Raw genomic sequence first — 57,671 nt, 5'->3', positions numbered from 1 at the left:
CCACGGTGCAGTTGGGCAAGCGCGTCAAGCACCTGAAGAAGCTGGAAAACGACAGCACCGCACGCTTTACCCAGGCGCTGACCGAAACCCTGGAGGCCATCCAGGAGGTGCGCGCCGGCAACCGCCAGGGCTTCTTCCTCGGCCGCCTGGGCCAGCGCGCCCGTGAAGTGCGCGACTATGCCGTGGCCTCGCAATGGAAAAGCGATGCCTCGGGGCGTGCCAGCGGCCTGCTGTTCCAGTTCGGCATCGATATCTTCCGCGCGGTGGCCATGCTCACCGTGCTGTTCTCCGACCTGTCCATCGGCCAGATGCTGGCGGTGTTCAGCTACCTGTGGTTCATGATCAGCCCGGTGGAGCAGTTGCTCAACCTGCAATACGCCTACTACGCCGCCGGTGGCGCGCTGACCCGCATCAACGAACTGCTGGCGCGCGCCGACGAGCCGCAATACCCCGGCGGCATCGACCCGTTCCGCAACCGCGACACCGTGGGCATCGAGGTGCGCGACCTGAGCTTCGGCTACGGCGAGGACCAGGTGCTGGAGCACCTGGACCTGTCTATCGCCCCGGGCGAGAAGGTGGCCATCGTCGGCGCCAGTGGCGGCGGCAAGAGCACCTTGGTGCAACTGCTGCTGGGCCTGTACACGCCGCAGAGCGGGGTCATCCGCTTTGGCGGTTGCACCCAGCAGGACATCGGCCTGACCACCCTGCGTGAAAACGTCGCGGTGGTGCTGCAGCACCCGTCGCTGTTCAACGACACCGTGCGCGCCAACCTCACCATGGGCCGCGAGCGCAGCGACGAAGCCTGCTGGCAGGCCCTGGAGATCGCCCAGCTGGACGCCGCCATCCGCCTGCTGCCGCAAGGCCTGGACAGCATCGTCGGCCGCTCTGGCGTGCGCCTTTCCGGCGGCCAACGGCAGCGCCTGGCGATTGCCCGGATGATTCTGGCGCAACCCAAGGTGGTCATTCTCGACGAGGCCACCTCGGCGCTGGACGCTGCCACCGAGTACAACCTGCACCAGGCCATGGCGCGCTTCCTCAACGGCCGCACCACGCTGATCATCGCCCATCGCTTGTCGGCGGTGAAACAGGCCGACCGGGTGCTGGTGTTCGATGGCGGAAGGGTGGCCGAGGACGGCGATCACCAGCAATTGATTGCCGATGGCGGGCTGTACGCGCGGCTGTACGGCCACTTGCAACAGGTCTGAAACGTCCGGTTTTGAGTACATTTGTACCAAAGACAACGCTAGCCATTCATTTGGATAGGCCTGTAAAGTGCCGCCTTGAACGAAATGTAATGCCTGATCATCGATAACCCACTGAACGCGCAGTTTTCGCCTAGGCTGAGCTGATGTGAGTGGAGTTTTCCTGGATGGTTGTCTGGCTCTGCTGATGCAAGGGACCTCATGAAGCAAAATCGGACTCTCGAAACGCCGAGATTATTAGGCATCGTCTGGCCATTTATAGCAGTCGTATTGTTTCAGGCACTATTGGGGTGCATCAGCCTATACGCGTTGTCGGCCGTGCGGGGCTATGTGGCCGGCGAGAGTCTGTGGTCCAAGGGCCAGAAAGACGCCATCTACTACCTGAACCTGTACGCCGACAGCCGCGACGAACGCATTTTCAGCAAGTACCAGGCTGCCATTGCCGTGCCGCAGGGCAGCCATGACCTGCGCGTGGCCCTCGACCAGCCCGTTCCGGACCTGGTCGCGGCACGCCAGGGCATCCTGCAGGGCGGCAACCACCCTGACGATGTGTCCAGCCTGATCTGGCTGTACCTCAATTTCCGTCATTTCAGCTACCTGGAGCGCGCCATCGAGCGCTGGACCGTGGGCGACAGCTACCTGGTGCAGCTGGACTCGGTGGCCCAGCAGATGCACGCCGGCATCGGCAGTGGCAGCGCCAGCGAAGAAGACATCATGCGCTGGAAGGACCGCATCCTGGCCATCAACGACGGCGTCACGCCGGCGGCCAAGGCTTTCAGCGACGCGCTGGGGGAGGGCTCGCGGTTCCTCTGGCGGCTGTTGATGCTGGTCAACGTCGGCACCGCGCTGCTGCTCATCGCCCTGGCCCTCTGGCGCAGCCACAAGCTGCTGGTGCAGCGCCGCGCCTTCGCCACGGCCCTGGAGCTTGAGAAAGAGCGTGCCCAGGTGACCCTGGCGTCCATCGGCGATGGCGTGATCGCCACCGACTTTGAGGGCTGCATCGCCTACATGAACCCGGCTGCCGAGCAGCTCACCCACTGGAACGCCGAGCAGGCGGCCGGCCTGCCGCTGGCCTCGCTGTTCAACCTGCTGGACGAAAACGCCGAGAAAGACAGCTTCACCCTGATCGAGCACATTCTCGGCGGCCAGCTGACCGGTGGCAGCGAGCACGCCAAGCTGATCCAGCGCCTGGACGGCAGCACCGTGTCGGTGACCCTGGTGGGCGCGCCCATCCGCACCGACGGGCGCATCAGCGGCACCGTGCTGGTGCTGCACGACATGACCCAGGAGCGGCAGTACATCGCCAACCTGTCCTGGCAGGCCACCCACGACGCCCTGACCGGCCTGGCCAACCGCCGCGAGTTCGAATTCCGCCTGGAACAGGCGCTGGGCAATGTAGGCCGCAACCAGTGCCGCCATTCGCTGATGTTCCTCGACCTGGACCAGTTCAAGCTGGTCAACGACACCTGCGGCCACGCTGCCGGCGACGAGCTGCTGCGGCATATCTGCACCTTGCTGCAGTCGGGGCTGCGCGACGGCGACACCCTGGCGCGCCTGGGTGGCGACGAGTTCGGCATCCTCCTGGAAAACTGCCCGGCCGATGTCGCCGAGCGCATCGCCGACAGCCTGCGCCAGACCGTGCAGAACCTGCACTTCGTGTGGAAGGGCCGGCCGTTCGTGACCACCGTCAGTATTGGCCTGGTGCACATTGCCCAGTTGCCCACTACCCTGGAAGCCTCCCTGCGCGCCGCCGACATGGCCTGCTACATGGCCAAGGAGAAGGGCCGCAACCGCGTGCAGGTGTACCACGCCGACGACACCGAGCTGTCCATGCGCTTCGGCGAGATGGCCTGGGTGCAGCGCCTGCACATGGCCCTGGAAGAGAACCGCTTCGTGCTCTACGCCCAGGAAATCGCCGCCCTGGGCCGCACTTCGGCCTCCGGCGGCCATGTGGAGATTTTGCTGCGCCTGCACGATGAAAGCGGGCGCATCATCATGCCGGAGAACTTCATCCCCGCCGCTGAGCGCTACGGCCTGATGACGGCCCTGGACCGCTGGGTGGTGCAGAACGTCTTCAAGATCATCCAGCAGTGCATGAGCGAAGGCGTGGAAGGGCCGCTGGCCATCTGCGCCATCAACCTGTCGGGCACCAGTATCGGCGACGAGGCGTTCCTGGAGTACCTGCGCGAGCAGTTCCAGCGCTTTGCCATCCCGCCGGAGCTGATCTGCTTCGAAATCACCGAGACCGCGGCGATTTCCAACCTGGGCAGCGCCATTCGCTTCATCAACGAGCTCAAGAGCCTGGGCTGCCGCTTCTCGCTGGACGATTTCTGCGCCGGCATGTCCTCGTTCGCCTACCTCAAGCACCTGCCAGTGGACTTCCTCAAGATCGACGGCAGCTTCGTCAAGGACATGCTCGACGACCCCATCAACCGCGCCATGGTCGAGGTGATCAACCATATCGGCCACGTGATGGGCAAGGAAACCATTGCCGAATTCGTCGAAACCCCGCTGATAGAGCAGGCTTTGCTGGAAATCGGGGTAGATTATGCCCAGGGTTATCTGATAGAACGTCCACAGGTATTCACCTGCGAAAGTCTGCAACGTCGCGAGGTCCGCCCGCGCCCCTTGTTGTTCAAGGCGCCGGGGACTTTTCGCTGATGCCGCAGCCGTGACCGTCACTCAATAAAGAAGGAATCTGACAAGTGATCGAGGCGTTCGTCCGTACTGGCCCCCTCATGGAAGCCACCAGTTACCCGCTCTGGGCCCAACAGCTGATTCGTGACTGCAGCGAAAGCAAGCGGCGCGTGGTGGACCATGAGCTGTACCGCGCCATGCGCGATGCCACCCTCAGCGCCAAGACCATGCGTCAGTACCTGATTGGTGGCTGGCCGGTGGTGGAGCAGTTTGCCCTGTACATGGCCCAGAGCCTGACCAAGACCCGTTTTGGCCGCCACCCGGGCGAGGACATGGCCCGCCGCTGGCTGATGCGCAACATTCGCGTGGAACTCAACCATGCCGATTACTGGGTGCACTGGTGCAACGCCCATGGCGTCAGCCTGGAAGATCTGCAGGCGCAGGACGTGCCTGCCGAGCTGCTGTCGCTGAGCCATTGGTGCTGGCAGACCACGTCGGCGGATTCGCTGATCGTCGGCATCGCCGCCACCAACTACGCCATCGAGGGCGCCACCGGCGAATGGTCGGCGGTGGTCTGCGCCAACGACGTGTACGCCAATTCTTTCCCCGAGGAAGGTCGCAAGCGCGCCATGAAGTGGCTGAAGATGCACGCCCAGTACGACGATGCCCACCCGTGGGAAGCGCTGGAGATCATCTGCACCCTGGCCGGCCACAACCCCACCAAGGCGCTGCAGGCCGAGCTGCGCCGCGCGGTGTGCCGTAGCTACGACTACATGTTCAACTTCCTGGAGCGCTGCATGGCGTTCGAGCGCGAGCAGCACAGCGTGCGCCGCGAACGCCTGGCGGCGGTGGCCGCCCAGCACTGAGGGTGATTACTGGGCGTTGAACGCCTGGCCGTTCACGCCTTTGCTGTCGGGGCCCATCAGGTACAGGTACACCGGCATGATGGCCTCGGGCAGCGGGTTTTTCTCCGGCGCTTCCGCCGGGTAGGCCTGGGCGCGCATGCTGGTGCGCGTGGCGCCCGGGTTGATGCTGTTGGCGCGCAACGTGCCCATGCCATCGAGCTCGTCGGCCAGGGTCTGCATCAGGCCTTCGGTGGCGAATTTCGACACCCCGTACGCACCCCAGTAGGCCCGGCCCTTGCGCCCGACGCTGCTGGAGGTGAACACCATCGAACCATCCGCCGACAGCTTGAGCAGCGGCAGCAGCGTGCTGGTGAGCATGAAGGTGGCGTTGACGTTGACGTGCATCACCCGCATGAAATGCTCGCCTGACAGCTGGTCGAGGGGCGTGCGCGGGCCGATGATGGAGGCGTTGTGCAGCAGCCCGTCGAGGCGGCCGAACTCGTTCTCGATCATCACCGCCAGCTCGTCGTAGTGATGCGGCAGGGCAGTTTCCAGGTTGAAGGGGATGACCACCGGGCGCGGGTGCCCGGCGGCCTCGATCTGGTCGTAGACCTCGCTCAGGTTGGCTTCGGTCTTGCCCAGCAGCAGCACGGTGGCGCCGTGGGCGGCGTAGGCGAGGGCGGCTGCGGCGCCGATGCCGCGGCCGGCGCCGGTCACCAGGATGACGCGGTCCTTGAGCAGGGCGGGTGGGGCGGTGTAGTCGAACATGAAAATTCTCCTTTGCGGCCGCCACATCCCCGTAGCCGCTGGCGAAGCCTGCGCTGGCCCTGAACTGCGCCGTAGATCTCCAGCGGGGCATAGGGCCAGCGCAGCCTGGCGGCAGCGGCTACGGGCGTGGTGGGCCGGCGGTCAGCAGCTGCACATGGCCTGGTCCAGCACCTTGCGCAGTTCCAGCGGGTGGTCCACCACCACGTCGGCGCCCCAGTGGCTGGGGTTGTCGTGGGGGTGGATGTAGCCGTAGCGCACGGCCGCGGTGCGGGTCCCGGCGTCGCGGCCCGACTCGATGTCGCGCAGGTCGTCGCCCACGAACAGCACGCTGGCCGGGTCCAGGTCGAGCATCTTGCACGCCAGGGTCAGCGGCTCGGGGTCGGGCTTGCTGTTGGTCACGTGGTCCGGGCAGATCAGCAGCGCCGAGCGCTCGGCCAGCCCCAGCTGTTGCATGATCGGCTCGGCGAAGCGCACTGGCTTGTTGGTGACCACGCCCCAGCGCAGGCCGGCTTTCTCGATGTCGTCCAGCAGCTCGGCCATGCCCTCGTAGAGGTGGCTGTGCACCGCGCAGCCCACCTGGTAGCGCTCCAGGAATTCCAGGCGCAGGGCTTCGAACTCCGGCGCCTGGGGCGACAGGGCGAAGGTGGCCGAGACCATGGCCTTGGCACCGCCCGACACCACGTCGCGAATCAGCTGCTCATCGATGGCTGGCAGGTTGCGCTCGGCGAGCATGGCCTGGCAGATGGCGATGAAGTCCGGCGCCGTGTCCAGCAGGGTGCCGTCCATGTCGAAGAGAACCGCTCTCAAGCGCATCGATCACTCCTCCCGCAGGGTCTGGACCATGTAGTTGACGTCGACGTCGGCGGCCAGCTTGTAGTGCTTGGTCAGTGGGTTGTAGGTCAGGCCGATGATGTCCTTGACCGACAGGCCGGCGGTGCGCGCCCAGGCGCCCAGCTCGGAAGGGCGGATGAATTTCTTGAAGTCGTGGGTGCCACGCGGCATCAGCTTGAGGATGTACTCGGCGCCGATGATGGCGAACAGGTAGGACTTGGGGTTGCGGTTGATGGTGGAGAAGAACACCTGGCCGCCCGGCTTGACCATTTTGTAGCAGGCGCGGATCACCGACGACGGGTCGGGCACGTGCTCGAGCATTTCCAGGCAGGTGACCACGTCGAACTGGCCAGGCATTTCCTCGGCCAGGGCCTCGGCGGTGATCTGCCGGTATTCCACCTGCACGCCGGACTCCAGCTGGTGCAGCTGGGCCACGGCCAGTGGCGCCTCGCCCATGTCGATGCCGGTGACGGTGGCGCCGCGCAGGGCCATGGCCTCGCTGAGGATGCCGCCGCCGCAGCCTACGTCCAGGACCTTCTTGCCGGACAGCTTGGCGCGCTCGTCAATCCAGTTGACGCGCATGGGGTTGATGTCGTGCAGGGGCTTGAACTCGCTCTCGCGGTCCCACCAGCGGTGCGCCAGGGCTTCGAACTTGGCGATTTCGGCGTGGTCGACGTTGCTCATTGGGGTGTCCTTTTGAAAACTGTGTTGAATTTGGCGTAGTGCCGGCCGCCACCAGGCGGCCGCAAGGGTTATTCGTGCCGGGCCGCGATGCGCTGGCCCCAGCCGGCGGCGGTGGCCGCCAGGCCCTGTTCGTCCATGCGCGTCAGCGCGCGGTCCTGGAGCAGGGCGGTGCCACCGACCCAGACGTGCGTCACGCAGTCCCGGCCCGTGGCGTAGATCAGTTGCGACACCGGGTCGTACACTGGCTGCTGGGCCAGCCCCGACAGGTCGAAGGCGGTCATGTCGGCGGCCTTGCCCACTTCCAGCGAGCCGATGCTGGCCTCCAGGCCCAGGGCGCGGGCGCCGTTGAGCGTGGCCATGCGCAGGGCGCGGTGGGCGTCCAGGGCGGTGGCGTTGCCGGCCACGGCCTTGGCCAGCAGCGCGGCGGTGCGCGTCTCGCCCAGCAGGTCGAGGTCATTGTTGCTGGCGGCGCCGTCGGTGCCTACTGCCACATTGACGCCGGCCTGCCACAGGCGTTCCACCGGGCAGAAGCCGCTGGCCAGCTTGAGGTTGGATTCGGGGCAGTGCACCACGCTGGTGTTGCTTTCCACCAGCAGGGCCAGGTCCTCTTCGCTGATTTGCGTCATGTGCACGGCCTGGAAGCGCGGGCCCAGCAGGCCCAGGCGGCCCAGGCGCGCCAGTGGCCGTTCGCCACCCTGCGCCAGGGCCTGCTCCACTTCGCCAGCCGTCTCGTGCACGTGCATCTGGATGGCAGCGTCCAGTTCGTCGGCCAGCACGCGGATTTTTTCCAGGTTGGCGTCACCCACGGTATAAGGGGCGTGGGGGCCGAAGGCAATGGAGATGCGCGGATGGTGTTTCAGGTCACTGAACAGTTCCACGCCCTGGTGCAGGGCTTCATCGGCGCTGCGTGCGCCCGGAATGGGGAAATCCAGCACCGGAATGCTGATTTGCGCGCGCATGCCGCTGTGGTGCACCCGTTCGCTGGCCGCGCGCGGGTAGAAGTACATGTCCGAAAAACAGGTAACGCCGCCTTTCAATTGCTCGGCGATGGCCAGGTCAGTGCCGTCGCGCACGAAGGCCTCGTCCACCCAGCGCCCTTCGGCGGGCCAGATGTGGTCCTGCAGCCAGGTCATCAGCGGCAAATCGTCGGCCAGGCCGCGGAACAGGGTCATGGCCGCGTGGCCATGGGCGTTGACCAAACCCGGGGTCAGCAGCATGCCGGGCAGCTCGCGCACCTCGCGGGCCGCCAGCTTCAAGGCTTCCGCTCGCGGGCCGATAAACACTATATTGCCATCACGCACGCCCAGGCCATGCTCCTTCAGCACCACGCCGGCCGGTTCCACGGGCACCAGCCAGCTGGGCAACAGCAACAGGTCGAGGGGCTGGGCAGCGTCGGGCATGGTGAGGTTCCAGTGCTTTGGGTCGGTGATGGCGAAGTATACCCGAGCGTCTTCCCCGGGGGCTCGCTATAATCGGCCGCTTTTGATGTCAGCTTTCAGATCAGGGGTGGGCAATGCGCGAACGTCTATTGGCAGCAGAGAAAGTGAAGGCCATCGACTGGCGTGACGGGGCCCTGCATCTGCTCGACCAGCGTGTGCTGCCGCACCAGGAGACCTGGCTGGCCTACACCGACGCCGCCGGCGTCGCCGAGGCCATCCGTGCCATGGTGGTGCGCGGCGCGCCGGCCATCGGCATCAGTGCCGCCTATGGCATTGTCCTGGGCGCTCGCCAACGCCACGCCCAGGGTGGCGACTGGCTGGGGGCATTGGAGCAGGATTTCACCGTGCTGGCGGCCTCACGGCCTACGGCGGTCAACCTGTTCTGGGCGCTGAACCGCATGCGCGAGCGCCTGGAGCGGGTCAAGGCCCATGTCGACGTGCTGGGCCTGCTGGAGGCCGAGGCCCTGGCCATCCATGAAAGCGACCGCGAGGCCAACCTGACCATGGCCCAGCTGGGCGTGGACCTGATCCGTCGTCACCAGGGCAACGCCCAGGCCATCCTCACCCACTGCAACACCGGCGCCCTGGCCACCGGCGGCTTCGGCACGGCGCTGGGGGTGATCCGCGGGGCGTTCATCGAAGGCATGGTCGAGCGCGTCTATGCCGACGAGACCCGCCCTTGGCTGCAGGGCTCGCGCCTGACCGCCTGGGAGCTGGCCAACGAGGGCATCCCGGTCACCGTCAACGCCGATTCCGCCGCCGCGCACCTGATGAAAACCAAGGGCATCACCTGGGTCATCGTCGGCGCCGACCGCATCACCGCCAACGGCGACGTGGCGAACAAGATCGGCACCTACCAACTGGCCGTCACCGCCATGCACCACGGCGTGCGCTTCATGGTGGTGGCGCCCAGCTCCACCATCGACATGAGCCTGGCCAGTGGCGAGGACATTCCCATCGAGGAGCGCGACGGCCGCGAACTGCTGGAAGTGGGCGGGCAGCGCCTGGGCGCCGACGTCGATGCCTTCAACCCGGTGTTCGACGTGACCCCGGCAGACCTGATCGACGCGATCATCACCGAGAAAGGCATCGTCGAGCGGCCTGATGCGGCGAAGCTGGCCCAGTTGATGTGTCGCAAGCGGTTGCATTGACTCACACCTGCGCCACGCACGCTCTGGGACTGCGCCGATCCGGGACGCAGCCTTCGGCAGCTGCTACGGGGAAATCAGGGGTGTAAACATTGCCAATTGCGCACAAAAGCCCCTCAGAGCCATCCCAGGCGCGATCACTCATCAATTAATGGGTTTGCAAGCCTTCCAGGGGATAGGTCCCTGACGGGCTTTGTGGTAACATCCGACGGTTTCCAGGGTCGCCCTTTGAGGCGGCCCCCACTGCGCAGATCCAGAGCATAACTCGTTGATTTGTCGTAAGTCGCCTCACGGCCGTGCCGTCGGCGGCGAGCTTCGTTCGTCCCATTGGATGTGACGGAGTTTCACCAGAAAAAGGAATCAGGCTTCTCATGGGCGAACTGGCCAAAGAAATCCTCCCGGTCAATATCGAAGACGAGCTGAGACAGTCCTACCTCGACTACGCGATGAGCGTCATCGTCGGGCGTGCACTGCCTGATGCGCGTGATGGCTTGAAGCCCGTGCATCGCCGCGTTCTGTTTGCGATGAGTGAACTGGGTAACGACTGGAACAAACCGTACAAGAAATCCGCCCGTGTGGTCGGTGACGTGATCGGTAAGTACCACCCTCACGGTGACACCGCGGTCTACGACACCATCGTGCGTATGGCCCAGCCTTTCTCCCTGCGCTACCTGCTGGTAGACGGCCAGGGCAACTTCGGTTCGGTGGACGGCGACAACGCCGCGGCCATGCGTTACACCGAAGTGCGCATGACCAAGCTGGCCCATGAGCTGCTGGCCGACCTGCACAAGGAAACCGTGGACTGGGTGCCCAACTACGACGGCACCGAGCAGATCCCGGCGGTGATGCCGACGCGCATCCCCAACCTGCTGGTCAACGGCTCCAGCGGCATCGCCGTGGGCATGGCCACCAACATCCCGCCACACAACCTCGGTGAAGTCATCGACGGTTGCCTGGCGCTGATCGACAACGCCGACATCACCATCGATGAACTGATGCAGTTCATCCCTGGCCCCGACTTCCCGACCGCAGGCATCATCAACGGTCGCGCCGGCATCATCGAGGCCTACCGCACCGGCCGTGGCCGCATTTATATGCGTGCCCGTTCCACCGTCGAAGACATCGACAAGGTCGGCGGCCGCCAGCAGATCGTGGTCACCGAGCTGCCGTACCAGCTGAACAAGGCTCGCCTGATCGAGAAGATCGCCGAGCTTGTGAAAGAGAAGAAGCTGGAAGGCATCACCGAACTGCGCGACGAGTCCGACAAGGACGGCATGCGCATCGTCATCGAGCTGCGTCGCGGCGAAGTGCCGGAGGTGATCCTCAACAACCTCTACGCCCAGACCCAGATGCAGGCCGTGTTCGGCATCAACGTGGTGGCCCTGATCGACGGCCGCCCGCGCGTGCTGAACCTCAAGGACCTGCTGGAAGCCTTCGTGCGCCACCGCCGCGAAGTGGTCACCCGCCGCACCGTGTTCGAGCTGCGCAAGGCCCGCGAGCGCGGCCACATCCTGGAAGGCCAGGCCGTTGCCCTGTCGAACATCGACCCGGTCATCGCCCTGATCAAGGCCTCGCCGACGCCGTCCGAGGCCAAGGAAGCGCTGGTCAGCACCGCCTGGGAATCCAGCGCCGTGGTAGCCATGGTGGAAGCGGCCGGCGCCGAGTCGTCGCGCCCCGAGAACCTGGACCCGCAGTACGGCCTGCGTGACGGCAAGTACTGGCTGTCGCCGGAACAGGCCCAGGCCATCCTCGACCTGCGCCTGCACCGCCTCACCGGCCTGGAGCACGAGAAGCTGCTGGCCGAGTACCAGGAGATCCTCAACCAGATCGGCGAACTGATCCGCATCCTCAACAGCGCCGCGCGCCTGATGGAAGTGATCCGCGAAGAGCTGGAAGTGATCCGCGCCGAATACGGCGACGTGCGCCGCACCGAGATCCTCGACGCGCGCCTGGACCTGACCCTGGGTGACATGATCCCGGAAGAAGAGCGCGTGGTGACCATTTCCCACGGCGGCTACGCCAAGACCCAGCCACTGGCTGCCTACCAGGCCCAGCGCCGCGGCGGCAAGGGCAAGTCGGCTACCGGCGTGAAGGACGAAGACTACATCGCCCACCTGTTGGTGGCGAACAGCCATACCACCCTGCTGCTGTTCTCCAGCAAAGGCAAGGTGTACTGGCTCAAGACCTACGAGATTCCGGAGGCCTCGCGTGCCGCCCGTGGTCGCCCGCTGGTCAACCTGCTGCCGCTGGACGATGGCGAGTACATCACCACCATGCTGCCGGTGGAGGAATACACCGAAGGTCACTTCATCTTCATGGCCACCGCCAACGGCACCGTGAAGAAGACCCCGCTGGAATCCTTCAGCCGCCAGCGCAGCGTGGGCCTGATCGCCCTGGAGCTGGACGAAGGTGACGTGCTGATCTCGGCCGCCATCACCGACGGCGAGCGTGAGGTCATGCTGTTCTCCGACGGTGGCAAGGTTACCCGCTTCAAGGAATCCGACGTACGGGCCATGGGCCGCACCGCCCGCGGCGTACGCGGCATGCGCCTGCCAGAAGGGCAGAAGCTGATTTCCATGCTGATCCCTGAAGAAGGCAGCCAGATCCTCACCGCTTCCGAGCGTGGTTATGGCAAGCGCACCGCCATCGGCGAGTTCCCCGAGTACAAGCGTGGCGGCCAGGGCGTCATCGCCATGGTCAGCAACGACCGCAACGGCCGTCTGGTCGGGGCTGTACAGGTGCTGGACGGCGAGGAGATCATGCTGATTTCCGACCAGGGCACGCTGGTGCGTACCCGCGTCAGCGAAGTGTCCAGCCTGGGCCGTAACACCCAGGGCGTGACGCTGATCAAGCTGGCCAGCGACGAGACGCTGGTAGGCCTGGAGCGCGTGCAGGAGCCATCGGAAGTCGAGGGCGAGGAATTGCTCGAAGGTGAAGAGGGCTTCGAAGCGCCGGCCGAAGGCGCCGAGGTGCCGGATGAGGCGCCAGGCGACGACGAGTTGCCGCAGGAATAAATTGTCGTGATGGATCATGGGGGCACTTCGGTGCCCTCAATGATATTTGGGTGGTGGTGCCGGTTGCCGTCAGCGTTGGCCGTAGGAGCCGGCCTTGGCCGCGATGGCCTCACCACCGATCTAACGAATTCAAGCAGAGCGAGAGTGGATGTGAGCAACCGAGCCTTTAACTTCTGCGCAGGTCCCGCTGCGCTCCCTGAAGCTGTCCTGCAGCGCGCCCAGGCCGAAATGCTGAACTGGCGCGGCAAGGGCCTCTCCGTCATGGAGATGAGCCACCGCAGCGACGACTACGTGGCCATTGCCGAGAAGGCCGAGCAGGACCTGCGTGACCTGCTGTCCATTCCGTCCAACTACAAGGTCCTGTTCCTGCAGGGTGGCGCCAGCCAGCAGTTCGCCGAGATCCCGCTGAACCTGCTGCCCGAAGGCGGCACTGCGGACTACATCGAGACCGGCATCTGGTCGAAGAAGGCCATCGAGGAAGCGCGTCGCTACGGCAACATCAACGTCGCCGCCAGCGCCAAGCCCTACGACTACCTGGCCATTCCTGGCCAGAATGAGTGGAACCTGACTCCAGGCGCCGCCTACGTTCACTACGCGTCCAACGAAACCATCGGCGGCCTGGAATTCGACTGGGTACCGCAGACCGGTGACGTGCCGCTGGTGGTGGACATGTCCTCCGACATCCTCTCGCGCCCCATCGACGTGTCGCAGTACGGCATGATCTACGCCGGTGCGCAGAAGAACATCGGCCCCAGCGGCCTGGTGGTGGTGATCATTCGCGAAGACCTGCTGGGCCGCGCCCGCAGCGCCTGCCCGACCATGCTCAACTACAAGATCGCCGCCGACAACGCGTCGATGTACAACACCCCGGCCACCTATTCCTGGTACCTCTCGGGCCTGGTGTTCGAGTGGCTGAAGGAGCAGGGTGGCGTTGCGGCCATGGAAGCGCGCAACCGCGCCAAGAAAGACCGCCTGTACGGTTTCATCGACAGCAGCGCCTTCTACACCAACCCTATCGCCCACAACGCCCGCTCGTGGATGAACGTGCCGTTCCGCCTGGCGGACGAGCGCCTGGACAAGGCCTTCCTGGCCGGTGCCGACGCCCGTGGCCTGCTCAACCTCAAGGGCCACCGTTCGGTGGGCGGCATGCGTGCCTCCATCTACAACGCCCTGGGCCTGGACGCGGTTGAAGCGCTGGTTGCCTACATGGCCGAGTTCGAGAAGGAAAACGCCTGATGTCTGACCAGGAGCTGAAAGCCCTGCGGGTGCGCATCGATGCCCTGGACGAGAAAATTCTCGAACTGATCAGCGATCGTGCCCGCTGCGCCGAAGAAGTTGCCCGCGTGAAAATGGCCTCCCTGGCCGAAGGCGAGGTGCCGGTGTTCTACCGGCCCGAGCGTGAAGCCCAGGTGCTGAAACGCGTGATGGAACGCAACAAGGGCCCCTTGAGCAACGAAGAGATGGCGCGCTTGTTCCGCGAAGTCATGTCCTCGTGCCTGGCCCTGGAGAACCCACTGAAAGTCGCTTACCTGGGCCCTGAAGGTACCTTCACCCAGGCTGCGGCCATGAAACACTTCGGCCACGCCGTGATCAGCAAGCCGATGGCGGCCATCGACGAAGTGTTCCGTGAAGTGGTGGCCGGTGCGGTCAACTTCGGCGTGGTGCCGGTGGAAAACTCCACCGAGGGTGCGGTCAACCACACCCTGGACAGCTTCCTGGAACACGACATGGTCATCTGCGGTGAGGTGGAGCTGCGTATCCACCATCACCTGCTGATTGGCGAAAGCACCAAGACCGACGCGATCACGCGTATTTATTCCCACGCCCAGTCCCTGGCCCAGTGCCGCAAGTGGCTGGACGCGCATTACCCCAATGTCGAGCGCATCGCCGTGTCCAGCAACGCCGAGGCCGCCAAGCGCGTCAAGGGCGAGTGGAACTCGGCGGCCATTGCCGGCGACATGGCGGCCAGCCTCTACGGCCTGACCCGCCTGGCCGAGAAAATCGAGGACCGCCCGGACAACTCCACCCGGTTCCTGATCATCGGCAACCAGGAAGTGCCGCCCACCGGCGACGACAAGACCTCGATCATCGTCTCCATGAGCAACCGCCCGGGTGCGCTGCACGAGCTGCTGGTGCCGTTCCACGACAACGGCATCGACCTGACCCGTATCGAGACTCGTCCGTCACGCAGCGGTAAATGGACCTACGTATTCTTCATCGATTTCGTCGGCCATCACCGTGATCCGCTGATCAAGGGCGTGCTCGAGAAGATCAGCCAGGAAGCCGTGGCACTCAAGGTGCTGGGCTCGTACCCGAAAGCCGTTCTCTGAGGTTTAGCAATGAGTGATTTTCTCGCCCTCGCGCAGTCGGGCGTACAAAAGCTGTCGCCTTACGTCCCCGGCAAGCCGGTGGATGAACTGGCCCGCGAGTTGAACCTGGACCCGGCGAACATCGTCAAGCTGGCCAGCAACGAAAACCCGCTGGGTGCCAGCCCCAAGGTGCGCGAAGCCATCGCCAACGAACTGGCCGAGCTGACCCGCTACCCCGATGGCAACGGCTTCGAGCTGAAGACCCTGCTGGCCGAGCGCTGCCGCGTGCAGGTCAATCAGGTCACCCTGGGTAACGGCTCCAACGACATCCTCGAGCTGGTGGCCCGCGCCTACCTGGCCCCTGGCCAGAACGCGGTGTTCAGTGAACACGCCTTCGCCGTCTACCCGATCGTGACCCAGGCCGTGGGCGCCGAGTCGCGCGTGGTGCCGGCCAAGGAGTGGGGCCACGACCTGCCGGCCATGCTGGCGGCCATCGACGCCAACACCCGCATCGTCTTTATCGCCAACCCCAACAACCCTACCGGCACCTGGTTCAATGCCCAGGCGCTGGGCGACTTCCTGCGCGACGTGCCGCAGGACGTGCTGGTGGTGCTGGACGAGGCCTACATCGAATACGCCACCGGCGGCGAGCTGCCGGACGGCCTCGACTACCTGGCGCAGCACCCCAACCTGCTGGTCTCGCGCACCTTCTCCAAGGCCTATGGCCTGGCAGCGTTGCGCGTGGGCTACGCGCTGTCGTCGCCGGTGATCGCCGACGTGCTCAACCGCGTGCGCCAGCCGTTCAACGTCAACAGCCTGGCCCTGGCGGCCGCCTGTGCGGCGCTGACCGACAGCGCGTACCTGGCCAAGAGCCGCGAGCTCAACGAGTTCGGCATGCAACAGCTGCAGGAAGGCTGCCGCGAGCTGGGCCTGGGCTGGATCCCGTCCAAGGGCAACTTCCTGTGCATCGACCTGGGCCGCGTGGCTGCGCCGGTGTTCCAGGGCCTGTTGCAGGAAGGCGTGATCGTGCGTCCGGTGGCCAACTACGGCATGCCCAGCCACCTGCGGGTGACCATTGGCCTGCCGACTGAAAACGCTCGTTTCCTGGAAGCGCTGAGCAAGGTCCTGGCACGTGGTTGATGGTTTTTCGGTAGTAGCACCCAAGCCCTTGATCGGCCGCCTGGTGGTGGTCGGCCTGGGTCTGATCGGTGGTTCCTTCGCCAAGGGCGTGCGTGAAAGTGGCCTGTGCGCGGAAGTGGTGGGCCTGGACCTGGACCCGCAGTCGCGCAAGCTGGCGGTGGAGCTGGGAGTGGTCGACCGCTGCGAGGCCGACCTGGCCGAAGCCTGCAAGGGCGCCGACGTGATCCAGCTGGCCGTGCCCATCCTGGCCATGGAGAAACTGCTGGCCAAGCTGGCGCAGCTCGACCTGGGCGATGCCATCCTCACCGACGTGGGCAGTGCCAAGGGCAACGTCGTGCGTGCGGCGCGTGAAGTGCTGGCGCCGGCGCAGCTGCTCAACTTCGTGCCGGGCCACCCGATTGCCGGGTCCGAGCAGAGCGGGGTGGAGGCCTCCAACGCCAAGCTGTTCCAGCGCCACAAGGTCATCCTCACGCCGTTGCCGGAGACCGCGCCGCGTGCGCTGTCCATCGTCGACGCGCTGTGGCGCGCGCTGGGCGCCGACGTCGAGCACATGGCCATCGAGCGCCACGACGAAGTGCTGGCGGCCACCAGCCACCTGCCGCACCTGCTGGCCTTCGGCCTGGTGGATTCCCTGGCCAAGCGCAACGAAAACCTGGAAATCTTCCGCTACGCCGCGGGCGGTTTCCGCGACTTCACGCGTATTGCCGGCAGCGATCCGGTGATGTGGCATGACATCTTCCTGGCCAACCGTGACGCGGTGCTGCGCACCCTCGACACCTTCCGCAGCGACCTGGACGCGCTGCGCGACGCCGTGGACGCCGGCGACGGGCAGAAGATGCTCGGCGTGTTCACCCGTGCGCGCATGGCGCGCGAGCACTTCGGCAAGATCCTCGCCCGCCGTGCCTACGTCGACAAGCGCGAGGCGCGCGACCTGAACTTCGTCGCCGCGCCGGGTGGCCGCCTGTCGGGGCGCATCCGCGTGCCGGGCGACAAATCCATTTCCCATCGCGCGGTGATGCTCGGCGCGCTCGCCGACGGCACCACCGAGGTGGAAGGCTTCCTTGAAGGCGAGGACGCCTTGGCCACCCTGCAGGCGTTCCGCGACATGGGCGTGGTCATCGAGGGCCCGCACCACGGCCGCTTGACCATTCATGGCGTCGGCCTGCACGGCTTGCAGCCGCCGCCGGGGCCTATTTGTGTCGGCAATTCCGGCACCAGCATGCGCCTGCTGGCTGGGCTGCTCGCGGCCCAGCGCTTCGACAGCGTGCTGACCGGCGATGCGTCCTTGTCCAAACGCCCCATGAGCCGCGTGGCCAAGCCGCTGCGGGAAATGGGCGCGCAGATCGAGACCGGCGCCGACGGCCTGCCGCCGCTGACCATTCGCGGTGGCCAGCCGCTCAAGGCGCTGGACTACACGCTGCCCATGGCCAGTGCCCAGGTCAAATCCAGCCTGCTGCTGGCGGGCCTGTACGCCCAGGGCGAGACCCGTGTCACCGAGCCGGCGCCGACCCGCGACCACACCGAGCGCATGCTGCGTGGCTTCGGCTACCCGGTGAATACGCAGGGCGCCACGGTGTCCCTGGCGGCCGGCCAGCCACTGACGGCCACGCGCATCGAAGTGCCGGGGGATATTTCTTCCGCCGCGTTCTTCCTGGTGGCCGCGTCCATCGCCGAAGGCTCGGACCTGGTGCTGGAACACGTGGGCATCAACCCCACACGCACCGGTGTCATCGACATCCTGCGCCTGATGGGCGCCGACATTCGCCTGGAAAACCGTCGTGAAGTGGGCGGCGAACCGGTGGCCGACCTGCATGTGCGCTCGGCCGCGCTCAAGGGCATCAATATTCCTGTCGAGCTGGTACCGCTGGCCATCGACGAATTCCCGGTGCTGTTCGTCGCCGCCGCCTGCGCCCAGGGGCGTACCGTGCTGCGCGGCGCCCAGGAACTGCGGGTCAAGGAATCGGATCGCATCCAGGCCATGGCCGACGGCCTCGAGGCGCTGGGTGTAACATGTCAGCCAACCGAGGACGGCATCATCATCGACGGCGGTGCAATGCAGGGCGGCGAAGTGCAAGGGCAGGGCGACCATCGCATCGCCATGGCCTTCAGCGTCGCCGCGCTGCGCGCCAGTGCGCCCATCCGCATCCTGGATTGCGCCAACGTCGCCACCTCCTTTCCCAACTTCCTGGCCCTGTGCGGCCAGGTCGGGATCCGTGTAACCGAAGAGGGCAAGTCGTGATTTCCCACGCGCCAGTAATTACTATCGACGGCCCAAGCGGCTCGGGCAAAGGCACTGTGGCCGGTATCCTGGCCAAGCGCCTGGGCTGGAACCTGCTGGACTCCGGCGCCCTGTATCGCCTGCTGGCCTTCAATGCCGGCAACCATGGCGTGGCCCTGGACAACGAAGCCTTGCTCGCGCAACTGGCCGCTCATCTGGATGTGCAATTCATCGCCGCCACCGAAGGCCAGCTGCAACGCATCATCCTCGAGGGTGATGAGGTCAGCAGCGTGATCCGCACCGAGACCGCCGGCGCCGGCGCCTCGAAAGTCGCCGCCCTGCCGGCCGTGCGCGACGCCCTGCTGCAGCGCCAGCGCGCGTTCCTGGAGGCCCCGGGCCTGATCGCCGATGGTCGCGACATGGGCACCGTGGTGTTCCCTGACGCACCGCTGAAAATCTTCCTGACCGCCAGTGCCGAGGAGCGTGCTCGTCGACGTTACTTGCAGTTGAAGGGCAAAGGCGAAGATGTTAGTCTGTCGAGTCTGCTAGATGAGATACGTGCGCGCGATGAGCGTGACACCCAGCGAGCGGTAGCCCCGCTCAAGCCGGCGGCTGACGCCATACAGCTGGATTCCACGGAATTGTCCATCGAGCAGGTGTTGGAACGCATCATGAGCGAAGTCGCACTACGCGACATCGCCGGGTGACCAGAACGCGTACGGGAAACCAGTCCCTAGCCCGTACGCCTTCTTTACTATGAACGAACCCGCATTGTCTGGAGTGCGGCTGATGGGCGTTTCTACCGCCCAAATCTACAGGAATTAAAATGAGCGAAAGCTTTGCGGAACTCTTTGAAGAAAGCCTGAAAACCCTCAACCTTCAACCAGGTGCGATCATCACCGGTATCGTTGTCGATATCGACGGTGACTGGGTTACTGTCCACGCCGGTCTGAAATCCGAGGGCGTCATCCCGCTCGAGCAGTTCTACAACGAAGCTGGCGAGCTGACCATCAAGGTCGGTGACGAAGTTCACGTTGCGCTGGACGCGGTCGAAGACGGCTTTGGCGAAACCAAGCTGTCCCGTGAAAAAGCCAAGCGCGCCGAGTGCTGGATTGTTCTGGAAGCAGCTTTCGCCGCCGAAGAAGTGGTCAAGGGCGTTATCAACGGTAAGGTTAAAGGCGGCTTCACTGTCGACGTTAACGGCATCCGTGCGTTCCTGCCTGGTTCCCTGGTCGACGTCCGTCCGGTTCGTGATACCACGCACCTGGAAGGCAAAGAGCTGGAATTCAAGGTCATCAAGCTGGACCAGAAGCGCAACAACGTTGTCGTTTCCCGTCGCAGCGTCCTGGAAGCAGAAAACTCGGCCGAGCGCGAAGCTCTGCTGGAATCGCTGCAGGAAGGCCAGCAAGTCAAGGGTATCGTCAAGAACCTCACCGACTACGGCGCCTTCGTGGACCTGGGCGGCGTGGACGGCCTGCTGCACATCACCGACATGGCCTGGAAGCGCATCAAGCACCCTTCCGAAGTGGTCAACGTTGGCGACGAGATCGACGTCAAGGTTCTGAAGTACGATCGCGAGCGCAACCGCGTTTCCCTGGGCTTCAAGCAACTGGGTGAAGACCCATGGGTTGCTATCAAGGCTCGTTACCCAGAGAACACCCGCGTCATGGCGCGCGTGACCAACCTGACCGACTACGGCTGCTTCGCTGAGCTGGAAGAAGGCGTTGAAGGTCTGGTACACGTTTCCGAAATGGACTGGACCAACAAGAACATCCACCCTTCGAAAGTCGTACAAGTCGGCGACGAAGTGGAAGTCATGGTTCTGGACATCGACGAAGAGCGTCGTCGTATCTCCCTGGGCATCAAGCAGTGCAAGTCGAACCCATGGGAAGACTTCTCTGGCCAGTTCAACAAGGGCGACGAAATCTCCGGCACCATCAAGTCGATCACCGATTTCGGTATCTTCATTGGTCTGGACGGCGGCATCGACGGTCTGGTTCACCTGTCCGACATCTCCTGGAACGAAGCTGGCGAAGAAGCAGTACGCCGCTACAAGAAAGGCGATGAGCTGAACACTGTGATCCTGTCGGTTGATCCAGAGCGTGAGCGCATCTCCCTGGGCATCAAGCAACTGGAAAGCGATCCGTTCTCCAACTACGTTGCTGTCAACGACAAAGGCGCTATCGTTCGCGGTACCGTTAAAGAAGTTGACGCCAAAGGCGCCATCATCACCCTGGCCGACGACATCGAAGCCACTCTGAAAGCTTCCGAAATCAGCCGTGACCGCGTTGAAGACGCGCGTAACGTCCTGAAGGAAGGCGAAGAAGTCGAAGCCAAGATCATCAGCGTTGACCGCAAGTCGCGCGTGATCAACTTGTCCATCAAGTCGAAAGACGTTGAAGACGAGAAAGAAGCAATCCAGAGCCTGCGCGACAAGCCAGCTGCTTCGGACATCGCAACTGGTCCAACCACCCTGGGTGACCTGCTGCGTGCTCAAATGGAAAAGCAGAACTAAGTTCTGATTGACCATTAGAAAAAGGGCGACTTCGGTCGCCCTTTTTTGTGCCCGCGATTTGCGTCCGCCCACGTGTCCTTGTAGCAGCGGCCCCAGGCCGCGTCATGGTCGTCGCGGTATAAGCAGGACCACCGCCGACGCAGCCTTCGACAGCTGCTACAGCGTTCATTTTGAAACAATCCCTTCGTTGATCCTCCTGCCTCTCCTGTCGCACTATCGTCCGCTCACCCATGCAGGAAGCCCGCGCGTTCCCATCGTCGCGGCTGTTCATTCAAGGAGAAGCGCCCATGCCCACCGGCACCGTCAAATGGTTCAACAACGAAAAAGGCTTTGGCTTCATCGCCGCTGAAACAGGCAAGGATCTGTTCGTTCACTACAAGGCCATCAAGGGTGATGGCTTCAAGAGCCTCCTGGAGGGCCAGAGAGTGACCTTCAGCGTCGAGCGCACCCCAAGGGGAGATCAGGCCGTTGAGGTCGAGGTGCAGTGAATCAGTGGCCTCCAGCAGCAGGCAGGCCGTTTCGGCCTGCCTGCTGATTGTGCCGGTGCGGCAGCGATGTACTTTTATCCGGCCTGCTACATTAAACAGTCATAAACAGTCGCCACTCTGATGCTCCGCCGGAAGAAATCCGGAATGCAGGAGAATCTCCTGCAAAATCAGTTGTCTACCCAAAAGAGGGCATGCGGCGACTCGGCGAAAGGGTCATTGACCGTTTCCGGGGCAATCGAAAGGATCGGTAATGAAAGGATGGCTGCCACTCACCCTGTTGATCGCGTTGTCAGGCTGCGCAGCGACCATGTCCAGCCACAACGTGAAGGGCATCGCTACCCTGCACATCAATTGCTCGGGTATCACGTCCTCGTGGGAGAAGTGCTACGAGAAAGCGGAGAGCGCCTGCGGGGCGCCAGGGTATAGCGTGCTGAGCAAGTCCACGGACCTCAGTGATGATACGCCTGACTACCCCTTTGGTATCAATCCTGCAGGTATGTCGAGCCGTAGCCTGGTGGTGCGTTGCCGGCAGTCCTGACAGCTGGATTCCGTGATCTACCGTAAACCTTTGCAACAAGTCAATACGCGGGCTGTTCAAATCCCTCCAGCCATGCTAAAACCTTTGAAGCGATTGTCTAGCTTCTTGATAAAGAAGGGAAAAATATGACGAAATCTGAACTGATCGACCGTATTGTCACCCATCAAGGCCTGCTTTCATCCAAGGATGTGGAGCTGGCCATCAAGACCATGCTTGAGCAGATGTCACAGTGCCTGGCCACGGGTGATCGTATCGAGATTCGCGGTTTTGGCAGCTTCTCGCTGCACTACCGGGCGCCACGGGTAGGCCGCAATCCCAAGACCGGGCAGTCGGTCAGTCTGGATGGGAAATTCGTTCCTCACTTCAAACCGGGCAAAGAGCTGCGCGATCGAGTGAATGAGGATGAAGAGCATGAACATGCCTGAGGCATTCGGCAAAAGGAGTGCGTAGTGCACAAGGTTAAAAAACTGCTGCTGGTCGCCCTGATTCTCCTGGTGCTGGTGGCAGGCGTTGTGTTCATGCTGGAAAACCAGCAGCCCGTGAACATCGTGGTCCTGGGCTATACCGGCCCGCAGTTGCCGGTTGCAGTGCTGATCATCGTGGGATTCCTCGCAGGCATGGTCGTAGGCCCCGTCCTGGCAGCCCTGGCTTCCCTGCGCCGTCGCCGCAAAGTCGTCAGCCGGCCAATTTGACCCCATTGATACAAGGTCACCGGTGAACCAGATCGATATTTTGCTGCCTTACAAGTCGCAGGCCACTGGCATGATGCCTTGGCGGTCCATTCTTGCCTTCGGCCACCCCTTCGTGGCCATGGATAATTAAGGTTGGTGAACAGCATGTACCCCGCGATCCACACTCAATGCTTCAAGGCCTACGACATCCGCGGTCAGGTCCCCTCCCAGCTCAACGATGACATCGCCTATCGGATAGGTCGTGCGTTGGTGCTCGAACTCAGCGGCAAGGCCATCGTGGTAGGTCGCGACATGCGTCTGGAAAGCCCTGGCCTGGCTGCTGCCCTGATCCGCGGCATTACCGAGGCCGGCGCCGACGTCATCGACATCGGCCTGTGCGGCACCGAGGAAGTCTACTTCGCCACCAGTCACCACAAGGCTGACGGCGGCGTGATGATCACCGCCAGTCACAACCCCAAGGGTTACAACGGCATGAAGCTGGTGAAGGCCGAATCCCGCCCCATCAGCGGCGATACCGGCCTGGATGCCATCCGCCAGCGTGTCGACGAAGGTAACCTTGGCACCCCGGCCGCCAAGGCTGGCCAGGTGCGCGAAGCCTTCGACAAGACTGCCTACCTGGACCACCTGGTTGGTTACGTCAACGTCAAGGCCCTCAGGCCGCTCAAGGTGCTGGCCGACCCAGGCAACGGCGCCGCCGGCCCGGTGGTGCAGGCCTTGGCCAGTCGCTTGCCGCTAGAGTGGGTCTTCATCAACGTCGAGCCCGACGGCAACTTCCCCAACGGCGTGCCGAACCCACTGCTGCCGGAAAACCGTGAGCTGACCCGCAAGGCCCTGCTGGAAAATGATTGTGACCTGGCCATCGCCTGGGACGGCGACTTCGATCGCTGCTTCTTCTTCGACGCCGACGGCCGCTTCATCGAAGGCTACTACCTGGTAGGCCTGCTGGCCGAGATGCTGCTCAAGCTGCACCCGGGCAGTAAAATCATCCATGACCCACGCCTGACCTGGAACACCATCGAACAGGTGCAGCAGGCCGGCGGCGTCGCCATCCAGAGCAAGACCGGCCACGCCTTCATCAAGGAACGCATGCGCCTGGAAGACGCCGTCTACGGCGGCGAAATGAGCGCCCACCACTACTTCCGCGATTTCGCCTACTGCGACAGCGGCATGATTCCGTGGCTGCTGGTAGCAGCGCTTATGTCCGAGACCGGCAAGACCTTGGCCCAGCTGGTGGACGAGCGGATTGCGGCGTACCCCTGCAGTGGTGAGATCAACTACCGCGTTGACGACGTGCCGGCGAGCATCGAGAAGATCCTGGCGCACTACCTGCCGCAGCAACCTGCCGTGGATCGGACAGACGGCATCAGCGTGGAGTTTGCTGATTGGCGGTTCAGCTTGCGCGGGTCAAACACCGAGCCTTTGCTGCGGTTGAATATCGAGAGCCGTGGGGATGAGGCTGTGGTGGGGGAGCGGTTGGGGGAGATTGAGGGGTTGATTCAGGGGTAGTGAAGGCAAGGCTCCTGAGATTCGGTCGGGGTAATCTAACGGTGCCCCGACCTCCGCTTTGCGCAGAGGCGGAAAATCTGAGTTAACAACTCTTCATGTTTGAGTGGGTGAATTGTATCGGTAATGATGCTATTTTGCCTTTCTTACTGTGAGCCAGTTGGATCAAGGATGTCTAGCGCCAGTGTGTCATTTCCCCTCCCAGCGTTTCTGCCCCAAGTCTCCAGAGGCAGAAAATCTTCGCTCCTGCTTCCAGTCCTGCTCGGAATAACTCTCTAGCTTCAGTGGCTTTGATACGTCAATAGGCGGCGTCGTGCCCCTGCGAGCGGAGTTGGTAAAACTTTTTGTTCTTCTTCAAATGGCTGTTTTAGATGAAAATACTGGTTACTGGCGGTGCTGGCTTCATCGGGTCGGCTGTCATACGTCATATCATTGAAAACACAGATGATAGTGTTATTAACGTCGACAAGCTGACGTATGCTGGCAATTTAGAATCATTGCAGGGCTTTGATCAGGATTCACGTTATGTTTTCGAGCATGTCGATATCTGCGACAGCATTGCAGTAGAGCGTGTTTTTCGCGAGCATAGGCCTGATGTTGTCATGCACTTGGCCGCAGAGTCCCATGTAGATCGTTCTATCACGGGGCCTGCGGAATTCATTCAGACCAATATCGTCGGTACCTATGTGCTCCTTGAAGCAGCTCGCGGGTATTGGAATGGCCTGGAGGCGGCCGGCAAGGACGCGTTCAGGTTTCATCATATTTCCACTGATGAGGTCTACGGGGATCTGGAGGGGCCGGAGGATCTGTTCACCGAAAGCACTCCGTATCAGCCGAGTTCACCTTACTCGGCCAGCAAGGCCAGTTCCGACCACCTGGTGCGTGCCTGGAATCGGACGTTCGGTTTGCCGACACTGATAACCAATTGCTCCAACAACTATGGTCCCTGCCATTTCCCGGAAAAGCTGATTCCCCTGGTAATCCTCAATGCGCTGGAAGGCAAGCAGCTGCCTGTTTACGGCAAAGGTAACCAGGTTCGTGACTGGCTGTACGTGGAAGATCACGCGCGCGCGCTCTACAAAGTAGTAAATGAGGGTGTGGTCGGGGAAACCTACAATATCGGCGGTCACAACGAGAAACAGAACATTGAGGTCGTACGTACCTTGTGTGCCTTGTTGGATGAACTGTGCCCGCAGTCGCCGTTCAAACCTCACGCCAGCCTTATCACGTACGTCACGGACCGCCCGGGCCATGATGTGCGCTATGCAATTGACGCTACCAAAATTCAGCGTGAGCTGGGCTGGACGCCTGTAGAAACTTTCGAGAGCGGCATTCGCAAGACGGTGGAGTGGTACCTGGCAAACCCCCAATGGGTGGCGCGCGTCAAAAGTGGTGAATATCAGCGCTGGGTCGACACCAACTACACTGCCCGCGAGGCGTAGCCTGCCGCCCGGAGTCGTCCCCCGGGCTAGCGCAGCGATATTTCTTCCCCGCCGCACTGGAGAGGTGTGGCGGCGTAATTCAATGCTAATGGAAGCCAAGTAAAAATGACCACGTCTACACGTAAAGGCATCATCCTCGCTGGCGGTTCTGGTACGCGCCTGCACCCACTTACGTTGGGCGTTTCAAAACAAATGCTGCCGGTCTTCGACAAACCCATGATCTTTTACCCGCTATCAGTGCTGATGCTGGCGGGGATGCGCGAGATCCTGATCATTTCGACGCCCGACGATCTTCCAGGCTTTCGCAAATTGCTCGGGGACGGCAGTCAGTACGGCATTGAGCTGACCTACGCTGAGCAACCTAGCCCCGACGGTCTGGCTCAGGCTTTCTTGATTGGCGAGCAGTTCATTGGGCAGGATCCATGCTGCCTGATCCTGGGTGACAATATCTTCTACGGCCAGCATTTCTCGGCCAACCTCGCTGCAGCAAGCGCTCGAACCGAAGGCGCAACCGTTTTTGGTTACCATGTTTCGGACCCTGAGCGTTTTGGAGTGGTTGAATTCGACCAGTCTGGTCGTGCACTCAGCATCGAGGAAAAACCGGCCAACCCCAAATCCAGCTATGCCGTGACAGGCTTGTACTTCTACGACAATTCCGTGGTGGACATTGCCAAGAGCATCCAGCCTTCCGAGCGCGGCGAGTTGGAAATCACCGATGTGAACCGTGCCTATCTGGAGCGCGGAACGCTCAATGTGGAGATGCTGGGCCGTGGATTTGCGTGGTTGGATACCGGAACCCATGAGTCATTGCTGGAGGCCAGCCACTTCGTGCATACAATCGAGCACCGCCAGGGGTTGAAGGTCGCGTGCCTTGAAGAAATTGCGTTCACTGCGGGCTGGATCAGCGCGCAGACTCTGGCAGAGCAGGCCGAGCGTCTGAAGAAGACAGGATATGGTCAATACCTCCAGAAACTGCTGGCTGAATCGATTGCTTGATCAAGTCGCTCTGCCGGGGGGAACATTGATGTCGCGGGCACGACCGAGCGTTGCTGTGTTGTTGGCAGCCTACAACGGCATGGCATGGATCGAGGCGCAGGTGGCTTCGATCCTGGCGCAGCGCGATGTTGCCGTTCAGTTGTATATCAGTGTTGATGAGTCCGACGACGGCACATTTGAGTGGTGCAGCAGATGTGCAATCGAGCACCCGAATGTGTTTCTCCTTTCCATGGAGAACTCGGGCGGCGCCTCGCAGAATTTTTTCCGACTGGTCAGAGACGTCGATTTCCAAGGCACCGATTACGTTGCCTTTGCCGACCAGGATGACCTGTGGCATGCCGGCAAGCTGGCCAGGGCGGTGCAGGTGCTGGTTGAAAGAGGGGTGCAAGCCTACTCGAGTAATGTCACTGCGTTTTGGTCGGACGGGACAGCAAAGCTCATCGACAAGGCACAACCCCAAGTTCGCTGGGATTATCTGTTCGAGGCAGCAGGGCCGGGTTGCACCTATGTTTTGAACCAGGCCCTGGCAACTCATCTTCAAGCCTTTGTCGCAAAGGAGCAGCAGCTCGTTGCGGCTGTATCGATGCACGATTGGTGCATATATGCTTTCGCGCGAAGCCATGGCTACAGCTGGCATATCGATGAGTGGTCGTCAATGGAGTATCGGCAGCACCGTGGCAACGTGATGGGCGCCAACACTGGCCTGGCTCCAATGTTTTCTCGGCTGGCGCGGGTAAGGGAGGGGTGGTGGTTTGCTCAGATCCAATTGATGGCGCGCGTGTCGGCCCCTGGTGGTGACTCATTCACCCGACGATGTGTTCGGTTGGGCCGGCTTCGGATATTCATGCTTGCCTTCAAGGCAGGCAGCTGTCGAAGGCGCCGTCGGGACCAGTTACTGTTTGCAATGATTTGCCTGGCTGCGCCGTTCTTTGTCAGGTGTAAGGTGTCACCGCATATCAGTACGTCAAGCATCGTATAAATGACTGTAGCGAGTAGATTGATGCTATTGCAGATGGGGAGTGGGACTGGGATGCTCTCGATTTTAGCTGGCCTGTTGCCTGCTTACGCCCGACAACCACGCGTGATAAGCTTTCCTGACGGGTTTCCGGCGCTTCTGCGTGCGGGCCAAGGACGGGGGCATGCAGGGTGGGTAAGTAATGTGCGGTTTCACCGATTGACCGGAAGTCGTTTCGTTGAACTCATCGAAGCCGGATTGAAGAAAGGTGTATTGAAATAAATGGAAAGGCAAAGTATATCCCCGTTAAAGTTGCTTAGATCGGCAAAGCTGCATCGGCATTTGTTGTTGAATCTGGCCAAGAGGGAGACGGTAAGTCGCTATAAGGAATCTTTGTTCGGCTTGTTGTGGTCGATCCTTAGTCCTCTGCTGATGCTTACCATTTTTTCCTTTGTGTTCACAAATATTTTCAAGTCGCGCTGGGGGGTGACGGTTGAAAACAGTTCCGTTTCGTACCCTGTTATCCTGTTTGCGGGCCTGATTGTATTCAATTTTTTCAGCGAGTGCCTAGGCAGGTCGCCTTCAATTGTCATTGGTAATCAGAACTTCGTTAAGAAGATAATATTTCCGTTGGAAATACTACCGCTGGTTTCCATATTGTCAGCACTGTTTCAGTCTGCAATCAGCTTCTGCATCCTGCTGATCTTTATTCTGGTGGAAACCGGTGGCATCCCCTGGACGGCGCTACTCTTGCCGATCGGTATGCTGCCTTACCTGATTTTCATTCTTGGAATGATGTTCTGGCTGTCCGCTACAGGCGTGTTTGTGCGTGACATCAGTCAAACAGTCGGGCTTATTACAACGGGGATGATGTTCATATCGCCAATATTCTTCCCGGCGACTTCCTTTCCGGAGCATTGGCAATTTCTCGCGCACTACAATCCTTTGACCTACCCGATTGAGTTGGCTAGGAATCTGCTGGTTTTCGGTGTTGGAATTGAACCCTTTGCCTGGCTCACGTACCTTGGTTTCTCGCTCGTGTTCTGCTGGCTCGGTTATGCGTGGTTCCAAAAACTCAGAATAGGTTTTGCTGATGTGCTCTGATATCGCAATTAAAGTATCGAACGTCTCTAAAACGTTTGAGACCTATGATAAACCGCAGCGTCGTCTTCAGCAGTTCATGTACCGTCTGCTGTCCAAGATCGTGCTGGTACCTCGCTTGCGGCGTTTCTGTGATTCCCGTGCCGCTGCATGCTCGAATAAATTCGAGGCGTTGCACGACATCAGCTTCGAAGTGCAAAAAGGACAGACAGTCGGGATTATTGGCCGCAATGGCTCCGGGAAAAGTACGCTGCTGCAGATCATTTGCGGCACACTGAATCCTACCCACGGCTCTGCCGAAATCAATGGCCGGGTCGCAGCGCTATTGGAGCTGGGCTCAGGCTTCAATCCTGATTTTACAGGCCGCGAAAACGTATACCTGAACGGGCAGCTTTACGGGCTGACCGTCAAGCAAATCGACGAACGCTTCGAGCGTATCGTCGCGTTTGCAGATATCGGCGATTTTGTAGAACAGCCTACAAAGACCTACTCCAGCGGCATGTTGGTTCGCTTGGCTTTCGCAGTAATTGCTCACGTAGACGCTGACGTACTGGTTATCGACGAGGCCCTTGCTGTCGGGGATGCATTCTTTACCCAGAAATGCATGCGCTTTCTCCGTGAGTTCATGAAAACAGGTACGGTTCTTTTCGTGAGCCATGATACAGCATCGGTGAAAAACCTCTGCTCATACGCGGTCTGGCTGGAAAAAGGCAAGGTCATTCAGGAAGGGTTGCCAAAAGTAGTCAGTGATTTTTACCTTGAGGCCTTTTATGAAGCGCAACAAGGGAAGGGAACAACGACAAAGCTCAAGCCAAAGTTGCGTATAGAACGGCAGGTGGCTGTCAAGGATCAGCGGTTGGAATTCATCAATACCACTCAGCACCGCAATGACTTGCAGATTTTTGAATTTAACCACGAATCAAGTTCCTTCGGGCTGGGGACCGCTCAAATCGTCGATGTTTCCTTTACTACGGCTGAAGGGGACAGGTTGCTCTGGTTGGTAGGCGGTGAGTTGGTCACCATCACGATTCTTGCTGTAACGCATCAACAGTTGCACTCTCCGATTGTCGGTTTTTATATCAAGGACAGGTTGGGTCAAACGTTGTTTGGCGATAACACGTTCCTTTCTTATATTGACCATCCAGTCCAGGCAATGGAAGAAGAAGCGCTGCGCTGTGACTTTACGTTCCATATGCCTATCCTGCCAAAAGGTGATTATTCCATCTGCGTGGCGTTGGCTGAGGGTACCCAGGAAGAACATGTTCAAATGCATTGGATTCATGATGCGTTGTTCTTCAAGTCTGAAGCGACCAGTGCAAGCACCGGGCTTATTGGTATCCCCATGCAGGATATCTCGTTGAAGCTCACGGCCGTTCCCGAATTCGATCATAGTTGAGAAGAATATGCTTTTAAATGATATTGGCAAAATGTGCTTTGAGCGCCCTATTTATCTGTCGGGCAAAAGTGCCTGGGCGGAGCATATTCCGTTCGCCTTCTCGCTTATTGAAAAGCTCAAGCCCGGTATTTTCGTGGAACTCGGCACCCACTATGGCGACTCCTACTGCGCATTTTGCCAGGCCATTCAGAAAAGTGAGCTGGATTGCAAGGCGTATGCGGTAGATACCTGGCAAGGTGACGAGCACGCTGGTCTGTACGGCCAGGATGTACTGGATCAACTGCGTGCGCGCCACGATGTGCCTTACGCTTCGTTTTCGCGTTTGCTTCGTGAGACATTTGACCAGGCAGCTACGTACTTCTCCCCAAAAAGCGTGGACCTATTGCATATCGACGGCCTCCACAGCTACGAAGCAGTGAAGAACGATTTCGATACCTGGCTTCCGCTGATGAGCGATCAGGGTGTCATTATATTTCACGATGTGAATGTTCGTGAGAACGGGTTCGGTGTATGGAAGCTTTTCGAAGAAATTGAAAAGCAATACCCAACCTTTTGCTTTGACCACGCGCATGGTCTAGGCGTTGTTGCCGTAGGCAAGCAGATCCCCGAAGACATCAAGTTTCTTTTCCAGCTGTCCGCGGCCGAAACAGTCCACATCAAGGAGTTCTACAAAGAACTCGGCTTCAGCGCGGTCAATGAACGCAAACTTTCCGATGCGCTGCACATCCAGAATGCGGCAGTGGGGCAAGCGGCTACAGAAAACTCGACGTTGACCCATCGCCTCTTTCAGCAGAAAAACGAAAGTGATGAGCTGCGCGCCGACCTCTACGCCAAAGAGCTGGAGGTGCAGCAATTAGGGCAGCGGGTTGCGCAGCTTGAGCATGAATTGCATGTGCGCAACTCCGAGATCCATGCCGTCTTGAATACCAAGGCCTGGCGCTTGTCTTCCAAGGTCAATGACAAGGTTCGACAAGCCAGGAAGCTACGGGTCCTGGCTCGTAAAGTATTGATTGCCAAGGATCGCGTAGGGGGCTGGCGTAACCTCTTCGAACGTGTACAGAGTACGTTGGAGTCCGGCGGCCTGCGCTCTCTTGAGGCAGCTGCCCGTGCTCAACTCCTGACCCCTGATGTGCAGCGTGCGGCGCCTGTCGATGTGCTCAAGGCACGTTTGGCCTTCAACCTGGAGCGAATCAGCCGCCGGTTTTCGGAGCGTCCTGCCCAGGCGTTTGATTTTGGTATCACGGTAAGCCTGGTCATGCCGGTATACAAAGTGCCAGTCGACTTGCTCAAGCAGGCGATTGAGTCCGTGCTCAACCAGTCCTATACCAACTGGGAATTGTGTATCGCCGATGACTGTTCGCAATCTTCGGAGATCACCGCACTGCTCGACGGGTTTGCCAAACGCGATGCGCGCATAAAGTTCGTGACGCTTGACGTCAATGCCGGCATTGCAGGCGCTTCCAATGCCGCATTGAACCTGGCGACGGGGAGCTACGTCGCATTGCTGGATAACGACGACCTGCTGACCAATGACGCACTCTATTGGATCGCCTCCGGCATCCGGGATGACGCTTCGCTGGATATGCTCTACTCGGATGAATGCAAGATCGACGAGAGCGGTGCTGTTCTTGAGGTGTTCAACAAGCCGGATTGGAGTCCCAACCTGCTTTTGAATTGCATGTACACCGGGCACCTGACTGCTTACCGCAAGGCACTGGTTGATGAAGTGGGTGGGTTCCGCTCCGAGTTCGATTTTTCCCAGGACTATGATCTGGCCCTGCGCGTAACCGAAAAAACCTCGAATATCCAGCATATCGAGGAAGTGCTTTACGGCTGGCGTGCAATTGCTACATCTGGCGCTGCTGGCGGCAAACCATACGCAAGGGATTCCAACATTCGTGCGTTGCAGGCGGCCGGAGATCGTCGGGGCTGGAAGGGGACGGCGGTTGCTCTACCGACCGCCAACCGTTTCAAGTTTGACTTTGATGGCAACGAAGCGCTTGTCTCGATCGTTATCCCGTCCGACAACGAAAAAAATATCAGCGATAGCCTCGAGTCGATCAAAAAATCGACGACCTGGAAGCGCTATGAAATTCTTGTCGTGACGAATTCGAGAATCGTCGACTTGCTGGCCCCGGTTTACCCGGATGCAAATATTGTCTTTGTCCGCTATGACCTGCCCTACAGCTTCTCGGACAAATGCAACCAAGGTGCGAAAGCTGCGAGCGGTGAGTACCTGGTCTTCTTCAACGATGACGTACGCGTTCAGTCTGCTGACTGGGTCGAGTCGCTGGTCGAGTACTTGCAGCTGCCGGATGTGGGCATCGTTGGGCCCAAGCTGGTTTACGAGAGCAACACGATTCAGCACGCGGGTATGGTGACAGGTGTTCGCCGGCTGCTGGGTACGGCCTTCCACTGCCTGCCAGAAAATACCGGGGCGCATTATAATTTTGCGCAATCTGTTCGTGAGGTTTCCCTTATCTGTGGTGCATGCCTGGCCATCAGGAAAGACATTTTCGAGCAGGTGAAGGGCTTTGACGCCGTCAACGCCCCAATCAACCATTCCGATGTCGATCTGTGCTTCAAGGTTCGCGAGCTCGGGTTCTCCTGTGTGTACACGCCGCACTCCACCCTGACGCATATCGGGCATATGTCGCTTGCCTCGGTAGATGCCGCAGACAAGGTCAAGGCGCCAAAGAAGAAAGACAAGGCTGATATTTATATCCTGCGTCGATTCGCCAGCTTGTTGGCTCGTGACCCCTATTACACCAAGGCAATGCGGGAGCAGTTGTTCCATGACTCTCCGGAGTACTACGAGGTGTTCGCTCAAGGCGCAACGCGAACAGAGGGTGGCAAGGATATTTTGCTGTTTTCCCATGACCTTACGGAAAGTGGCGCGCCACGCATTGTCTTTGAACTGGCGAAATTGCTGACTCAGGCAGGTCATTTCGTCGTGGTCATGTCGCCTACTGATGGGCCCATTCGCGCGGCGCTTCAAGCGTTGGGCGTCGTGGTGATCGTGGATGAGCTCATGCTGGCTCAGCACGCCTCGGTATATGACTTTGCGCGCAACTTCGACAAGCTGATCTGCAATACGGTAGTGACCTACCCTATCGTGAATCAATTAGCGGATGTGGTTGAAGTGTATTGGTATATCCACGAAACCAATTTGTTCACCCAAATGGCGGCATCCAACCCTGAATTCGTTGCGGCGCTTCGCAAGCCTGAAAGAATCTGGGCAGGCAGCAAGCTGGCGGCGGCGCCCATCGTGACATACCACCGCAATACCGAGGTGGTTGAGTATGGATTCCCCGGCCTTGAGTCGGCCGAGGGCCGCCAGCGGAAACCTGGAGAAGGTGAACCACTGGTCATCAGGACGTTCGGGTCGTTCGAGCCAAGGAAAGGGCAGGATTTGCTTGCGGTCGCCATTAAGGGGCTACCTTCTGATCTCGCGCGCAAGTGCAAGTTTGAGTTCTACGGCCGCGTGCTGGACAAGGCGTTCTATGAAGGGCTGCAGTCTATCGTCAGCAGTTTACCCAATGTGGAACTGCATGGTGATCTCGACTATCAAGCGTATGTAGAGCTCATGTTCTCTACGGACATGGTGGTTGTACCTTCGCGCGATGACACATTACCGCTGGTCTCCCTGCATGCGCTGAGCGTCGGCGTCCCCATGATGTGCACGGTCAATACTGGCACATCAGCCTACGTTCGCCATCGTGATTCGGGCTTTGTTGTCCCAAGCAACGAGCCGGCGGCCATCACTAAAGTGTTGATAGAAGCCATCAATTCCTCGGCGCAATGGGACCGAATTGGTAGCGCGGGCAAGGAAGTGTTTGATCATTGTTTCTCTGAACAGGAGTTTTCCAAGAAGCTCCTGCACCAATTGTCTCTGTAGCCAGGATCATTCGGTATGAAATGTGCAATCTTGGGTGGGACGGGTTTCATTGGCAGCCACTTGATCAATGCGCTCATTGCGCAAGGGCATGAGGTGAGCTCGCTGACCCGGCACGTCCCGCCTCAGAATACGATTTTGTCCGATGAGGCCATGGCTCAGGTTCGTTGGCACATGGGGAACTACGAAAATCGCGAGGACGTTAAGGAGATTCTCGAGGGGGCGGATATCTGTTTCCACCTGATCTCCTCATCGCTCCCCGGGAACTCCAACAAGGACCCATCGTGGGACATCAGTACAAACGTCTGTAACTCGCTGCAAGTGATGGAGTTGGCTGTTTCGCTGGGGCTGAAGGGTCTCTACTTCGTGTCTTCTGGTGGAACCATCTATGGGGACGCTCAGGTTCTTCCAATTCCTGAAGAGCACCCCTTGGAGCCTACATGCTCCTATGGGGTGAGCAAGCTGGCAATCGAAAAGTATCTGGCGTTGTTCGAGCGGCTTCACCGGCTGCCGTACAAGATCATTCGATTGGCTAACCCCTATGGCCCGGGGCAGGATGTGAACAAGGCCCAAGGTGCGGTCTCGGTCTTCATAGAGCGCTCACGGAATCTGCTCCCTATAGAAATATGGGGAGATGGTTCTAATGTTCGTGACTATATCTACATTGATGATGCCATTCGGGGCATCATCGGGCTGATGGGTTACGAAGGGAAGGAGCGGATATTCAACCTGGGGTCTGGCCAAGGACGGTCGCTGCTGGAAGTCATAACGGAAATATCCAAATGGGTTGATCCGATGCCGGATGTGAAATTCCTCCCTGCGCGAGAATTTGATCTGAAAGCGAACGTTTTGGATATTTCGAAGGCGCGAAGCTGTTTCGGCTTTGAACCAATTGTGTCTTTCGATAACGGCATCCGTCGAACGTTGGAATGGCAGAACTCGAAAAAGTTGGTCAAGGTCGTTAAGAAGTAGTGGGGGGCGGAAGGGGGGCGGAGCCTCCCTTCCATTGGCCTGCCTTATTTTCTGAATGCACCTAACCGTGCCGCCAGGCCATCGGATACCGAAGTGGCAATCAGCTTCAGGCGTTCTGCTCGATTTGTTGAGACGAGCACGCTGAATAGCGCTACCGCCACCGCCTGTTTCATGAACTTCAATTTCCAGCGCAACGGTACATGCTTGAGCCTGAATAAGTGAATTGAGTTTCGCACCTTGTAATAGTTTCTAACGGCGGAGTGTATCGATATTTCCCTGTCGCGCAGCAGCCAGAGACGGATGACTCTATCCCCCAGGGAATGATAGAGGCGGGTAGTCGATGTTTGATATAGCGTATAGCCCTTGTTGGTGGCTCTGAAGCACCACTCGTGATCAATATGATCAATAAATAAATCACCCATCATCAGGCCGACTTGCTGAAGGTGACGTGTTTCAATAAGCATGCCAGAAGAAATCAAGAACTCGCGCTGGATAGGCTCAGCTTGTTCCGTAGTGGCTTCAGGGTGATTTTTAAGGCGCCGATCAACAAATGTAGGACCAACTGCTGCAGCATTGTCTTTCTGTAGCTGATTCAACGCGATATGCAGGTTGGCAACAAAGTTGGCTTCGGGTTTGCTGTCTTGATCCAGTAACAGAATACGCTCGAATTTGTGCTTCAGCGCGTGGGAGAGGCCGACGTTTTGCGCGTTTGCCAGGCCGGTATTACCCTGCATTTCAATCAGGTCTACTGAAAAGCTGTTGCCGAAAACGTTTAGCCATTCCGATAAATTTTGATTCGAATGATTATCAATTATAAGCGTTTTGTTTACCTGGCCTTCGAGAGACAGGAGCGTTTCGGCCAACTCGTCCAGGTTGGGGTTGAAGGTGACAATCACGCATAAGGTGCCAGGAAAGCGCTGGGTCGGGAGAGCTGATTTTTCCATGTCGGCGCCTAAAGCTTTTTGAACAGGACAGTAAGCGCTAACGCTGTATTCCCAATGAGACTTTGCCGATGTGCGCCTGAGCGAATTAGGCAGTAAATACGACGGATAACCGATCCGGTTCTAGCTTTATCAAACCAGTCGAGGGCTGTGCTGTTCTCGTCTTTCAGCAGTAGGCGTGCGTCCTGGAGTGTTGCAATGTTTGATTCATTCCATCGGCTAAAATCCCCGCCCAACATCTTTTTAAAACGCCTGAACATGTTGTTCACGCTGGCATTTGCGCCGATCAGATTTTTAGCGTGCTGCCGATAGTCGATTAGCGGGTCGGGGCTAAAATGAATCTGTCCGCCACAGCCGGTGATCAGTAAGTAACACCACCAGTCATGGGCAATAAGTGGATGCTGGTAAGCCGTGTTGCTGAGTAGTTGCCGCGCCCTGCCGTTAAACAGCATGGTGTTCCCGCCAGCGATATTTTGCACCAGCGCATTCGCAAAGGAGGGCGGGGTTGTAAAGTTGGCGGAGTAACCCACGACGTCACCAGTGGCATCGACAAGGCGGCTTCGGGAGCAGAACAGGGCAGGCCGTCCATCAGCATTTTCCTGCAGGCAATTGATGCCGCGCTCTAGTCGCTCCGGATGCCATACGTCGTCTTGGTCACAGAAAGCGAAATAATCGGCATCGATCATTCTGTTTTGTAACAGAGATAAAAAGTTGCTGACGAAGCCTTGGCCTGGCCCTCGCAAAATAACCAATTTGCGCTCCCCTAGATTTCGCTGCGCATCACTGAGAATTTTTAGCGTGCCGTCGTGGGAGCCGTCATCTGACGCATATATAACCCAATTTGTATGTGACTGGTTGATCAGTGAGGAGATTTGAGCTGCGAGAAACGCTTCGCCGTTGTAGGTCGCGAGGAGGATGGCAACCAGGGGGGCGTTTCCGTGGGTGCTTTGTGATGAATCATTGGAAGAAAAATCTTGCAACTTTAATCCTCTTGCTTTGACTCTTTACATCCTACGATGTTGCAAGGTGGGATGCTCACTTTAAATAGGGGGCGCGTATTGAGCGGAAGGCGCCCGTATTTCGCAGTTCGTGTCCACATGATATGAGGTCCTTAGCCATAAGTCACCTTTGTGAACAGTTACCCCCGGGCAGCGGAAGCCGCCGCGACCGGGAGCGAGGTAATTTCGTAATTAGCGGTTCTGGCCCAAGGCCAGGCTTTTCAGGGAGAATGTCGGGCATCCTGCTGGTGTGACGATATCGAATCTGACTTCATCAATAAGCTGGTCCGCGGGCCAACCTTTGGCGGATGAAATATCGACTGACGTTACACCCTGGCTTACCGCAAACGTCGCGCTGTCCGCCTCGTTGAAACCTTTATTTTTCGTCGACCAGAATATCTGGATCGGAAATTTCGTGTCGGCAGTATTTTTGCACGTCAGCTCGAAAGTCAGCTGCTTGGCGTCTGAACCGAGCAAAGGTTTGGAGGGCTTGAAAACGATGTAGGGGTCTATTCCGGTGATCTGGTACGTGTCAGCCTCCGAAGTGGCCACGACGTCGTGCTGATGGCTTACCTGGCCTTCTGCCAGCGGGGTGAGTGTATCGCGAGAACGGGAGATCACGAACTGAGGAGGAGGTGCCAGGAAGAAGCCCATTCTCGTAACCCGCTCCACTGCAGAAAAGATCACATAGTCGGGTTTGAAGGTTGCGATCAGTTCGGCTACTTGGTTGGGGTCTACCTGATCGTAATGAATTTGCAGACTTTGGGAAAACGTTGCCGCCATGAACGGTGAAAGGGATATGCCGAATGAATCTCGTAGCCATAGTACTTTCCGGTCGTTCAAGGCGCCTTTGGAAACAACCAGCAGTGGTTTTTGCGGCGCCTCAAGCTCTGGGTTCGGGCCTGAGCCCAGCAGCTTCCCCGTCTGGTAATCGTATTGGTCGACTGTTAGCTGAGGCGAGGAGGCGAATTTCAATGCCACTTGAGTGTCATTGGTTGAACCCTGGATTCGTTGAAAGCGCGACAGGTCTCCGCCAGGGCGTACTGATACGTTTTCCACTTCTCCCAGCTCAGGGGATGGCCAGCGAAGGTCGGGCTCGACACGGTTCAAATTTTGCTCCAGTGCCTGGAACGCCACCCACGCACCAAGGCTATTCCAATGGGTGTCTGTCTTGAAGTACAAAGGTTGAGCAGACGCGTTCTTTGCGGCGAGCATCGGGGTAAACGTATCGACATACAGTTGGGCGGGCGCGAGGTGGATAAACTCACGGCTCACCTGATTAGGGGCGTGGGCCGCCCAGCTTGGCAAATACTCAGGGTAAATGGAGTCTTTGTCGGGACCGATGAGTACCCGATATTGCTTCACCCCGTGGTGCTTCAACCACGCTTCCCAAGCGACCTCGTTGGCGACGATCTGCTGCACCAACGGGGTGGTGCTGGGCGTGACGCCGTTGCGTTTTATCGAGATCGATTGGGCGTGATCATCCCCCAGGAAAAACCATCCGTGTTTGCCGAGAATGACTTGCCCTGGATTAATGGAGATCCCCAATACGCTGTACAGTTTTCCGAGTGCTGGCAGCGCAAAGTCGACATTATAGAGGAAGGACGTGTTCCACCATTTTGTCTTGCTGTTCGCAAGGGTATCCAGTCTGGTGCTGAGGTTGAAAACGGGTGCGATGAGTAACGCGACCAACGCAAACAAGAAGAATGCTGATATTTTCTTTTTCATCTGCAAGGCACTCAAAAATTGAAATACAGGAATACAGTGCTGGTGGATTTCAGTGTTGCGTACATCGCAATGCTGAAGAGCAATGACATTCCCAACACTTTTTTCCAGCCAAAGGCGCCTTGAGTGGTCAGTTCAAACGAATTTCTTTGCGCGCTGATAAGGAAACCCATGATAATCATGAAGAAACACAGCGCGTTGACTGCCATGCCCTCGGGCAAAACGCTCAGGAGATGGTCGGAAAGCACGCCGCCCCAGGCCAGTTCGGCAGTCGGGATGGCTGGAATGGGCACGGCAGCCGCAGATTTGAGGTTGAACATGCTGTGCAGAATATGGCTTGCATCGCTCATGGACGTTGCGCGGAAGAACACCCAGGTGATGTTCACAAACAGGAACGTCACTGTCCAGGCAACCACCGTAGGCATGTTCATGCCTAGCTGTTTCCATGCTCGGTGAATAATCAGCGCACCCCCATGGAGTGCTCCCCATACCACGAACATCCAGCTGGCACCGTGCCACAACCCACCGAGGACGAACGTGAGCATAAGGTTCACATACACTCTGACGGGCGAACAGCGATTCCCGCCTAGCGGGATATACAAGTAATCTCGCAGGTAACGGCTCAGCGTCATATGCCAGCGTCGCCAGAAATCCTGAATGTCGAGTGCCTTGTACGGAGAGTTAAAGTTTAGCGGCAACCAGATGTTGAACAGCAACGCCGCGCCAATCGCCATGTCGCAGTAGCCGCTAAAGTCGAAGTAAAGTTGGAAGGTGTAAGACAGGCTGGTCGCCCAAGCGCTGAAAAAGTCATGTAGAACACCGTGTGCAAAGCCGGCGTCAGCCCAGATTGCGAAGGTATCCGCCAGGATGACTTTCTTGAACAGCCCAATGCTGAAAATAAACAGCCCCAACAGAATATTCTTGTGCCGAATGAACAGCGTCCAGCGTGACTTGAATTGCGACATCATCTCTTTGTGGTGAAGGATGGGGCCTGCAATCAAATGCGGAAAAAACGTGACGAAAAGTGCGTAGTTTACAAGGTCGTACTCTTTTGCTTCCCCACGGTAGCTGTCCACCAGAAACGCAATCTGGGTAAAGGTATAAAAGCTGATCCCCAAGGGCAGTATTATCTGTTGCAGGCCAATGGATAAGCCGGTCAAGCCGTTAAAGTTGTCTATCAGGAAATTCGCGTACTTGAAGTAGGCGAGCAGCGCGAGGTTGATAGCAATGCCCAGTGCCAATACGATTTTTTTTGAGGACGGTTTCAGCAGGTTCGTCGAATGAGGTGAAACCCATCGCCCCATCAGGTAGTTGAAACCAATCGATCCTAGCAACAGGGGTAGGTAGGCAACGCTCCAGTAGGCATAGAAGTAAAGGCTGGCTGCAACCAACCATAGTTTTCCCGCCGTGATCCAGCGCCGCCTGTTCAATGAAAAATAAATCAGGAATACAATGGGTAAATAAACCAGGATGAACGCGGACGAACTAAAAATCATGAACACACCTAAGGATGGGATGATCCAGTTTTTGTTGAGGTGGCGACGGCTGCTAGGCTACCCGCATAAACGGGTTGAACGGTGATTGGAGGGCGGTATTTCAGGGGGGTATAGTTTGGCTTGAGTGATCACGCTTCAGCTCTATTCTTGTGTGGTCAGGTGACGACCTGCTTGCCTGAAGAGACTCCTTGAGACGCCGGGTGACTTGGCGCATTTCGGTGCTATCCCTTCCCGAAACGGTCGATACAATGTTGTGCTGGCTCTGTGTATTCCGTAACGGCGAAGATACCATAGGCAATGGTTCTCCGGGAGTCTTCTCGCGTCTACATCAATGCCGGTCATGACCTCACGCCGAGGCTGACGTTTTTTTCATCTGGTACCTGTGTCTGTGGAATCCGCGGGCGCTTGCAGGGTCGGATTTTATCCGAATGTGACAAGATTAATGTTTTCAACGAGGGGCGGGCTCATGGCAGTATTGAGCCACCCGCCTTGCGCTCTCCAGCCGGCACGCGGGAGGCAAGCGGTATCGAGATTTCCGAGGATGTAAAGATGGTGTCGTTTTGGTTGTTTGCAGTGGCTTTACTTTCCTTTGCCCTTACCGGTTGGCTACGTCGATATGCGATCGCCAAAGCACTGATGGATCTGCCCAACAGCCGCAGTTCGCACACTACTCCTACCCCGCGCGGCGGCGGAGTGGCCATTGTCTGCTCTTTCCTCGTTGGAATGGGGTGGCTTTACGGCAGTAACTTGGTCGATGGTGCAACATTCGCCGCGGTGCTTGGCAGTGGTCTATTGATAGCTACCGTAGGCTTCATGGATGATCGTGGGCATATTCCCGCCCGTTGGCGATTGCTTGGCCATTTCTGTGCCGCTGCCTGGGCAATCTATTCGCTTGGAGGTTTTCCGCCGGTCATCCTGGCGGGTGTTGAAGTTAGTTTAGGTTGGGTGGGAAGTGCCTGTGCAATCCTTTATTTGATGTGGCTATTGAATCTTTATAACTTTATGGACGGTATAGACGGGATAGCGACAGTGGAGGCCATGTGCGCCTGCTTCGGAATGTGTGCTCTTTATTGGATATCCGGTCATGCGCATCTTATGTGGGCACCCTTGTTTCTTGGTGGGGCGGCGACCGGCTTCCTGATCTGGAATTTTCCTCCTGCCAAGATTTTCATGGGGGATGCGGGCAGCGGTTTCCTTGGGATCATTCTCGGCATCCTTTCGTTACAAGCTGCTCATGTCGATTCCCGGTTGTTGTGGGCATGGCTCATTCTTCTGGGCGTATTTATCGTCGATGCAACTTATACCTTGTTTCGACGCCTGATTCGCGGAGACAAGGTCTACGAAGCTCACCGAAGCCATGCGTACCAATTTGCTTCCCGGCTCCATGGGGGGCATTTCCCGGTCACTATGGCCGTTTTGGTGGTGAACCTTTTCTGGCTCTTGCCCCTCGCTTGGCTGGTGGCATGCCAGCGGCTGGACGGGGTGCTGGCAACATGTATCGCCTATGTTCCACTTACAGTAATGGCCATTAGATATCATGCAGGAGAGCTAGAGGTTGTACAGCCTAAAACGCACGACTAGCACCTGTTTTTGGATTACCCTTGTGCGATGGAAGCGCCCGGCCCTTGCGCTTTTCGCAATGGTCAAACCAATTGGTTGAGGTTTATGGATAAGACACGTGCCTTTTTGTTGGGCTTGCCTAGAAAGCAGAAGCGCCTGATTCAGGTTGTCATGGACGTTGTCTTGGTCTGGGCCGCGTTGTGGATGGCCTTTATCGTCCGGCTCGGCATAGACGACATGTATAACCCTTTCAAGGTTCACACCTGGTTGTTTGCATGTGCGCCGGCTGTTGCCATACCCCTGTTTATTCGTTTCGGCATGTATCGCGCAGTCATGCGCTATTTTGGTAATGACGCCTTGATTGCAATTATCAAGGCGGTCAGCCTGTCGTCACTCATCCTGGCGGTTATAGTTTATTGGTACAGTAATCATCAAGCCGTTGTTCCTCGATCCATTGTGTTCAATTACTGGTGGCTTAGCCTTGTCATTATTGGCGGGCTGCGGTTGGGCATGCGCCAGTATTTCATGGGCAACTGGTTAAGCGGCGCCCATGCTTCCATGTCATTCAACCGGGACGATGGCCTGACTAAAGTCGCGGTCTACGGCGCAGGTGTTGCGGGTAACCAATTGGTTGCCGCATTGCGGATGGGACGTGTAATGCGCCCCGTGGCTTTCATTGATGATGATGCCAGTATTACCGACCGTGTAATCGCGGGGCTCCAGGTGTTCAAGCCTGGCAGGATCCAGCACATGATCGATGTAACGGGGGCGCAGGAAATATTGCTGGCATTGCCGTCGACCACAAGAGCTCGTCGAAGGGAAATTCTCGGTTTTCTGGAGGGGTTTCCCCTGCACATCAGAAGTGTGCCGAGTTTTACCGATCTGGCCAGCGGCCGCGTCAAGGTTGATGATATTCAAGAGGTCGATATTGCTGACCTCCTGGGTCGTGACGCTGTACCGGCCCAAGATGATTTGCTGGAACATTGCATCAATGGGCAGGCCGTGATGGTCACCGGCGCTGGCGGATCGATTGGCTCCGAGCTGTGCCGTCAGATTGTCGCCCTGCGGCCGACACTCCTGGTGCTATTCGAGCACAGCGAATTCAACCTGTACAACATCATGACCGAGCTCGACCAGCGACTGGCTCGCGAGTCTCTCCGTGTTGAGCTGTTGCCTATCCTGGGTTCAGTACGGCATCCGCACAAACTCCTGGACGTCATGAAAACCTGGAGCATCAACACGGTCTACCATGCGGCTGCCTACAAGCATGTGCCAATGGTTGAGCACAATGTCGCTGAAGGTGTGTTGAACAATGTAATCGGTACATTGAATACCGCCCAGGCGGCACTACAGGCCGGTGTGGCAAATTTCGTGCTGATTTCCACTGACAAGGCGGTCAGGCCGACCAATGTCATGGGCAGTACCAAACGGCTGGCCGAAATGACGCTGCAGGCCTTGAGCCGGGAAGTGGCGCCCGTTTTGTACGGCGACCCAGCCAATGTTGCTCGCGTCAATAAAACGCGTTTCACCATGGTGCGGTTTGGCAATGTGCTCGGGTCCTCCGGGTCTGTGATCCCTCTGTTTCACAAGCAGATAAAATCGGGCGGGCCGCTGACGGTGACTCATCCGAAAATTACACGCTACTTCATGACTATCCCCGAAGCAGCCCAATTGGTCATTCAGGCGGGTTCGATGGGGCAGGGCGGCGATGTCTTCGTGCTGGACATGGGGGAGCCAGTACGTATCGCCGAGCTCGCAGAGCGCATGATCCATTTGTCAGGACTAAGTATTCGATCCGAAAAGAATCCCCAGGGCGACATAGCCATCGAGTTCACGGGGTTGCGCCCCGGGGAAAAGCTTTACGAAGAGTTGCTGATCGGCGACAACGTGGTCATGACGCGCCACCCCATGATCATGAGTGCTCACGAAGATTTTCTGCATTGGGATGTGCTCAAGGAAAGGTTCGTGGAACTACTGGCTGCAGTCCATGCTGACGATTACGGAAAGGTCCGGCAGTTATTGCGAGAGACGGTCAGCGGTTACGCTCCAGATGGCGAAATCGTGGATCTGATCTATCAGCAGAAACGTTCCGAACCGTAGGCGTCGAGGGCGAGGGTATGCGCCATCTTTACCGAATTGAACGAACAGCAGGCGTGTAGAGGAAACATCCCCTAACCAAGCCACACTCGCCCTTTCAGCATGGTGAACTAGCTTCTAAAGGCGGCTCAGGAAAGCCGCCTCTAGAACCTACTGATGTCAAGGAGCCTCACCCATGCGCAACTTCTCCCTCTCGGCCCTGCTGGCCACTCTGCTGTTCACCCTCTCCGTCGCCGCCACCGCCGCGCCAGCCACGGCCGAAGCAGCCCCGGCGCCGGCGGCGATGATGCAGACCTCCACGGTCAACCTCAACAAGGCCGATGCCGACACCCTCCAGCGTGAACTGGCCGGCATCGGCATGGCCAAGGCCCAGGCGATCGTGGCGCATCGTGATGCCAACGGTGTCTTCACTTCGGTGGATGAGTTGCTGGAGGTAAAAGGAATCGGCAAGTCGCTGCTGGACAAGAATCGTGACCGCCTGACGGTAGAGTAAAGCAGGGTACCGGGCTGTGCTGGCGCCCTTGGTGGACGGCCAGTTCAGCCTGGTGTCAATGGGTGACTTCGATGCTGCCGTCGTTGTGTTGCCGAATCAGGGTGTAGGGCAGCAGCACGGTATCGGTAATGGCGGAGAGCCCCATGTCGAACACCATGATAATAGGAGGAGAACTGCTGTAGTTGTTCTCATCCTCGGGCGCTGCGTGCAACATGCAGAAGTCGAACATCAGCCCGCTATACACCCTGGGCACGGCTCCGCAGTAGGAGTTGCCCTCGGCCAGGTATTTGCTGGTGACGCTGTCGTCACGCACCACGGTGATGATGCTCCCGCATCCGCTCAACAGCAGGGCCACACAACCAATGATCAAAGCTTTCACGACTGATTCCTTGTAATTGCCAAGCGCCTTCAGGGCGCGGAGCCTTCGACCCTAGGTCCTTGGGGCTGGTCAGGCTACCCGACACGGCCGCGAAAAACTGTATCAAGCTTTCTCCGGACGCCGATTTCCTGGTGACGATTTTGATCGATGAGGTGCGTGCATCTTTTAGATTTCGACTGTAATGTGATGCGCATTGTATGTCGGTCGTCATTTAAATGGGCTGGCACTGTTTGGTGAAGTGCCAGGTGAAATGCAGCGCCTGTGACGCGGCCTGGCGGCCGCTGCTACGGGTTGAGGAAGGGAGATAGTATGAACAACCGCAGAATCGTCATCACCGGCATGGGCCTGGTCTCGCCACTCGGCACCGGCGTGGAAACCGTGTGGGGCCGCTTGCTGGCCGGCCAATCAGGCTTGCGTGAGTTGCCTGAAAGCGTGGTCGCCGACCTGCCTGCGCGGGTCGGCGGGGTAGTGCCAACGCTTGGGGAAGATCCGCAGGCCGGCTTCGACCCGGACCTGGCCGCGGCGCCCAAGGAACAGAAGAAGATGGACCGTTTCATTATGTTTGCCCTCGCCGCCGCCCGCGAGGCGTTGGCCCAGGCGGGCTGGGCTCCCACGGACGAGGCGTCGCGGCAGCGCACGGCCACGGTGATCGGGTCGGGCATTGGTGGCTTTGGCACCATCGTCGACGCCGTACGCACCACCGACAGCCGCGGGCCGCGCAAGCTGTCGCCGTTCACCATTCCGGCGTTCCTGGTCAACCTGGCGGCCGGGCAGGTGTCGATCCAGCATGGCTTCAAGGGGCCGCTGGGGGCGCCGGTCACGGCCTGTGCCGCCGGCGTGCAGGCCATCGGCGATGCGGCGCGGCTGATTCGCGCCGGGGAGGCCGACATTGCCGTGTGTGGTGGTGCCGAAGCGGCCATCGACCGGGTCAGCCTCGGCGGGTTCGCTGCGGCGCGGGCGTTGTCCAGTGGCTTCAATGCCACGCCCAGCCGCGCCTCGCGGCCGTTTGACCGTGACCGTGATGGTTTCGTGATGGGGGAGGGGGCGGGGATTCTGGTGATCGAGTCCCTGGAACATGCCTTGGCCCGCGGTGCCACGCCAGTGGCCGAGTTGGTGGGCTATGGCACCAGCGCTGACGCCTATCACCTGACGGCCGGGCCGGAGGATGGCAGTGGTGCCCGGCGGGCCATGGAACAGGCGCTGGCCCAGGGTGGCATCACCCCTGGCCAGGTTCAGCACCTCAATGCCCATGCCACCTCCACTCCAGTGGGGGACAAGGGCGAACTTGCGGCCATTCGTTCACTGTTCGGCGCCGGCCAGGGCCCGGCGATCACCTCGACCAAATCCGCTACCGGTCACTTGCTGGGCGCGACAGGGGGCATCGAGGCGATCTTCACGGTGCTGGCGTTGCGTGACCAGGTTGCCCCCGCCACCTTGAACCTCGAGCACCCGGACGAACTGGCCGAGGGGCTGGACCTGGTGCGTGGCCAGGCGCGTGCCATGGCCATGGAGTACGCGCTGTCCAACGGCTTCGGCTTTGGCGGGGTGAATGCCAGTGTACTGCTCAAGCGCTGGGTGTGAGGCAGTCTAACCCGCGGCATCCGCCTGCAACTTGAGCGCCTTGCGCGCGCTGTCGAGGATACGCAGCGACAACTGCGGGTCCTCGACACTGCGCGACAGCATCAGCGCGCCCACCAGGGTCGAGAGCATCACCACGGCCTGCTCGTCGGCATCTTCTGCCTTCAAGGTGGCGGCAATGCGTGCCAGGCGGTCTTCCACGCCTTGGTCGGTGATGGGGCTGGGCTGGCCGCGCTGCCCCAGTTCGGCGGCCATGGTCGGCAGTGGGCAGCCTTTTTCCGGGCTATCGCGATGGGCGGGGCTCAGGTAGGTGTCGATGAAACTCTGCAACGGCTGGGGCTTGGCGAAGGCCTTTTCGCACACCTCAGTCAACTCTTCGGTGGCCGCGCGCAAGGCGGTTTCCACCAGTTCGTCCTTGGATTTGAAGTGCGCGTAGAAGCCGCCATGGGTCAGCCCCAGCGCCTTCATCAATGGCTGCAGGCCGGTGGCGCCGATGCCATCCCGGCGAAAGCGCGCCGAGGCTTCCTTGACGATGCGTTCGTGGGTCTGGGCTTTGTGGTCGGCGGAGTAGCGCATGGGGATGGCCCGGTCAGAATGGGATGTTAATCATCATTCTAACAGAAGCGGCCCCCCGTGGCAGCTGCCGCAGGCTGCGTCCAAGACGCCGCGATTCAACCGGTATACCTTGGCGCCTGTGACGCGGCCTTGCGGCCGCTGCTACGCAGGTTTAGCGGTTCTGCGCGTCCTTGGCATCCGCCTCGGCGTTGCGCTGCGCCACCTTGCGGCGCTGTTCTTCGGTGAGTTCCACTTTGCTGGCGCTGTCGCGCAACATCATCAGGCCGCCAACAATGGAGCCGATCGCTACCACCAAAATCAACCAGGCGTACCAGGGCATGGCCACTTCTCCTTGCGGGCCGGGCTCGCCGCCCGGGTGGCGGCGAATACAGGCTTGTACTCATTGGAGGCAAGCGCCCGGCAGTGGTTCCATTATAGGGCGCTGGCTACAGGCCCGTGAGCATGGCGTCTGCCGGGGCGCTGGCACGGGCGGCGCCGGTGAGCAGGAAGTAGACGAAGCCTACCAGCATGAAGCCCAGGAAGATCACGCCGATCAGGGTGTTGAACCAGGCCATGGCCACCAGGCACACCACCGCCAGTACCAGGGCGATGCCCGGCACGATGGGGTAGCCGGGGGCGCGGAAGCTGCGGGCCAGGCCGGGTTCGCTGCGGCGCAGCTTGAACAGGCTGAGCATACTCATGATGTACATGACGATGGCACCGAACACGGCCATGGTGATCATGGCCGCGGTCAGGCTCATGCCACCCAGGTTGATCAGGCCGTCGCTATAGATCGCGGCGATGCCCACCACGCCGCCGGCGATGATGGCCCGGTGCGGGGTTTGAAAGCGCGACAGCTTGGCCAGGCCCTTGGGCAGGTAGCCGGCACGGGCGAGGGCGAAGCACTGGCGCGAATAGCCGAGGATGATGCCGTGGAAGCTGGCCACCAGGCCGAACAGGCCGATCCACACCAGCATGTGCAGCCAGCCGGAGCCTTCGCCCACCACGGTTTTCATGGCCTGGGGCAGGGGGTCATTGATGTTGGCCAGGGCGCGCCAGTCGCCCACGCCGCCGGCGAACACCATCACGCCAAGGGCCAGCAGCACCAGGGTGAGGATGCCGCTGATGTAGGCCTTGGGGATGGTGCGCCGCGGATCTTTCGCTTCCTCGGCAGCCATGGCCGCACCCTCGATGGCCAGGAAAAACCAGATGGCGAACGGAATGGCAGCGAACATGCCGCTCACCGCGCCGAGGCTGAAGGTATTGTCCCCGGCCCAGCCGTTGGCGACGAAGTTGCCGACGCTGAAGCCCGGCGCCACCACGCCCATGAACACCAGCAGCTCGATCACGGCGAGGATGCACACCACCAGTTCAAAGGTGGCGGCCAGTTGCACGCCGAGGATGTTCAGCAGCATGAACACGATGTACGCGCCCAGCGCCGCATGGCGCGGGTCCAGGGCGGGCCACTGGACGTTGAGGTAGGCGCCAATAGCCAGGGCGATGGCCGGTGGGGCGAAGACGAACTCGATCAGCGTGGCCAGGCCGGCGATCAGCCCGCCTTTTTCGCCGAAGGCACGGCGGCTGTAGGCAAAAGGCCCGCCTGCGTGGGGAATGGCCGTGGTCAGCTCGGTGAAACTGAAGATGAAGCAGGTGTAGAGGGTGGCCACCATCAGCGAGGTCAGCAGGAACCCCAGGGTGCCAGCCACGCCCCAGCCATAGCTCCAGCCAAAGTACTCGCCGGAAATCACCAGCCCTACCGCGATGCCCCACAGGTGCAGCGTGCCCAAGGTGGGCTTGAGTTGCGTAGTCATGACGGCTCCCTCGTGTGGATTGGAACGTTCGTGCTGTTTTGCGTGCAGTGGCCGTGCCAGCCGGGCAAAAGGGGTCGTAATGGCGGGTTTGGTGTCGCAGGTGGAGATGGGTGGGCTAGGCTAAGGGCAGGCTGTGCCTGTTTGTGGGGCGCCAGCGCCCCTAAAATCCGCTACAATGCGCGCCGATTTCGACTTGCCCCCTGAGAGCCCGCCCATGTCCGCTTGCCAGACTCCTATCATCGTCGCCCTGGATTTCCCCACCCGCGACGCCGCCCTGAAACTGGCTGACCAGCTGGACCCCAAGCTGTGCCGCGTGAAGGTCGGCAAGGAGCTGTTCACCAGCAGCGCATCGGGCATCGTCGAGACCCTGAACGACAAGGGCTTCGAAGTGTTCCTGGATCTGAAATTCCACGACATTCCCAACACCACTGCCATGGCCGTCAAGGCCGCTGCGGAAATGGGCGTGTGGATGGTGAACGTGCACTGCTCCGGCGGCCTGCGCATGATGGCCGCCTGCCGTGACGTACTCGACCAGCGCAGCGGCCCCAAGCCACTGCTGATCGGCGTGACCGTGCTGACCAGCATGGAGCGTGAAGACCTGGCCGCCATCGGCCTGGACATCGAGCCGCAAGAGCAGGTGCTGCGCCTGGCCGCACTGGCGGAGAAGGCTGGCATGGACGGCCTGGTGTGCTCGGCCCTGGAGGCCCAGGCCCTGAAAGCGGCGCACCCGTCGCTGCAACTGGTGACCCCTGGCATTCGCCCGGCCGGCAGCGCCCAGGACGACCAGCGTCGCATCCTCACCCCACGCCAGGCGCTGGACGCAGGTTCCGACTACCTGGTGATCGGCCGCCCGATCAGCCAGGCCAAAGACCCGGCGCAAGCGCTGGCTGACGTTGTGGCACAAATCAACGCCTGACGGCCGGCGCCATTCAACTACTCAACGCCGATCACCCGTAGCCGCTGCCGCCAGGCTGCGCTTGCCCTCAAATTCACCGGAGATCTCCAGTGGCGCAAAGGGCCAGCGCAGCCTGGCGGCAGCGGCTACGTGATAACCGCAGGCGATTGATCAAACTTTCAACACCAGCTTGCCGAAATTCTCCCCGCTGAACAGCTTCTGCAGCGTCTCCGGGAACGTCTCCAGCCCCTCCACCACGTGCTCCTTGCTCTTGAGCTGCCCCTTGGCCAGCCAGCCGGCAATCTCCTGCCCGGCCGCGGCGAACTTGGCGGCGTGGTCCATCACCACGAAACCTTCCATGCGCGCGCGGTTCACCAGCAGCGACAGGTAATTGGCTGGGCCCTTCACCCCGGTCTTGCTGTTGTACTGGCTGATGGCCCCGCAGATCACCACCCGCGCGTGGGGCGCCAGGCGGCTGAGCACGGCGTCGAGAATGTCGCCCCCCACGTTGTCGAAGAACACGTCCACGCCCTTGGGGCATTCGCGCTTGAGCCCGGCGGCGACGTCCTCGGCCTTGTAGTCGATGGCGCCGTCAAAGCCCAGTTCGTCGATCAGCGACTGGCACTTGTCCTTGCCGCCGGCGATGCCGATCACCCGGCAGCCCTTGATCTTGGCGATCTGCCCGGCCACGCTGCCCACCGCCCCCGCGGCGCCGGAGATCACCACGGTGTCGCCGGCCTTGGGTGCGCCGGTTTCCAGCAGCGCGAAATAGGCGGTCATGCCGGTCATGCCCAGCGCCGACAGGTACAGCGGCAGCGGCGCAACCTTGGGGTCTACCTTGTAGAAGCCCTTGGGCTCGCCCTGGAAGAAGTCCTGTACGCCCAGCGCGCCGTTGACGTGATCGCCCACGGCGAACGCCGGGTTGTTGGAGGCCACCACCTGGCCTACGCCCAGGGCGCGCATCACTTCGCCCAGGCCCACCGGTGGGATGTAGGACTTGCCCTCGTTCATCCAGCCGCGCATGGCCGGGTCCAGGGACAGGTAGAGGTTCTTCACGCGCACCTGGCCGGCGCCCAGTTCGGGCAGCGGCACGGTCTGGAAGGTGAAGTCTTCGCGGCTGGCGGCGCCGGAAGGGCGGCGGGCCAGCAGGAATTGGCGGTTGACGTCGGTCATGGCAGGTGCTTCCAAATGTGGACGGTGGACTGTTGATAGGCCGCGCGGGCGCCGCTGGCAAGGGCAACGGCCGCGCCGAATACGGTGAAATACAGCGCGCCAATAGTGCTGCGTGGCGTGCTGGCGCCTTGGCTAGACTGCGCCCATCACTTCCAATTCACAGAGGTTCGACCCATGGGCATGGCATTTTCCGGACAAGTGGCGCTGGTGACCGGTGCGGCGGCAGGCATCGGCCGCGCCACCGCGCAGGCGTTCGCCGCCGAGGGCCTGAAAGTAGTGGTGGTGGACCTGGACGCCGCCGGTGGCGAAGGTACAGTGGCGCTGATTCGCGAGGCTGGCGGCCAGGCGCAGTTCCTGCGTTGCGACGTCACCGTGGAGGCCCAGGTGCGCGCCATGACCGAGCAGGCCGTGGCCCTGTGGGGCCGCCTGGACTACGCCTTCAACAACGCCGGTATCGAGATCGAGAACAGCCGCCTGGCCGAAGGCACCGAGGCGCAGTTCGACGCCATCATGGGCGTCAATGTCAAGGGCGTGTGGCTGTGCATGAAGTATCAGTTGCCGGTGATGCTGGCCCAGGGCGGCGGCGCCATCGTCAACACCGCCTCGGTCGCCGGCGTGGGTGCGGCGCCGAAGATGAGCATCTACGCGGCCTCCAAGCACGCGGTCATCGGCCTGACCCAGTCGGCCGCCATCGAATACGCGAAAAAACACATTCGCGTGAACGCCGTGTGCCCGGCGGTGATCGACACCGACATGTTCCGCCGCGCCCACGAAGCCGACCCGCGCAAGGCCGAGTACGCCGCGGCCATGCACCCGGTCGGGCGCGTGGGCCGGGTGGAAGAGGTGGCGAGCGCGGTGTTGTACCTGTGCAGCGATGGCGCGGCGTTTACCACGGGGCATTCGTTGTTGGTGGACGGGGGCGCCACGGCGATTTGATGGCAGGGCAAAGCGCCCTCCGCTTTGCTGAAAACGACACCTTCATAGCTTTTTGCCATTATTCCGACGCCAGGATCTTGTGCCTGCCCCCGTGCCATTGCCACTCTGCGTGCATTGACTCTGGGGGAGCGCGCAATGACATCGGCCAGCAGTGGACGTTTTGCCAACCTGGGCATGGCCCGCAAGCTGGGCCTGGGCTTTGCCCTGGTGCTGGCGCTGACGGTGCTGGTGGCGGCCATCGGCGTGTGGTCGCTGGCCAGCATCAGCCAGCGTTTCGACGGCTTGAAGCAGATGTCGGCGCTCAACAGCGGCCTGCTGCGGGTGCGCCTGCAGGAGCAGGAGTTCGCCCTGCACGCCGACCCCAAGACCGCCGATGCCCTGCGCAAGAGCGTGGAAACACTGGCTGCCAGCGCGGGCGCTGTAGAAGGCGTGCAACCGGCGCTGGCCGCGTACCGCAAGGCGTTCGACCAGTTCGTGGAGATCAGCCAGGCCAAGGATTTGGCCTTGGACATGGCCAGTTGGTCGGTGTCCACGGTGGCCAATAACCTCGACGTGCTGCAGGCCGGGCTGTCCGACGACGGCACCTATGCGCTCAAGGATTCCAAAGGCGAGAAGGGCAGCGAATTCATCACCCAGGCCAATGAAGTAGCGCAGGTGGCGCGGCTGATGCTGCAGGCCATGGACGCCGCGCGGGTGCGCCTGGACCAGAGCCGCAAGGGCGTCGACGACGACACCGGCAACGGCAAGATTGAGCAGGCCGCCGAGGCCCTCAAGCAAGCCAACGCCTTGAAGAGCGAGGTACAGGACGCCGGCTACCAGACGGTGTTGAACGAAGTCAGCGATCACATCGCCAGCTTCAGCGACAAGCTGGGCGAATACACCGACCTGCTGGCCAGGGAAAAACAGGTCTATGGGCAGCTCAAGGCGCGGGCCGATGAGGTGGTGAGCCGTGTCGACCAGGCCGCTGCCGCCCAGGACCAGGCCATGCAGGCCGAGTTGAAGCAGAACAGCTTGCTGATCATCGGCTCATCCTTGGTGGCGCTGCTGGTGGGCGTGCTCGCCGCGTGGCTGATCACCCGGCTGATCGTGGGGCCGCTGCGCCGGGTCATCAGCCGTGCCCAGCAGATCGCCGGCGGCGACCTCAGCGGCAGTATCGAGGTGGACCGGCGCGACGAGATCGGCCAGTTGCTGGCTGCCATGCAGCAGATGGGCGCAGGCCTGAGCAGCATTGTCAGTGGCCTGCAGGCGGGCATCGAGCAGCTGTCCAGCTCGGCGCATTCGCTGTCGGCGGTCACTGAGCAGACCAACCTGGAGGTCAGCAGCCAGCAGCAGGAAACCGAGCAGGTGGCCACCGCCATGAACCAGATGACCGCCACCGTCCACGACGTGGCCCGCAACGCCGAGCAGGCGGCGTTGGCCGCGCAGTCAGCGGATACCCGCGTGGACAACGGCCAGCAGGTGGTACGCCAGAGCATGCAGCGCATCGAGCAACTGGCCGGCGCGGCGGATTCGGCGAGCCACAGCATCGAGCACCTGAGCAACGAGATCCAGAGCATCGGCACCGTGGTGGCAGTGATCAAGAGCGTGGCCGAACAGACCAACCTGCTGGCGCTGAACGCGGCCATCGAAGCCGCCCGTGCCGGCGAACAGGGGCGTGGTTTCGCCGTGGTCGCCGATGAAGTAAGGGCCTTGGCCCAGCGCACCCAGCAGTCCACCGCCGAGATCGAGCGGCTGGTCAGCACCTTGCGCGCCAGCGCCGCGGCGTCGGTGTTGCAGATCCAGGGCAGTGGCGAACTGGTGAAGCTGGCGGTCAGCGATGCGCTGCAGACCGAGAGCGCCCTAGGCAGTATTGCCAGCGCGGTGTCACAGATTCAGCAGATGAACCAGCAGATTGCCGCGGCAGCCGAGCAGCAAAGCTCGGTGGCGGAAGAGATCAACCGCAGCGTCACGAATATCCGCGCCAGTGCTGATCAATCGGCGCTGGCGATGCGCGGCAACGCGGCGTCAAGCATCGAACTGGCGCAGCTGGGCAGCGAGCTGCGCGGCATGGTCGGCCATTTCCGCCTGTAGCACCGGCCGACGGCCGCGTCCAGGCCGGACGCAGCCTTCGGCAGCTGCTACGGGTTATTGCTTCTGCCAGTTGAGGATCAGCAGGGTCAATACGCCCGCCACGATGCCCCAGAACGCCGAACCCACCGAGAACAGCGTGAAGCCCGACGCAGTCACCATGAAGGTGATCAGCGCCGCCTCGCGCTCCTTCGGCTCGTTCATGGCAATGCTCAGGCCATTGATGATCGAGCCAAACAGCGCCAGCGCGGCAATCGACAGCACCAGTTCCTTCGGCAAGGCGGCAAACAGCGCCGCCAGGGTGGCGCCGAACACGCCGGCGATGCCGTAGAAAATCCCGCACCACACCGCGGCGGTGTAGCGTTTGCTTGGATCTTCGTGGGCGTGCGGGCCGGTGCAGATGGCGGCGCTGATGGCCGCCAGGTTGATGCCGTGGGAGCCGAACGGTGCCAGCAGGAGAGAAGCGAAGCCGGTCACCGAGATCAGTGGCGAGGCGGGCACCTGATAGCCGTCGGCGCGCAGCACGGCGATGCCGGGCATATTCTGCGAGGTCATGGCCACCACGAACAGCGGGATGCCGATGCTGATGGTCGCGGCCAGCGAGAATGATGGGGTGGTCCAAACCGGGGTGGCCACTTCCAGGTGGAACTGGCTGAAGTCCAGCAGGCCCATGAAGCCCGACAGCAGGGTGCCCAGCACCAGCGCCGACAGCACGGCGTAGCGCGGCGACACGCGCTTGACCAGCAGGTAGGTGAAGAACATGCCCAGCACCAGCAGGGTGCGGTGCTGGGCGGCGACGAAGATTTCGCTGCCGATCTTGAACAGGATGCCGGCCAGCAACGCCGCGGCCAGGGAGGAGGGCAGGCGCTTGACCAGTTTCTCGAAGCTGCCGGTGAGCCCGCAGATCACCACCAGCACCGCGCAGGTGATGTAGGCGCCGATGGCCTCGCTGTAGTTCACATGGCCTAGGCTTGTGATCAGCAGCGCCGCGCCGGGCGTCGACCAGGCCACGGTGATGGGCGTGCGGTAGCGCAGCGACAGGCCGATGCTGCACACCGCCATGCCGATGGACAGCGCCCAGATCCACGAGGAAATCTGCGCGCTGGTCAGCCCTGCGGCCTGGCCGGCCTGGAACATCAGCACCAGGGAGCTGGTGTAGCCGGTCATCATGGCAATGAAGCCTGCGACCACGGCGGAGGGGGAGGTGTCGGCCAACGGGCGCAAATGCACGGGGGAGGCGTCGGTCATGCTGCAAATCCTTGAGCGAGGTGGTGGCAGGCCTGAAAGACTAAACCCGCCGCCTTGCACCGTTGCAGTACAGCAGCAGTAACATTTAGCCATACAGTCAAACTGTACCGGCCTTTGTGGGAGCTGGCTTGCCAGCGAGTTTTTCGGGCCTTAACAACTCGCTGGCAAGCCAGCTCCCACAAGACGCAGCCTGCGGCAGCTGCTACGGGCGGTTGGTGGTCTTGCCCAGCGCTGCATTCACCGCCAACCAGCCGTCCACGGCCGCCGGGCCCGCCTCGGCGAACACCCGTTGCAGCAGCTTCACTTGCTCCTTGCGCAACGCCTCTTCAAACCGCAGCCCCTCGGGTGTCAGCCCCAGCAGCCGCTTGCGCTTGTCGCTGGCGGGCGCGGTGCTGGTCACCAGCTGCATCTCGATCAGCTGGCGCAGGGGCATGTTCAGCGCCTGCTTGCTCACCCCCAGCTTTTCCAGCAGCTCGCTCACGCCAATGTCCGGGTAGCGCGCGATGAAGAACACCACCCGCTGGTGCACCCGGCTCAGGCCCCGGCGGGCGAGCATTTCGTCGGCCTTGGCGGTGAAGGCCTGGTAGCCGTAGAAAAACGCTTCCATGGCGATTTGTTGGGTGGCGGTGTTTTTAAGGTCAAGCATATTGACGTATCCATGCCCGGCGTCGTAATTTCGGTCAAGCAGTTTGACGTATCTTCCGATGACTTTGCCAGTGGTGGTCCCATGGCTTTCTCTGAACGTGTCACACGCCTCAAAAGTTCGCTGATCCGCGAGATCCTCGCTGCGGCCCAGCGCCCCGAAGTCATGTCGTTCGCCGGCGGCCTGCCGGCCGAGGCCATGCTGCCCACCCTGGACTGGACGGGCCTGCCCGCCAGCATGAGCCAGTACGGTACCAGCGAAGGCGAGCCGCAGCTGCGCGAACAGCTGGCCGCCGACGCCCGCGCCCTGGGCATCGACTGCCAGGCCAGCCAGGTGCTGGTGCTCAGCGGCTCGCAACAGGCGCTGGACCTGGCCGCCAAGCTGTACATCGACAAGGGCACGGAAATTGTCGTCGAGGGCCCCACCTACCTGGCTGCCCTGCAGACCTTCCAACTGTTCGGCGCCGATTGCCTGAGCGTGCCGCTGCAGGCCGATGGCCCCGACCTGGACGCCTTGCGCGCCCACCTGCAGCGCAAGGCGCCGGCCTTTGCCTACCTGATCCCGACCTTCCAGAACCCTTCGGGCGTGCGCTACAGCGAAGCAGCCCGGGCGGGCGTGGCGGCGCTGCTGGACGAGTTCGCGGTGACCCTGATCGAAGACGAGCCCTACCGCGAGCTGACCTACGACGCCGGCCACGCGCAGCCCATCGCCGGGCGCCTGCGCACCGCCAGCTGGATCTACATGGGCAGCGTGTCGAAAACCCTGCTGCCCGGCGTGCGCGTGGGCTACCTGATCGCCAGCCCCGACCTGTTCCCGCACCTGCTGCGGCTGAAGCAGGCCGCCGACCTGCACACCAACCGCATCGGCCAGTGGCAGGCCATGCAGTGGCTGGGCACGGACAAGTACCGCCAGCACCTGGGCGAGTTGCGCAGTTTCTACCGTGAGCGTCGCGATGCCATGCAGGCGGCGTTGCTCGAGCATTTCGCCGGTCTGGCCGATTGGCACGTGCCGCAAGGGGGCCTATTCTTCTGGCTGACCTTGAAACAGCCGATCGATACCCGCACCTTGTTGGCCGACGCCATGGCCCAGGACGTGGCGTTCATGCCGGGGGAGCCGTTTTTCGCCGACCCCGCGGCCCACCCGGGTTGCCTGCGGTTGAATTTCAGTCATGTCGCCCCGCACCGCCTGCACGAAGGGCTGGCGCGGTTGGCCCACGTTATCCGCAAGGCTCAGGCCGCTCAGGCAGCGGCGTAGAAGGAGAGGTTCATGTACAAGGTTTACGGCGATTACCGCTCGGGCAACTGCTACAAGGTCAAGCTGATGCTGCACCTGCTGAACTTGCCGTATGAATGGGTGGACATCGACATTCTCGGGGGCGACACCCAGACCCCGGAGTTCCTGGCCAAGAACCCCAACGGCAAGATCCCGGTGCTGGAACTGGAAGATGGCACCTGCCTGTGGGAGTCCAACGCGATTCTCAACTTCCTTGCCGATGGCACCGCGTTCCTGCCCACCGAGCCGCGCCTGCGCACCCAGGTGCTGCAGTGGCAGTTCTTCGAACAGTACAGCCATGAGCCGTACATTGCCGTGGCGCGGTTTATCCAGTTTTACCTGAACATGCCCGAAGATCGCCTGCAGGAGTACCAGGACTGCCAGGTGCGCGGCAAAAAGGCATTGCGGGTGATGGAGCGGCAGCTGCAGCTGACGCCGTTCCTGGTGGGGGACCAGTATTCGATCGCGGATATCGCGCTGTACGCCTACACCCATGTGGCTCATGAGGGTGGCTTTGATCTGGCCGGCTACCCGGGCATCCAGGCGTGGCTCAAGCGGGTTGAATCACAACCGCGGCATGTGACCATGCTCGGTTGAGGCTGGAAACACAAAACCCGTAGCCGCTGCCGCAGGCTGCGCTGGCCCTGATCCTCGCCGAAGATCCTCGGTGTAATCAGGGGCCAGCGCAGCCTATCGGCAGCGGCTACGGGTTTGTTGTATCTCGCTTAAGCAAACCGCTGCTGCAGGTACGCGATGATCGCCTTGGATTCGTACATCCAGGTGGTCTGCCCGTGCTCTTCGATGCGCAGGCACGGCACCTTGATACGGCCACCCTCGGCCAGCAGCGCCTGGCGGTGCTGCTCGTCATGCTTCGCGTCGCGCAGGGCCACCGGCACGTTGAGCTTGTGCAGGGCGCGGCGGGTCTTGACGCAGAACGGGCAGGCGTGGAACTGGTAGAGGCTCAGGCCCTTGGCTTGCTGCTCCACGTCGGCCTGGGCCTGGGCGCTGCGTTTCTGCTTGGGGCCGCGGGTCAGCAGGTCGCCAATCACGATCAGCTGGCCCAGCCCCACGCGCAA

Annotated in this window: 48 protein-coding genes and 1 pseudogene (2 of these 49 running past the window's edge); 33 read left to right on the top strand and 16 right to left on the bottom strand. The window is 60.5% G+C overall.

All coding sequences use genetic code 11. From position 1 onward, the window contains the following. From ACWKWX_RS08000 to ACWKWX_RS07990, 3 genes are all read left to right on the top strand, one after another. On the top strand, window positions 1-1,205 hold the 3' portion of the coding sequence (locus tag ACWKWX_RS08000) for an ABC transporter ATP-binding protein (protein ID WP_473005682.1). The gene continues 628 nt to the left of window position 1, outside the view; only the last 1,205 of its 1,833 coding nucleotides appear in the window; its start codon lies off the left edge, out of view; it ends in the stop codon at window positions 1,203-1,205. 198 nt (window positions 1,206-1,403) lie between these two features. Continuing rightward, entirely contained in the window at window positions 1,404-3,863 is a 2,460-nt protein-coding gene (locus ACWKWX_RS07995) for an EAL domain-containing protein (protein WP_416423008.1), read from the top strand. Between the two features lie 44 nt (window positions 3,864-3,907). Next, window positions 3,908-4,705, top strand: a complete 798-nt coding sequence (locus ACWKWX_RS07990) for an iron-containing redox enzyme family protein (protein WP_416423009.1) — start codon at window positions 3,908-3,910, stop codon at window positions 4,703-4,705. Window positions 4,706-4,711: 6 nt separating this feature from the next. Here ACWKWX_RS07990 and ACWKWX_RS07985 read toward each other — a convergent pair whose 3' ends face one another. From ACWKWX_RS07985 to ACWKWX_RS07970, 4 genes are all read right to left on the bottom strand, one after another. Continuing rightward, window positions 4,712-5,452 (bottom strand): YciK family oxidoreductase, encoded by a 741-nt coding sequence (locus tag ACWKWX_RS07985; RefSeq protein ID WP_416423010.1) that lies wholly within the window; start codon window positions 5,450-5,452, stop codon window positions 4,712-4,714. A gap of 141 nt (window positions 5,453-5,593) precedes the next feature. Beyond that, a complete protein-coding gene (gene mupP / locus ACWKWX_RS07980; protein ID WP_416423011.1) occupies window positions 5,594-6,265 on the bottom strand; it encodes an N-acetylmuramic acid 6-phosphate phosphatase MupP in 672 nt (223 codons plus the stop codon). A gap of 3 nt (window positions 6,266-6,268) precedes the next feature. Continuing rightward, a complete protein-coding gene (gene ubiG, locus ACWKWX_RS07975; protein ID WP_416423012.1) occupies window positions 6,269-6,967 on the bottom strand; it encodes a bifunctional 2-polyprenyl-6-hydroxyphenol methylase/3-demethylubiquinol 3-O-methyltransferase UbiG in 699 nt (232 codons plus the stop codon). Window positions 6,968-7,035: 68 nt separating this feature from the next. After that, entirely contained in the window at window positions 7,036-8,367 is a 1,332-nt protein-coding gene (locus ACWKWX_RS07970; protein ID WP_473005686.1) for a TRZ/ATZ family hydrolase, read from the bottom strand. A 113-nt stretch (window positions 8,368-8,480) separates the two neighbouring features. On the opposite strand from ACWKWX_RS07970, the gene mtnA reads away from it, so the two are divergent. The 20 genes from mtnA (at window position 8,481) to ACWKWX_RS07870 (ending at window position 34,728) form a co-directional block, all read left to right on the top strand. Continuing rightward, on the top strand, window positions 8,481-9,557 hold the full coding sequence (mtnA, locus tag ACWKWX_RS07965; RefSeq protein WP_483827428.1) for an S-methyl-5-thioribose-1-phosphate isomerase: 1,077 nt from the start codon (window positions 8,481-8,483) through the stop codon (window positions 9,555-9,557). Between the two features lie 368 nt (window positions 9,558-9,925). After that, window positions 9,926-12,568 (top strand): DNA gyrase subunit A, encoded by a 2,643-nt coding sequence (gyrA, locus tag ACWKWX_RS07960; RefSeq protein WP_416423015.1) that lies wholly within the window; start codon window positions 9,926-9,928, stop codon window positions 12,566-12,568. A 150-nt stretch (window positions 12,569-12,718) separates the two neighbouring features. Continuing rightward, window positions 12,719-13,804, top strand: a complete 1,086-nt coding sequence (serC, locus tag ACWKWX_RS07955) for a 3-phosphoserine/phosphohydroxythreonine transaminase (RefSeq protein ID WP_483827427.1) — start codon at window positions 12,719-12,721, stop codon at window positions 13,802-13,804. Then, window positions 13,804-14,898: a prephenate dehydratase gene (gene pheA / locus ACWKWX_RS07950; RefSeq protein ID WP_416423017.1), complete on the top strand. Its 1,095-nt coding sequence runs from the start codon at window positions 13,804-13,806 to the stop codon at window positions 14,896-14,898. The genes serC and pheA overlap by 1 nt, the downstream gene beginning before the upstream one ends. 9 nt (window positions 14,899-14,907) lie before the next feature. After that, window positions 14,908-16,017: a histidinol-phosphate transaminase gene (gene hisC, locus ACWKWX_RS07945; RefSeq protein WP_483827426.1), complete on the top strand. Its 1,110-nt coding sequence runs from the start codon at window positions 14,908-14,910 to the stop codon at window positions 16,015-16,017. 28 nt (window positions 16,018-16,045) lie between these two features. Next, entirely contained in the window at window positions 16,046-18,256 is a 2,211-nt protein-coding gene (locus tag ACWKWX_RS07940; RefSeq protein ID WP_483827443.1) for a bifunctional prephenate dehydrogenase/3-phosphoshikimate 1-carboxyvinyltransferase, read from the top strand. Continuing rightward, window positions 18,253-18,942, top strand: a complete 690-nt coding sequence (gene cmk / locus ACWKWX_RS07935) for a (d)CMP kinase (protein ID WP_416423019.1) — start codon at window positions 18,253-18,255, stop codon at window positions 18,940-18,942. Before ACWKWX_RS07940 ends, cmk begins: the two co-directional genes overlap by 4 nt. 119 nt (window positions 18,943-19,061) lie before the next feature. Continuing rightward, a complete protein-coding gene (gene rpsA, locus ACWKWX_RS07930; protein ID WP_027977357.1) occupies window positions 19,062-20,750 on the top strand; it encodes a 30S ribosomal protein S1 in 1,689 nt (562 codons plus the stop codon). A gap of 287 nt (window positions 20,751-21,037) precedes the next feature. After that, window positions 21,038-21,238 (top strand): cold-shock protein, encoded by a 201-nt coding sequence (locus ACWKWX_RS07925; RefSeq protein ID WP_416423020.1) that lies wholly within the window; start codon window positions 21,038-21,040, stop codon window positions 21,236-21,238. Window positions 21,239-21,488: 250 nt separating this feature from the next. Next, window positions 21,489-21,776, top strand: coding sequence for a hypothetical protein (locus tag ACWKWX_RS07920; protein ID WP_416423021.1), 288 nt, complete (start codon window positions 21,489-21,491; stop codon window positions 21,774-21,776). Window positions 21,777-21,901: 125 nt separating this feature from the next. Then, on the top strand, window positions 21,902-22,201 hold the full coding sequence (ihfB, locus tag ACWKWX_RS07915) for an integration host factor subunit beta (RefSeq protein ID WP_008370717.1): 300 nt from the start codon (window positions 21,902-21,904) through the stop codon (window positions 22,199-22,201). A gap of 24 nt (window positions 22,202-22,225) precedes the next feature. Further along, window positions 22,226-22,468 (top strand): LapA family protein, encoded by a 243-nt coding sequence (locus tag ACWKWX_RS07910; protein WP_483827425.1) that lies wholly within the window; start codon window positions 22,226-22,228, stop codon window positions 22,466-22,468. A gap of 144 nt (window positions 22,469-22,612) precedes the next feature. Then, complete coding sequence (locus ACWKWX_RS07905; protein WP_483827424.1) at window positions 22,613-23,974, top strand: phosphohexomutase domain-containing protein; 1,362 nt, start codon at window positions 22,613-22,615, stop codon at window positions 23,972-23,974. Window positions 23,975-24,342: 368 nt separating this feature from the next. After that, a complete protein-coding gene (rfbB, locus tag ACWKWX_RS07900) occupies window positions 24,343-25,413 on the top strand; it encodes a dTDP-glucose 4,6-dehydratase (protein WP_483827423.1) in 1,071 nt (356 codons plus the stop codon). Between the two features lie 105 nt (window positions 25,414-25,518). Further along, window positions 25,519-26,409, top strand: coding sequence for a glucose-1-phosphate thymidylyltransferase RfbA (rfbA, locus tag ACWKWX_RS07895; RefSeq protein WP_475505828.1), 891 nt, complete (start codon window positions 25,519-25,521; stop codon window positions 26,407-26,409). After that, window positions 26,366-27,388, top strand: a complete 1,023-nt coding sequence (locus ACWKWX_RS07890; RefSeq protein ID WP_475505827.1) for a glycosyltransferase — start codon at window positions 26,366-26,368, stop codon at window positions 27,386-27,388. Before rfbA ends, ACWKWX_RS07890 begins: the two co-directional genes overlap by 44 nt. Before the next feature lie 258 nt (window positions 27,389-27,646). Next, window positions 27,647-28,468 (top strand): ABC transporter permease, encoded by an 822-nt coding sequence (locus ACWKWX_RS07885; protein WP_483827422.1) that lies wholly within the window; start codon window positions 27,647-27,649, stop codon window positions 28,466-28,468. Next, entirely contained in the window at window positions 28,458-29,861 is a 1,404-nt protein-coding gene (locus ACWKWX_RS07880; protein WP_483827421.1) for an ABC transporter ATP-binding protein, read from the top strand. Before ACWKWX_RS07885 ends, ACWKWX_RS07880 begins: the two co-directional genes overlap by 11 nt. 7 nt (window positions 29,862-29,868) lie before the next feature. Next, entirely contained in the window at window positions 29,869-33,759 is a 3,891-nt protein-coding gene (locus ACWKWX_RS07875) for a glycosyltransferase (protein WP_483827420.1), read from the top strand. 15 nt (window positions 33,760-33,774) lie between these two features. Then, window positions 33,775-34,728, top strand: coding sequence for an NAD-dependent epimerase/dehydratase family protein (locus tag ACWKWX_RS07870; RefSeq protein WP_475505823.1), 954 nt, complete (start codon window positions 33,775-33,777; stop codon window positions 34,726-34,728). Between the two features lie 44 nt (window positions 34,729-34,772). Here ACWKWX_RS07870 and ACWKWX_RS07865 read toward each other — a convergent pair whose 3' ends face one another. The 4 genes from ACWKWX_RS07865 to ACWKWX_RS07850 form a co-directional block, all read right to left on the bottom strand. After that, the gene (locus ACWKWX_RS07865) at window positions 34,773-35,672 is read right to left on the bottom strand and encodes a glycosyltransferase family 2 protein (RefSeq protein ID WP_483827419.1); all 900 of its coding nucleotides are present in this window, start codon (window positions 35,670-35,672) and stop codon (window positions 34,773-34,775) included. Window positions 35,673-35,680: 8 nt separating this feature from the next. Then, complete coding sequence (locus tag ACWKWX_RS07860) at window positions 35,681-36,649, bottom strand: glycosyltransferase family 2 protein (RefSeq protein WP_483827418.1); 969 nt, start codon at window positions 36,647-36,649, stop codon at window positions 35,681-35,683. A 210-nt stretch (window positions 36,650-36,859) separates the two neighbouring features. Next, window positions 36,860-38,395 carry an alginate O-acetyltransferase AlgX-related protein gene (locus ACWKWX_RS07855; RefSeq protein ID WP_483827417.1) on the bottom strand — a complete coding sequence of 512 codons (1,536 nt, stop codon included), beginning with the start codon at window positions 38,393-38,395 and terminating at the stop codon, window positions 36,860-36,862. Window positions 38,396-38,406: 11 nt separating this feature from the next. Then, window positions 38,407-39,888, bottom strand: coding sequence for an MBOAT family O-acyltransferase (locus ACWKWX_RS07850; protein ID WP_483827416.1), 1,482 nt, complete (start codon window positions 39,886-39,888; stop codon window positions 38,407-38,409). Between the two features lie 549 nt (window positions 39,889-40,437). On the opposite strand from ACWKWX_RS07850, the gene ACWKWX_RS07845 reads away from it, so the two are divergent. The 3 genes from ACWKWX_RS07845 (at window position 40,438) to ACWKWX_RS07835 (ending at window position 44,038) form a co-directional block, all read left to right on the top strand. After that, a complete protein-coding gene (locus tag ACWKWX_RS07845; RefSeq protein ID WP_483827442.1) occupies window positions 40,438-41,469 on the top strand; it encodes an MraY family glycosyltransferase in 1,032 nt (343 codons plus the stop codon). 84 nt (window positions 41,470-41,553) lie between these two features. After that, window positions 41,554-43,548 carry a polysaccharide biosynthesis protein gene (locus ACWKWX_RS07840; protein ID WP_483827415.1) on the top strand — a complete coding sequence of 665 codons (1,995 nt, stop codon included), beginning with the start codon at window positions 41,554-41,556 and terminating at the stop codon, window positions 43,546-43,548. Window positions 43,549-43,720: 172 nt separating this feature from the next. Continuing rightward, window positions 43,721-44,038, top strand: a complete 318-nt coding sequence (locus tag ACWKWX_RS07835; RefSeq protein ID WP_483827414.1) for a ComEA family DNA-binding protein — start codon at window positions 43,721-43,723, stop codon at window positions 44,036-44,038. A gap of 55 nt (window positions 44,039-44,093) precedes the next feature. Here ACWKWX_RS07835 and ACWKWX_RS07830 read toward each other — a convergent pair whose 3' ends face one another. Beyond that, complete coding sequence (locus ACWKWX_RS07830) at window positions 44,094-44,417, bottom strand: YceK/YidQ family lipoprotein (RefSeq protein ID WP_483827413.1); 324 nt, start codon at window positions 44,415-44,417, stop codon at window positions 44,094-44,096. A gap of 309 nt (window positions 44,418-44,726) precedes the next feature. Between ACWKWX_RS07830 and fabF the strand changes: the two genes are divergently transcribed. Next, a complete protein-coding gene (gene fabF / locus ACWKWX_RS07825; protein WP_483827412.1) occupies window positions 44,727-45,998 on the top strand; it encodes a beta-ketoacyl-ACP synthase II in 1,272 nt (423 codons plus the stop codon). Window positions 45,999-46,004: 6 nt separating this feature from the next. Here the strand turns inward: fabF and ACWKWX_RS07820 are convergent, their stop codons facing one another. From ACWKWX_RS07820 to eat, 3 genes are all read right to left on the bottom strand, one after another. Continuing rightward, a complete protein-coding gene (locus ACWKWX_RS07820; protein ID WP_416423060.1) occupies window positions 46,005-46,571 on the bottom strand; it encodes a TetR/AcrR family transcriptional regulator in 567 nt (188 codons plus the stop codon). Window positions 46,572-46,722: 151 nt separating this feature from the next. Then, window positions 46,723-46,890, bottom strand: coding sequence for a DUF2897 family protein (locus ACWKWX_RS07815; protein ID WP_416423061.1), 168 nt, complete (start codon window positions 46,888-46,890; stop codon window positions 46,723-46,725). Between the two features lie 106 nt (window positions 46,891-46,996). Then, window positions 46,997-48,361, bottom strand: a complete 1,365-nt coding sequence (gene eat / locus ACWKWX_RS07810) for an ethanolamine permease (RefSeq protein WP_473005726.1) — start codon at window positions 48,359-48,361, stop codon at window positions 46,997-46,999. A 214-nt stretch (window positions 48,362-48,575) separates the two neighbouring features. Between eat and pyrF the strand changes: the two genes are divergently transcribed. Then, complete coding sequence (pyrF, locus tag ACWKWX_RS07805) at window positions 48,576-49,277, top strand: orotidine-5'-phosphate decarboxylase (protein WP_475505811.1); 702 nt, start codon at window positions 48,576-48,578, stop codon at window positions 49,275-49,277. A 150-nt stretch (window positions 49,278-49,427) separates the two neighbouring features. On the opposite strand, the gene ACWKWX_RS07800 is transcribed toward pyrF, so the two are convergent. Continuing rightward, window positions 49,428-50,429 (bottom strand): NADP-dependent oxidoreductase, encoded by a 1,002-nt coding sequence (locus tag ACWKWX_RS07800; RefSeq protein WP_483827411.1) that lies wholly within the window; start codon window positions 50,427-50,429, stop codon window positions 49,428-49,430. A gap of 174 nt (window positions 50,430-50,603) precedes the next feature. Between ACWKWX_RS07800 and ACWKWX_RS07795 the strand changes: the two genes are divergently transcribed. The 3 genes and pseudogenes from ACWKWX_RS07795 (at window position 50,604) to ACWKWX_RS07785 (ending at window position 53,435) form a co-directional block, all read left to right on the top strand. Then, window positions 50,604-51,365, top strand: a complete 762-nt coding sequence (locus ACWKWX_RS07795) for an SDR family oxidoreductase (RefSeq protein ID WP_416423065.1) — start codon at window positions 50,604-50,606, stop codon at window positions 51,363-51,365. Window positions 51,366-51,656: 291 nt separating this feature from the next. Further along, window positions 51,657-52,526, top strand: a pseudogene (locus ACWKWX_RS07790) (HAMP domain-containing protein); the annotation flags it as partial. 36 nt (window positions 52,527-52,562) lie between these two features. Then, window positions 52,563-53,435 carry a methyl-accepting chemotaxis protein gene (locus ACWKWX_RS07785; protein WP_483827441.1) on the top strand — a complete coding sequence of 291 codons (873 nt, stop codon included), beginning with the start codon at window positions 52,563-52,565 and terminating at the stop codon, window positions 53,433-53,435. Window positions 53,436-53,489: 54 nt separating this feature from the next. Here the strand turns inward: ACWKWX_RS07785 and ACWKWX_RS07780 are convergent, their stop codons facing one another. Continuing rightward, window positions 53,490-54,680, bottom strand: a complete 1,191-nt coding sequence (locus tag ACWKWX_RS07780) for a benzoate/H(+) symporter BenE family transporter (protein WP_476297088.1) — start codon at window positions 54,678-54,680, stop codon at window positions 53,490-53,492. Window positions 54,681-54,882: 202 nt separating this feature from the next. Continuing rightward, window positions 54,883-55,326, bottom strand: a complete 444-nt coding sequence (locus ACWKWX_RS07775) for a MarR family winged helix-turn-helix transcriptional regulator (protein ID WP_416423067.1) — start codon at window positions 55,324-55,326, stop codon at window positions 54,883-54,885. Between the two features lie 81 nt (window positions 55,327-55,407). Here ACWKWX_RS07775 and ACWKWX_RS07770 point away from each other — a divergent pair, with 81 nt between their 5' ends. Beyond that, on the top strand, window positions 55,408-56,577 hold the full coding sequence (locus tag ACWKWX_RS07770) for an aminotransferase-like domain-containing protein (protein WP_416423068.1): 1,170 nt from the start codon (window positions 55,408-55,410) through the stop codon (window positions 56,575-56,577). A gap of 12 nt (window positions 56,578-56,589) precedes the next feature. Further along, window positions 56,590-57,192, top strand: a complete 603-nt coding sequence (locus ACWKWX_RS07765; RefSeq protein WP_416423069.1) for a glutathione S-transferase family protein — start codon at window positions 56,590-56,592, stop codon at window positions 57,190-57,192. Window positions 57,193-57,320: 128 nt separating this feature from the next. On the opposite strand, the gene ACWKWX_RS07760 is transcribed toward ACWKWX_RS07765, so the two are convergent. Next, on the bottom strand, window positions 57,321-57,671 hold the 3' portion of the coding sequence (locus tag ACWKWX_RS07760) for a glutaredoxin family protein (protein WP_416423070.1). It continues 15 nt past the right edge of the window; the window shows 351 of its 366 coding nt (coding positions 16-366); its start codon lies off the right edge, out of view; it ends in the stop codon at window positions 57,321-57,323.

Source organism: Pseudomonas imperatae (genome assembly GCF_057128625.1).
The sequence above is the reverse complement of the archived record's forward strand: the minus strand, read 5'-3'. Positions and strand labels throughout refer to the sequence as shown.

Coding starts and splice junctions, on each gene's coding strand:
- ACWKWX_RS07885 (WP_483827422.1), top strand. CDS start 27,647: ATGGAAAGGCAAAGTATATCCCCGTTAAAGTTGCTTAGATCGGCAAAG.
- pheA (WP_416423017.1), top strand. CDS start 13,804: ATGTCTGACCAGGAGCTGAAAGCCCTGCGGGTGCGCATCGATGCCCTG.
- rfbB (WP_483827423.1), top strand. CDS start 24,343: ATGAAAATACTGGTTACTGGCGGTGCTGGCTTCATCGGGTCGGCTGTC.
- ACWKWX_RS07800 (WP_483827411.1), bottom strand. CDS start 50,429: ATGACCGACGTCAACCGCCAATTCCTGCTGGCCCGCCGCCCTTCCGGC.
- fabF (WP_483827412.1), top strand. CDS start 44,727: ATGAACAACCGCAGAATCGTCATCACCGGCATGGGCCTGGTCTCGCCA.
- ACWKWX_RS07795 (WP_416423065.1), top strand. CDS start 50,604: ATGGGCATGGCATTTTCCGGACAAGTGGCGCTGGTGACCGGTGCGGCG.
- gyrA (WP_416423015.1), top strand. CDS start 9,926: ATGGGCGAACTGGCCAAAGAAATCCTCCCGGTCAATATCGAAGACGAG.
- ACWKWX_RS07870 (WP_475505823.1), top strand. CDS start 33,775: ATGAAATGTGCAATCTTGGGTGGGACGGGTTTCATTGGCAGCCACTTG.
- ACWKWX_RS07850 (WP_483827416.1), bottom strand. CDS start 39,888: ATGATTTTTAGTTCGTCCGCGTTCATCCTGGTTTATTTACCCATTGTA.
- ACWKWX_RS07785 (WP_483827441.1), top strand. CDS start 52,563: ATGCAGCAGATGGGCGCAGGCCTGAGCAGCATTGTCAGTGGCCTGCAG.
- ACWKWX_RS07855 (WP_483827417.1), bottom strand. CDS start 38,395: ATGAAAAAGAAAATATCAGCATTCTTCTTGTTTGCGTTGGTCGCGTTA.
- mupP (WP_416423011.1), bottom strand. CDS start 6,265: ATGCGCTTGAGAGCGGTTCTCTTCGACATGGACGGCACCCTGCTGGAC.
- ACWKWX_RS07875 (WP_483827420.1), top strand. CDS start 29,869: ATGCTTTTAAATGATATTGGCAAAATGTGCTTTGAGCGCCCTATTTAT.
- ubiG (WP_416423012.1), bottom strand. CDS start 6,967: ATGAGCAACGTCGACCACGCCGAAATCGCCAAGTTCGAAGCCCTGGCG.
- ACWKWX_RS07985 (WP_416423010.1), bottom strand. CDS start 5,452: ATGTTCGACTACACCGCCCCACCCGCCCTGCTCAAGGACCGCGTCATC.
- ACWKWX_RS07765 (WP_416423069.1), top strand. CDS start 56,590: ATGTACAAGGTTTACGGCGATTACCGCTCGGGCAACTGCTACAAGGTC.
- ACWKWX_RS07770 (WP_416423068.1), top strand. CDS start 55,408: ATGGCTTTCTCTGAACGTGTCACACGCCTCAAAAGTTCGCTGATCCGC.
- ACWKWX_RS07925 (WP_416423020.1), top strand. CDS start 21,038: ATGCCCACCGGCACCGTCAAATGGTTCAACAACGAAAAAGGCTTTGGC.
- rfbA (WP_475505828.1), top strand. CDS start 25,519: ATGACCACGTCTACACGTAAAGGCATCATCCTCGCTGGCGGTTCTGGT.
- ACWKWX_RS07840 (WP_483827415.1), top strand. CDS start 41,554: ATGGATAAGACACGTGCCTTTTTGTTGGGCTTGCCTAGAAAGCAGAAG.
- eat (WP_473005726.1), bottom strand. CDS start 48,361: ATGACTACGCAACTCAAGCCCACCTTGGGCACGCTGCACCTGTGGGGC.
- hisC (WP_483827426.1), top strand. CDS start 14,908: ATGAGTGATTTTCTCGCCCTCGCGCAGTCGGGCGTACAAAAGCTGTCG.
- ACWKWX_RS07835 (WP_483827414.1), top strand. CDS start 43,721: ATGCGCAACTTCTCCCTCTCGGCCCTGCTGGCCACTCTGCTGTTCACC.
- ACWKWX_RS07845 (WP_483827442.1), top strand. CDS start 40,438: ATGGTGTCGTTTTGGTTGTTTGCAGTGGCTTTACTTTCCTTTGCCCTT.
- ACWKWX_RS07815 (WP_416423061.1), bottom strand. CDS start 46,890: ATGCCCTGGTACGCCTGGTTGATTTTGGTGGTAGCGATCGGCTCCATT.
- mtnA (WP_483827428.1), top strand. CDS start 8,481: ATGCGCGAACGTCTATTGGCAGCAGAGAAAGTGAAGGCCATCGACTGG.
- ACWKWX_RS07890 (WP_475505827.1), top strand. CDS start 26,366: ATGGTCAATACCTCCAGAAACTGCTGGCTGAATCGATTGCTTGATCAA.
- ACWKWX_RS07780 (WP_476297088.1), bottom strand. CDS start 54,680: ATGACCGACGCCTCCCCCGTGCATTTGCGCCCGTTGGCCGACACCTCC.
- pyrF (WP_475505811.1), top strand. CDS start 48,576: ATGTCCGCTTGCCAGACTCCTATCATCGTCGCCCTGGATTTCCCCACC.
- ACWKWX_RS07995 (WP_416423008.1), top strand. CDS start 1,404: ATGAAGCAAAATCGGACTCTCGAAACGCCGAGATTATTAGGCATCGTC.
- ACWKWX_RS07820 (WP_416423060.1), bottom strand. CDS start 46,571: ATGCGCTACTCCGCCGACCACAAAGCCCAGACCCACGAACGCATCGTC.
- rpsA (WP_027977357.1), top strand. CDS start 19,062: ATGAGCGAAAGCTTTGCGGAACTCTTTGAAGAAAGCCTGAAAACCCTC.
- ACWKWX_RS07865 (WP_483827419.1), bottom strand. CDS start 35,672: ATGGAAAAATCAGCTCTCCCGACCCAGCGCTTTCCTGGCACCTTATGC.
- ACWKWX_RS07970 (WP_473005686.1), bottom strand. CDS start 8,367: ATGCCCGACGCTGCCCAGCCCCTCGACCTGTTGCTGTTGCCCAGCTGG.
- ACWKWX_RS07775 (WP_416423067.1), bottom strand. CDS start 55,326: ATGCTTGACCTTAAAAACACCGCCACCCAACAAATCGCCATGGAAGCG.
- ACWKWX_RS07905 (WP_483827424.1), top strand. CDS start 22,613: ATGTACCCCGCGATCCACACTCAATGCTTCAAGGCCTACGACATCCGC.
- ACWKWX_RS07880 (WP_483827421.1), top strand. CDS start 28,458: ATGTGCTCTGATATCGCAATTAAAGTATCGAACGTCTCTAAAACGTTT.
- ACWKWX_RS07920 (WP_416423021.1), top strand. CDS start 21,489: ATGAAAGGATGGCTGCCACTCACCCTGTTGATCGCGTTGTCAGGCTGC.
- ihfB (WP_008370717.1), top strand. CDS start 21,902: ATGACGAAATCTGAACTGATCGACCGTATTGTCACCCATCAAGGCCTG.